The following is a 54,830-nucleotide window of genomic DNA, read 5'->3' on the forward strand; positions in this document are numbered from 1 at the left end:
TCTGCCTTACTCGCCAGTGCCTGGGCCTGGTGACGCGTATCGAATGCAGCATTCGCCCATTGGCCGGTGATAACGGCATGTGGACCTTGCTGTTCGCTGCCGGCATGGCCGGTGAGCAACCCTCAGCCATCAAGGCCCAAGGACCGTTCCATGGGCCGTTGGTCGCCGAGTCCGTGCTCAACGCCATTGTCGACAGCCTTACCCTGCATGGGTACCAGGTGGCCGAAGATCCGCAGATCTGGTGCCTGCACCTGCAGGCGCAATTGCGCCGGATCAACGGTGAACGTTGTCGCAACCTGGGGGACTATCAGTTCCACCCTGAAACTTGAGCGCTTGTTCCTGGGGCAATCGCGGGCAAGCCGGCGCCTACAGCTAGGGCGCCGGCCCTATTCAGCAACTGACGCACCCGTCGTGGGAGCCGGCTTGCCGGCGATCACCGGTGAAGCCGGTGCCATGCACCGCTGTGTTTGCGCGACACGCAGCCCGCTTGAGCCCGGGCTTTTGCTGTAACAGGCGGCTGGCTATACTCGGCGTCGCTTTTTCAGTCACCTGACGAGTCCCAACCCTCCATGGAACGTATTCTCGAAAACGCGATGTATGCCTCGCGCTGGCTGCTCGCCCCTATCTACTTCGGCCTTTCCCTTGGCCTGTTGGCCTTGGCGCTGAAGTTTTTCCAGGAAGTCATTCACGTCCTGCCCAACGTATTCGCCTTGAGCGAAGCCGACCTGATCCTGGTGATCCTGTCGCTGATCGACATGTCGCTGGTGGGCGGCCTGCTGGTCATGGTGATGATCTCTGGCTACGAGAACTTCGTCTCGCAACTGGACATCGACGACAGCAAGGAGAAGCTCAACTGGCTGGGCAAGATGGACTCTTCGTCGCTGAAGATGAAGGTCGCTGCCTCGATCGTGGCCATTTCCTCCATCCACCTGCTGCGGGTGTTCATGGACGCGCAGAACATCTCTACCGACTACCTGATGTGGTACGTGATCATCCACATGACCTTCGTGGTGTCCGCCTTCTGCATGGGTTACCTGGACAAACTCACCAAGCACTGAGCCCTTGCCGGCCCCTGCGCAGGCTTGCCGGGGCTGGGGCCGGCGCGGCCCAACTGACGAGCGGCGTCAGTAATGCCTTGTGTATTCCCAGGTCCTGTACAAAAAATGAGCACTCATGCCGGGTTGCAGCAGCGAGGTGCTCCCATGAACCTGCATCAGCTCAATACCGAGGCCAGGGCCGGCCATGTCGATGAATTGAACCTGATTGCCATCGAAGGTGGTGATTACCTGATCGAGGCCCGTATCAAGGGCCATGCCCACCCCTTGGCTGATACCCGCGGTGAACGCCTGCGCGTGCACTCGGTGGAAGACGCCCGCACGTTGCTGCAAACCATCCCGATGGTCTCGATGAACCTGGTGCACTGGTCCGTGCAGGACGAAATGTGCGGCATGGGTTCGCACCCCGAAGAAGACCTCAAGGTACCCATTTCCCAGCGTTCGGCCTGGTAGCTGCTCGCAGCGTCCCAGTGTGCTAGGCTGCTCGCCCTTTTCATCAAGGGCGCGGCTGCACTGCGCCCTGCAGTGGAGCACGACAATGTCCGAACTCAACCTGTCCACCGACGAAACCCGCGTCAGCTACGGCATCGGCCGTCAGCTGGGCGGCCAGCTGCGCGACAATCCGCCACCAGGCGTCAACCTGGAAGCCATCGTGGCCGGCCTGACCGACGCCTTCAACGGTGCCGACAGCCGCGTCAGCGAAGCCGACCTGTCGGCCAGCTTCAAGGTTATCCGTGAAGTGATGCAGGCAGAAGCTGCTGCCAAGGCTGAAGCTGCTGCTGCCTCCGGTAAGGAATTCCTGGCCGAGAACGCCAAGCGCGAAGGCATCACCACCCTTGCCTCGGGCCTTCAGTTCGAAGTGCTGACCGCAGGCGAAGGCGCCAAGCCGACCCGCGAAAGCAACGTGCGTACGCACTACCACGGCACGCTGATCGACGGCACTGTGTTCGACAGCTCTTACGAGCGTGGCCAGCCGGCTGAATTCCCGGTCGGTGGCGTGATCGCTGGCTGGACCGAGGCCCTGCAACTGATGAATGCAGGCAGCAAATGGCGCCTGTATGTGCCGAGCGAGCTGGCCTACGGCGCCCAAGGCGTCGGCAGCATCCCGCCGCACAGCGTGCTGGTATTCGACGTCGAGCTGCTCGACGTTCTGTAATGCCTCTGGGGCCGCTTCGCGGCCCTATCGCCGGTAAGCCGGCTCCCACCAGGGCCGCGCAGAACCTGAGGTTTGCACTGCACCTGGCGCCGGCTTGCCGGGGGTGAGGCCGGTGCTGCCGGCTTCAATTCCAGTCTGTTCCCACCGGGCGCAACGCCCGCGCATAACAGAACAGGAACAAATTGCGCACCAGCTCCTTGAGCACCACCGGTTCACTCGAATTCAACCCGCTCATGTCCAGGTCACCCTGGTCACGCAGTTCGTCGAGCGCTTCTTCTTCGAGCACGGCGCACACTTCGCCGGTTTCGCGATGCAGGATGCGCAGGTAAGGGTGGGGGCGGTCCAGCCAAGCGTCGATCAGATAAGTCATGGCTATTCTCCTTGGGTAACGGTCCAATGAGAATAATTCTTATTATCAAAATAGCAAGAGACTATTGGCTGTTTTTCAGGTAATCAGACCTTGCGCACGAATTCCGACTTCAGCTTCATGGCGCCAATGCCGTCGATCTTGCAGTCGATGTCGTGGTCGCCGTCGCACAGGCGGATATTCTTGACCTTGGTACCGACCTTGACCACCAGGGAAGAACCCTTGACCTTGAGGTCCTTGATCACGGTGACGGTGTCGCCGTCCTGCAGCACATTGCCCACTGCATCCTTTTTCACCACGTCATCGCTGCCGGCATCGGCTTCGCCGGTGGCCGACCACTCGTGGGCGCATTCAGGGCAGATCAGCTGGGTGCCATCCTCGTAGGTGTACTCGGAATTGCATTTAGGGCAGGGCGGCAAAGTGCTCACTTCGGTTCCTTAAACAGACAGACGGTTAAAGGCCCATATTGTATAAGGTTTTAACAGGGAAATGTTTTTGTCCGCACAAATGCATCGCGGGCAAGCCTGCTCCTGCAGAACCCTGTGGATCCTGCGGAGCGGGCTTGCCCGCGAGGAGGGTGACGCGACCTTAGTGCGTGCGCGCTACGGCAAACTCACTCAGCTCCACCAGTGCATCCCGGTATTGGCTGGCTGGCAGCACTTCCAGGCACTCAATGGCCCGCTTCACGTAATCACGAGCCAGCTGCGCGGTGTAGTCCAGCGCGCCCGAAGCCTCGACCGCCACGCGGATCTGCTCCAGGTCTTCCAGGCCACCCTTCTGGATCGCCTTGCGCACCAGTGCAGCCTGCTCAGGCGTGCCTTCGCGCATGGTGTAGATCAGCGGCAGGGTGGGCTTGCCTTCGGCCAGGTCGTCGCCCACGTTCTTGCCCAGGGTCTGCGAATCGCCTTTGTAGTCGAGCAGGTCGTCGACCAGCTGGAAAGCCACGCCCAGGTGGTCGCCGAAGGTGCGCAGCGCCTCGCGCTGCTCGTCGGTGGCACCGGCCAGCGCGGCGGCGCTGTGGGTCGAGGCCTCGAACAGCATCGCGGTCTTGCCCCGGATGACCTCCATGTACACTTCTTCGGTGGTGCTGGCATCGCGCACCCGCGACAGCTGCAGCACTTCGCCTTCGGCGATCACCCGGGTGGACTTGGAGAGGATCTGCATGACCTGCATGGAGCCCAGCTCGACCATCATTTCGAACGAGCGCGAATAAAGGAAGTCGCCCACCAGCACGCTCGGTGCGTTGCCCCACAGGGCATTGGCGGTGGAACGGCCGCGGCGCATGCCGGACATGTCGACCACATCGTCGTGCAGCAGGGTGGCTGTGTGCAGGAATTCGATGGTTGCAGCGAGCAGGCGCAGGTCGTCGCCCTCGCGGCCCAGAGCCTTGCCGCACAGCAGCACCAGCAGCGGGCGCAAGCGCTTGCCACCGGCCGACGTGATATAATCGCCGATCTTCGATACCAGCGGCACGCGCGAGGTCAGCTGCTTCTTGATGATCTCGTCGACGGCGCTGAAATCGTCAGCTACCGCGCGGTAGAAGGTTTGGGGTTGCATCGGCTGCTCCAGTGAGGTTGCGCGGCATGCTAGGTCGCGGGTCCCGGTGTGTCAAGGCGCGCCGCCCGGTGAGCGGGGCCGGTACTTGCAAGCAAAACCACGGTTGCGTACAATCGCGCACCCTAACTTCCTGGGCAGCACCTGCCTTACGCAATTGCGCCGGGCCGTTCCAGCCCTGTGCAGCCATGCCAGCCAATACTCATCATATAAAGCGCTGGGTGAGCAGGATTATCGGAGAAATACCCATGTCTTACGCAGTAATCGTTACCGGCGGCAAGCAGTACAAAGTCGCTGAAGGTGAATTCCTCAAAATCGAAAAGCTGGAAATCGCCACTGGCGAATCCGTGACTTTCGATCGCGTTCTGCTGGTTGCCAACGGTGAAGAAGTCACCATCGGCGCTCCAGTCGTCGCTGGCGCTAAAGTTGTTGCCGAAGTCGTTTCGCAAGGCCGTCACGATAAAGTACGCATCATCAAGTTCCGTCGCCGTAAGCACCACATGAAGCGTATGGGCCACCGCCAGTGGTTCACCGAGATCAAAATCACCGGTATCCAGGCTTAATCGCTCAGATCCCCTGAATTTATTTGGAGAATTGAACCATGGCTCACAAGAAGGCTGGTGGTAGTACTCGTAATGGTCGCGACTCAGAATCGAAACGCCTTGGCGTGAAGATGTATGGCAGCCAGGTCGTCAAGGCCGGCAACATCATCGTCCGTCAGCGCGGCACCCAGTTCCACGCCGGCTACGGCGTTGGCATGGGCAAGGATCACACCCTGTTCGCCAAGATCGAAGGCGTGATCAAGTTCGAGAAGAAAGGCGAGTTCAACCGCCGTTACGTGAGCATCGTCGCCGCTTAATCGCGACGTCGCTCCAGAAGCCCCGTCATGCGACGGGGCTTTTTCGTTTGTGGTGAGCCTCTTGCAAAGCTGTTTGTATGGGCTGCCGGCGTGGGTTTCTTCGGTCGTACGGGGCCGCCGCGCTCATTTTTGCAAGAGCCTCAGGTTTTTTAAGTATTCAGCTCGTCGGAAGGCGAGAGGCGGTTTTTGAATGAAGTTTGTTGACGAAGTATCCATCCGGGTCAAGGCCGGCGATGGTGGTAACGGTTGCATGAGCTTCCGTCGCGAGAAGTTTATCGAGAACGGTGGCCCCAACGGGGGGGACGGTGGCGATGGCGGCTCGGTGTACATGGTGGCCGACGAAAACCTCAACACCCTGGTTGACTACCGCTATACCCGTCACCACGAAGCCCAGCGCGGCGCCAATGGTGGCAGCACCGATTGCACCGGCAAGAAGGGCGAGGACCTGTTCCTGCGTGTGCCGGTCGGTACCACCGTGATCGACACCTCCACGCAGGAAGTGATCGGTGACCTGGTCACCCCTGGCCAGAAGCTGATGGTCGCCCAAGGCGGCTGGCACGGCCTGGGCAACACCCGTTTCAAATCCAGCACCAACCGTGCGCCGCGCCAGACCACCCCAGGCAAGCCGGGCGACCAGCGCGACCTGAAGATGGAGCTGAAAGTCCTGGCCGATGTGGGCCTGCTGGGCCTGCCGAATGCCGGCAAGAGCACCTTCATCCGTTCGGTGTCGGCCGCCAAGCCGAAGGTCGCCGACTACCCGTTCACCACCCTGGTACCGAACCTGGGCGTGGTCAGCGTCGACCGCTGGAAGAGCTTCGTCATCGCCGACATCCCTGGCCTGATCGAAGGCGCATCCGACGGTGCCGGCCTGGGTATCCGCTTCCTCAAGCACCTGGCGCGTACCCGCGTGCTGCTGCACCTGGTCGACCTGGCGCCGCTGGACGGCAGCAGCCCGGCCGACGCCGCCGAAGTGATCATCAACGAGCTGACCCGCTTCAGCCCGTCGCTCACCGACCGTGAGCGTTGGTTGGTGCTGAACAAGGCCGACATGCTGATGGACGACGAGCGCGACGAGCGCGTCAAGGAAGTGGTTGAGCGTCTGCAGTGGGAAGGCCCGGTCTACGTGATCTCGGCCATCGCCAAGCAGGGCACCGAGCAGCTCTCTCACGACCTGATGCGCTACATCGAAGACCGCGCCGATCGCCTGGCCAACGACCCGGCCTACGCCGAGGAACTGGCCGACCTGGACCAGCGCATCGAAGACGAAGCCCGCGCCCAGCTGCAGGCCCTGGACGACGCCCGTACCTTGCGTCGTACCGGCGTCAAGAGCGTGCACGACATCGGCGACGATGACGCGTGGGACGATGATTTCGAGGACGACGAAGACGGCCCGGAAATCATTTACGTGCGCGACTGACCGGTTGCAGTACACTAAACGCCGCTCTCTGGAGCGGCGTTTTTGTATCCACGGTATCTACAGATTCGACATAGGTTGGAAGAGAAGATGCGAAGCAAGGTGACTGGCGCCAAGCGCTGGGTCGTGAAGATCGGTAGTGCATTGCTCACGGCCGATGGCAAGGGCCTCGACCGCGGTGCCATGGCCGTATGGGTCGAGCAGATGGTTGCCCTGCGTGAGGCGGGTGTTGAGTTGGTGCTGGTGTCCTCTGGGGCCGTGGCTGCCGGCATGAGCCAGCTGGGCTGGACCGCACGACCGAGCGCGATGAACGAGCTGCAGGCTGCCGCTTCGATCGGCCAGATGCGCCTGGTGCAGGCGTGGGAGTCGAGCTTTGGCGAGCACGGCAAGCACACCGCGCAGATCCTTTTGACTCACGACGACCTGTCCGACCGCAAGCGTTACCTCAACGCCCGCAGCACCTTGCGCACTTTGGTCGACTTGGGCGTGGTGCCGGTGATCAACGAAAACGACACCGTGGTTACCGACGAAATCCGCTTCGGCGACAACGACACCTTGGCCGCGTTGGTGGCGAACCTGGTCGAAGCCGACCTGCTGGTGATCCTCACTGACCGTGACGGCATGTTCGACGCCGACCCGCGTAACAATCCAGAGGCGCAGCTGATCTACGAAGCCCGTGCCGATGACCCAGCGCTCGACGCCGTAGCCGGCGGTACCGGCGGTGCCCTGGGCCGGGGCGGCATGCAGACCAAGCTGCGCGCCGCACGCCTGGCAGCCCGTTCTGGTGCCCACACCATCATCATCGGTGGCCGTATCGAACGGGTACTTGACCGGCTCAAGGCTGGCGAGCGCCTCGGTACCCTGCTGTCGCCTGAGCGCGGCATGCTGGCTGCGCGCAAGCAGTGGCTGGCTGGCCACTTGCAAACCCGCGGCACTCTGGTGCTGGACGCCGGTGCCGTGCAGGCGCTGCGCCAGGCCAACAAGAGTTTGCTGCCGGTAGGTGTGAAGACCGTCCAAGGCAGCTTCCGCCGTGGCGAAATGGTGGTGTGCGTGGGCCCCGACGGCCTGGAAGTGGCCCGTGGCCTTGCCAACTACAGCGCGCTGGAAGCACAGAAAATCATCGGCCAATCGTCCGATGCCATCGAGTCCCTGCTTGGCTACAGCGCCGAGCCGGAGCTGGTCCACCGTGACAACCTGGTGCTGGTATGAACATGCTCAAACGCGTGATTGCCGTGGCGGCCCTGGCGCTGCCGGTGCTGGCAGGGGCCGAGGAAATCGGCCAGGTATCTACGGTGTTCAAGTTCGTCGGGCCCAACGACCGCATCGTGGTCGAGGCCTTCGATGACCCCAAGGTCGAAGGTGTGACCTGCTACCTGTCGCGCGCCAAGACGGGTGGAGTGAAGGGTGGCCTGGGCTTGGCCGAGGACCGTGCCGAGGCGTCGATTGCCTGCCGCCAGGTGGGGCCGATCAACTTCAAGGGTGAGTTGAAAGATGGCGAGGAGGTGTTCAAGGAACGCACCTCGCTGGTGTTCAAGACCATGCAGGTGGTGCGCTTCCTGGACAAGAAGCGCAATACACTGGTGTACCTGGTGTACAGCGACCGCATGATCGAAGGCAGCCCGCAGAATGCGGTGACGGCGATTCCGATTCTGCCTTGGGCCCATTGAGGCAACAGCGGAGGCCTTCGGCCTCCCATCACCGGCTTGCCGGCGAGGGGCCGCAAAGCGGCCCCGTCACACACTAATCAGGCCAGCTCCTCGGCCTGATCCTCGCGCACGATCGCCTTCTCCACATCACGACGGCTGATGTACTTCCAGTCCGCTTCGTCGATGTAGATGCCATTAGGCCCGCTACCGCCTTCCAGGTCGATCGCTACATGCGCCGATACCTGTGGCTTCACGCTCGCCAGAATCGGTACGAAGCCCAGCTGCAGGCTGGTCTCCAGGAGCGCGGCCTGGTTGCGCTCGTCGATGTCCGCCGCTTCGTCCAGGTAGTAAGGCAGGCGAATGCGCCCGGCCAGGTCGCGATCCATCAAGTGCAGCAACAGGTACATGTTGGTCAGCGCCTTGATGGTCATCGTGGTGCCGTTGGAGGCGGCGCCGTCGATGTCGGCGTGGATCACCGGCTGGCTGTTGATCTTGGTGATCTCGAACGCCAGTTCGAACAGGTCCTTGAGGCCCAGCTGGTTGTGGTTGGCCGCCACCAGCCGTGCCAGGTACTCCTTGGCTTCTTCGTTCTTGTGATCCTGCTCCGAATTCTGAGTCAGGTCGAACACCGACAGGGTCTCGCCTTCCTCGTACTGGCCGGCGCTGTGGATGATCTGGTCGATATGCTTGAGCGCTTCCTTGTTCGGCGCCAGTACCACGCGGAAGCTCTGCAGGTTGGAAACCTGGCGCTTGTTGATCTCGCGGTTGAACAGCGCCAGCTGGTGCTCGAGGCTGTCGTAGTCGCTGCGGATGTTGCGCAGGGTGCGAGCGATGTCGGTGACTGCGGCGCGGCGCGCCTTGGCCAGGGTCAGAGCCTCGTCGGTGCGGTGGGCATACGCATTGACCAGGAGCTGCAGGCGCCGCTCCATGTCATCTTCACTGTCGAACTTGGCCACGCCCTTGAGACGCACCTGGGCGTACAGCGCCTCGATCTGGTTGTCGACGCGCTGCAGGGCCTGCCAGCTGTCCTGGTAATCGTTGAGCAGCGGCAGCAGGTTGTCCATGGAGTCGTCAACCGCTTCCATGAACGGCGTGCCGAACGGCAGGTCGGCAGGTAGCAGCTGGCGACGGCGCAAGGCGTCTTCCAGGGTGCGCTGCTTGGCTTCCAGGTCGGCGATCTGCCGCCCGACCAGTTGCAGCTTGGCCGACAGTTGCTGGACGCGCTCGGTGAAGGCATCGCTGGAGCGTTTGAGTTCGTCCTGGGCCGCTTCCAGTTGCGCCAGTTGTTCCAGCTTCTCCGGCTCTTCCGCCGCCAGGGTTTCGCTGCGACGGTAGTCTTCCAGGGCCTTCTGTGCGTCCAGCACCTGCTGGTACAGGGCTTCGGTCTGGGCTTTGGAGGCGCTGCGGTCGGCTGCCACCGATTGCTGGGTCTTGAGCTGCTTGAGCTCGCGCTCCAGGCGGTCCTTCTGGTCGCGCAGGGCCGCGCGGTCGGCCAGGGCTTGCAGGGCGGGAGGGTCGATGTGCGAAAGGTCGATGGAAATGCCCGGGGCCTCGAAGCGCTCGCCCTTGAAGCCATCGAGCACCGCTTCCAGCGATTTCACCCACAGGTCGCTGTCGTCCAGTTCGATACCGCGCTCGCCCAGCGGCAGGCTGAACAGTGCGCCGTTGAACAGGCGCATCAGGCGGTCGACGTCTGCCTGCGAAAACTCTTCGCGCAGGCGGGCGTAGCTGTTGTTGTCGGCGTGGTCGAGCTGCTGCCTGACCTGCTTGAGGCGTTTTTCCAGGTCGCGTACACGCTCGTCGAGGTCTTCGGCAGAGAACTGCCGCGACTGGGCCAGGGCGCCGGCCAGTTCGTCGTGGGCATCCTTGGCGGCCAGCAGTTGCTGCTCCAGCACTTTGACGTCATCGACCAAGGCAAAGCGGTGCTTGAGCACCGACAGCTCACCGAGCCAGCGCTGGATACCGGTGATTTCACGTTCCAGGCGCATCAGCTCCTGGGTGCCGCCACGCTGGTCGTTCTGCAGGCGGTCCTGCTCGCCGCGGTAGTGCTCGGCCTGGATCACCAGCTCTTCCTTGCGCGCCATGGCGTATTCCTGCCAGGTGCCCAGCAGGTTGTCGAGCAGTGGCGAGAGGCGGTGCAGCTTGCCGCGCAGGATGTCGCGCTGGGCCACGCCGCCGGCCAGGGCTTCGACCAGCGGGCCGGCGGCAACCAGCGCGTTGTAGTCCTGCTCCATGCGGCGTACGTCGCGGAAGGCTTCTTCACAGGCGGCGATGTAGTCGACGCTGCCCGAGCGCAGGCTGTGCTCGAACGCGTCGAGGAACAGCTGTTTGAGCTTGGCGGCGGTGATTTCGCGCATGTGCAGCAAGTTGATGAACAGTGCCCGGAAGGTTTTCAGGCTCTGTTCGCTGGTCGAGCGCAGCGGGATCATGGTCAGGTCCAGCGGCACCGACGTGTGGCCGCCGACCAGCAACCGGCGCAGCTCGTCCGGCTTGAGCTCGTAGGCTTTGAGGCCCAGGCGTTCGAGGTTGGTGAACAGCTCTTTCTGGCGCAGGCAGGTGTCGTTCTTCTGGTAGTGGTCCAGGTCCAGTTCACCCTTGTAGGCAAAGAACTGGTGGCCGAAACCGCCGCCCGGCCCGCGCCCGACCACGCCAACCACGTGGGGCCCGTGGGGCAGGTTGAGTTCGCAGAGAATGTACGAGGTGTCGCTGGCGAAGTAGAAGCGGCGCGACTGCTCCAGGCTGTACTTGCCGAAGCTCATGTCGGACATGCGCGCCAGGATCGGGAACTGCAGGGCGTTGATCGAAGCGGATTTGCCCAGGTTGTTGGCGCCGTAGACCGACAGCGGGTGCTCCAGCGGGAACAGGCCCAGGCTGTAGCCGGCGGTGTTGAGCAGTGCGAAGCGGCGGATGCCGTAGCGTTCCTGGCTCATGCGTCAATCTCCTGTTGCTCTTCGCGGATGGCCCGGGCCAGGGCCTCTTCTTCGCTTTCTTCGCCCTCGAACGGGGTGAGGTCGAGCGGGTCGTCGGTGTGGGCCAGCGCTTCGGGGCTTTCTTCCTCGACCAGCACCGGCGTTGGCAGCGGCAGATCGCTGTGCAGGCTGGCGGCCAGGTCGCGGTCCTGCTGCACCGACAGGCACACATCGAGGAACCGGTGCATCGGCGGCAGGAAGCGGTAGATCCCGCCTTCCTCGTGGGCGAAGCCGAGCTGGGTCATGCGGCGCATGATCTTTTCTTCCAGCTCGTCGACGGTTTGCACTTCAGCCTGCAGGAACAGGTCACGGTATTTGTCCAGCAGCGAGGGCAGCTCATCACGCCCGATGCTGCCGCCGTCGAGTACCGCCATCGGGTCGCGGCCCTGGTCGGCCAGGTGTTCGACCAGAATGAAGGTGAACAGCGACAGGCGCTGGGCGGTCTTGTTGACCTGTGCGGCGGCCTGCTCGGGGACGAAGTAATAGAAGCCGCGGGTATCGCACACCAGCTCGAAGCCCAAGGCCTTGAACAGGGTGCGGTACTGGTCCTGGAAGTTCGACAGCTGGGCGTACAGCTCCGGGTCGCGGCGGCTGATGTGGAACCCTTTGAACAGCTCGCGGAAGATCGGCGCGAGCTGGGACAGTTCGGAAAGATCAAGATGCATTGGCTGGGCTCGCGTTGGTTTCAGGTTGCGCTTCGCGGCTGGATGTCAGGGCGTACGAGCGCAGGCTGACCAGGTGTTCGTGGGTGGTGTACTCGCGCCGTTCCAGGCGTTCGCGCTTGAAGCGCTTCTCACGTGACAGGCGCGAGAACCAGTACAACAGTTCGTCGGTGGCGCCGTCGGGCTCCTGGTCCAGCAGCCAGACCATCAGGTCAGGCAGCGGCAGGGCATCTTCGCAGCGCTCGAGCATTTCCTTGACCGTGCGTGGCGCGCGTGGCAGCGGGCCAGTCTGGGTCTTGTGCGCCTTGGGGAACCTGGCCGGTTTCGGCTCGAAGCGGGCGAGGGCATAAACGTACGCCTCGACCTGGCTGGCGCTGCCCAGGAAGGTGCTCTGCGGCCGGGTGAACAATGGCATGGCCGCCTGCGGCACCGCGTCGATACCCTTGCGCCGGATCACCGACAGGGCCAGGGCGGCGCCGCGGGTCACGGCATTGTGCCGGCGCGCTTCTTCGCGCAGCGGCAGCAGCAGTTCACGGGCGTGGCGCAGGGTCAACTGGGCGCTGGTCTGCATCTCGAGGATGCGCGCATGGGTGCGCAGCAGCATGTCGTCGTCGACCAGGTGGCCCAGGCGCGCCTGTTCGCCGAGCAGTTTCAGCAGCACGGTCTCGACCTTGCGCACGCCCTGCTCGAAGGCGCCGTCGGCGTTGACCAGCTGGATCATCGGCTCGACGTATTCGTCCCAGGTCGCCAGTACTTCGGCATAACGCTGGCGCAGCGGGATCTGGCGGTTGCTGGTCTTGGCCCGTTCGGCCACGGCGACCAGCGCCTGTTCATCGTTGTCGAGCTTCTTCAGCACGTCGCGCACGCGCATGTCGAGCAGGCGCAGCTGGCGCGCCAGGTCATCGCTGTCGCGGTTGTCGAAGGCATCCTGGATATGCCCGGCAAGGCGCTCCAGGTGGCGCAGGTAGGCCTCGATCTCCAGGCACAGGCCCAGACGGTGCTCACGGCGCAGGTAGGCGAGGAAGTCGTGGATCTGGGCGTTGAGCTCGAAACGGTTCGGGCTCTTGGCCACCGGGACCAGGATATCCAGGCGGATCCACACGTCGAGCAGCTGGGTGATGTCCTGCGGCGTGCTTTCCACTTGCTGGCGGCCCAACTGCTGGCGCAGCTCGACCAGGCTCAGGGTGCCTTGGTCGAAACGCTCGCACAGCGGCTCGATCAGGGCCCAGTGTTCGGCTAGGGCGCGCAGGACGCGCTTGGGTTCGATCATTGGCGTCTACTCGTTGCCAAGTAAAAAGGGGGCGATTGTACTGCATCCGGGGGTGAGGATTTCACCCCTTGGTCTGTAATCAGGGATAACCCTGAGTTGCCTGGGGGGTTCACTGGCCCCCTGGCCAGATCAGGCGGCAATTTTCTGCCGACCAGTTGCGGCGCTCGGCAGCCAACAGCGTTAGAATGCCCGCTTGTTCCAGCCCCCCGGATACCCGTGCCTTGCTGACCGAGCCCCGCCGCCGCGCCTACCTTTCCGCCATGCAAGTGGTGCATTGGCTGCCGCGCGCCGAACTGCCGTTCGCTGCGCCGTCGCGGCCCGAGCTGCTGTTGCCGCAGGTTCCGGTCGAGCAGGCCGCGTTCGAGGTCAGGCCTTCGCCAGCCTCTGACAACGAAGCGCCGGTCGCACCACAGGCGCGCTCCGGGGAACGGCCGAAAATCGAGATTCCGCGCCCGGGCACTACCCCAAAGCCCGCTGCCAAAGCGGTCGAGGCCGAGGAGCAAGCCCCCGCGCCACGCCCGGCCCCCGTGCCGCCACCGCGTTTTTCGCTGCAACTGCTGCGCGCCGGCAACTGCCTGCTGCTGGTGGAATTGGCCACCGGCCAGCCGTTCCAGAGCCGCGACCCGTCCTACCTGCTGCTCAAGGACATGCTGCGCGCCGCAGGCCTGCCAGATGCCCCGCAGATCATCGGCGAGCCGGTGCGCTGGCCGCTGCTGGTGCGTGGCAACATGGACCAGGGGCCGGACGCAGCGCGTGATTTCGTCCAGGGCTTCATCCAGGCGCGCCTTGAACAAGCCCCTTGCACCTGCCTTTGGCTGATCGGCATGCCGGCCTTGCGCTTTGCCGCCAATACCGACGCCCAGGCCTATTACCAAGTACTCAAGCTCGACGGCCTGGGCGATGCCTGGGCCTTGCCGGGCCTTGAACTGTTGATGGACGAGCCGCAGCGCAAGGCGGACGTCTGGAAAGCGATGCGCCAGCTGATGGCGCGCTGGAAGAGCGTTGAATGAGTGAATCGATCAGTTTCCGCCCCATGACCGAGGCGGATCTGGATGCCGTGCTTAAGATCGAATATGCCGCGTTCAGCCATCCCTGGACCCGCGGGATTTTCCAGGATGCGCTCAAGTCCTACGAAGTGTGGCTGATGTTCGATGGCCAGCAGCAGGTCGGCCATGGTGTGATCAACGTGATCATCGACGAAGCGCACCTGCTGAACATTACCGTCAAGCCAGAGAACCAGGGGCGTGGCCTGGGGCTGCGCTTGCTTGAGCACCTGATGGCGCGCGCGTATCAGCTCAATGGGCGGGAGTGCTTCCTGGAGGTTCGGGCCAGCAACCAGTCGGCCTATCGCCTGTATGAGCGCTACGGCTTCAACGAGATTGGCCGGCGGCGGGATTACTACCCGGTGGCTGGCGGGCGTGAGGATGCGCTGGTGATGGCGTGTACCTTGCTCGAAGACTGACAATGCGATGCGTTTGCTGGCCTCTTCGCGGGGCAAGCCCGCGCCCGCAGAGGCCAGCACGGGCTGCATCGATCAAAGATCCTGAAGCCTCTCGATTGGTGCACGCAAATCCCTCAGGGCCCTCGTAACCACCCCCGTATTGCACTTGGCCGCTGCCTGCTCTGGTGGGTACTTGCGTACGGTGCGGAAGAACAATTCACAGGTCTGCTTCTTCTGCGTGACCTGCCACTTGTTCGAGCACGCTTCCAGCGTCAGCTTCGCATCGGCTTGCCGATTGCGCCCCATGCCGGCCTGCCAGCACGCCGCCGTCAGGTCCTGGCCCATCATCTTCAGCCCTGCTGCATCAGCTTCGTCCTCGTTGCCACCATGGCTTTGCTTGTCTGCCGCATACCAGATCGCGCTCGGGTGGTTGGCTCCCAGCACCGGCACGCTGGCGCCCGCCTGCGGGCTGATGCTGACCAGGCCCAGCACGCCGACGCGGGGCCCATACTGCTGCTCGACCCAGCTGCGCACGGGGGCGCCGAAAGCCACCATCGGCAGGGCTGATGCATCCAGGGGCACGGTCATCTCCCTGACCATGCGGGTCTGGTAAGTGTTGAAGTAGCTGTAGGTGTCTTTCAGCGCTTCCCCGGCACTGGCCGGGGCTGCAATCGGGGCGATATCGATGATGGTCTGGTAGGCCGGTGTGTCGCTGGCCGCCACGCCATTGAAGGTCAGCAGCTCTGCCCAGCGGTCCGTGGTGTTGGAGCGCAGGTAGTCCTGGGCCTGGGTCAGCGAATAATCTGGCGGGAAATGCAGCAGCTCAATGCTGCGGCGGTTCTGCAGGGCCATGCCCAACGGCAGGAACAGGTACCAGTCGTAGGACCATTTGCCGTCCCTGTTCAGCTCGGTGGCGCCTTGGTAGGCCAGCTCGCCGCTGTCGAGCAGCTGGCGCAGTGGCTCGGTATAACTGGCTGGCACATCGCTGATGGTCGCGTGCAGGCGGTCTGCGTCGCGGCTCACGTGCACCTGGGCGCCCGCGTAGCCGTCGCGGCGTACGCTCATGGTCAGGTAGTGCTCGACCGTCTGCTCCAGCGTCCATGGGCGAAAGCAGATCACGTGGCAGTTGTTGGGGAATGCGAACAGGCGAGTGACACGCTGGGCATCGCCCAGGTCGATCTGAGCATCGGCTGCGGCCAGCCCGCTGAAGGCGAGGGCGGCCAGGCTGGGTAAGGCAATCTTGTGCATGCTTAACTCCTTGTAATGGCCGCCCCGATTGGCGGCGATACTCATACTGGGGCAGAGGGAGCGGGGATGAAAAGGACGAAATGGCTGCTGATGGCCACAAGCCTGATGCTGGGCGGCGTGGCTCAGGCCGATGAACGTGACCTGTGGATGTTCGCGCAGTGGGCCGGGGATCATCAGACCCGGCCCTTCCGCGAGATGTTGGTGGATGCCCGCCTGTATGGCGTGGTGCCGATTCATCAGCTGCTGCGCTCGGCTTCCGACTGGCGGCTGTGCAAGGCTTCACCGTTTGCCGTGCCGCCGCCAGGCAACTGGGCGGCGGTGCGTTCCACGCTGGCGCTGATCAAGACGCTGGCTGATGAAGGCATCCTGCGCCAGTTCGAAGTGGTCTCGGCCTACCGTGACCCTGGCTTGAACCGGTGTGCAGGGGGCGCCGTGAACAGCGCCCACACCCGTGCCTTCGCCGTCGATATCCTCTTGCCGGGCTGGGCCGACCCCAACCCGCTGTGCCGCTTCTGGCAGCAGCATGGCCAGGCCTGGGGCATGGGGCTGGGGCGCTACCCGACAGGCCGCATCCATATCGACACCGCGGGCTATCGCACTTGGGGCGGTGATGGCAGTCCTGGCTCGTCGTTCTGCAGCAAGCCCAGGTGAGCGAGGCACGCTTGGCTTTCTTCCATCACCCAGTCGGCAAAGCGCTGGCGTTTGCCGCCGTCATCCAGCGGTTGCGGGCTTAGCAGGTGATAGGCGGAGCCATCGCGCACAAAGCCGAACGGCGCCTGTAACTGCCCGCTGTCGAGGTCATCGCGCACCATCAGCGCTGAGGCTATCGCCAGGCCCAGGCCGGCACTGGCGGCCTGCAGTGACAGGTAGAAGTGTTCGTAGTCGCTGCGTTGGCAGTGCCGGGCTTGCTGGCCACTCAGGCGCAACCACGTGGGCCAGGCACTTGGCCGGGTGTTGCTGTGCAATTGGCGTTGGCCATCGAGTGCGGTGCTGCCATCGCGATTGACCGGGCCGATCCATTCGTCGCAGACCTTCAATGCGTGCAGCATGGGCGGCCAATGGAAATCATCACGTCGCAGTGCCAGGTCGACGCCGCTACGGGCAAAGTCCAGCGGCCCACCGGCGGCCACCAGGTGCAGTTGCAGGTTCGGGTGAGCGGCATGGAAGCGGGGCAGGCGGGGGATCAGCCAGCGCATGGCGATGGTTGGCTCGCAGGAAAGTACCAGTACATTGCCCCGTTCCTGCTGCTGAAGGCGCTGCACTGCGCCTTCGATTTGTTCGAAGACGGCCTGGGTGGTGCCGTGCAGTGCGCGACCGGCCGGGGTCAGGAAGATCGCCCGGTTACGCCGTTCGAACAGCTCGATGCCGAGGCTTTCCTCAAGCAGGCGGACCTGGCGGCTGACGGCGCCATGGGTAACGTGCAGGCGTTCGGCGGCACGCACGAAGCTTTCGGTTTCGGCAGCGATATCGAAGTATCGCAAGGCACTGAGCGGTGGAAGTTTCATGGGCTTGAAGTTGCCGGCGACGGCACTGCACCTGTGTGAGAAAAACTAGCGAATTTGCGTCACTATAAATCGGTTTTACTTCGTTTTCGCGCTTTCGATAATGGCGACATCTGTGCATTTTCATCGCCTATCGAGGACCTTCTTCGTGACTGAGCTTTTCGCCGTAGCCCTCTTCACCATCTTGGCCGTCATCAGCCCCGGCGCCGATTTCGCCATGGTCACCCGCAGCAGTTATGCACAGGGGCGCGAGGCCGGCCTTGCGGCTGCCGTGGGTATCGCCCTCGGCGTTCAGGTGCATGTGCTGTACACGGTGTTGGGCATCGCCGTGGTCATCAGCCAGAGCCCTGCGCTGTTCCTGGCGATGAAAGTGCTGGGCGCGGGATACCTGATCTATCTAGGTTATCAGTCGTTGACCAGTACCACTCGCATCAGCCTGGATGGCCAGGAACCAGCGGCGGGGCTGCTGGCTGCCCTGCGCACGGGTTTTCTGACCAACGCCCTGAACCCCAAAACCATGCTCTTCGTGATCAGTGCCTACACCCAGGTCGTGCAGCCCGGCAGCCCGCTGGCGCTGGATTTCGCTTACGGTGCCTTCATGTCGCTGGCCCACTGGGCGTGGTTTAGCCTGGTGGCGGTGTTTTTTTCCAGTGCCGGCTTGCGCAACGTGATGATCGAGCGCCAGCGGCTGGTCGACCGGCTGATTGGTGTCGCGCTGATTGGGCTCGGCTTGGCAGTGGCGGTATCGGGGGTGCGCTGAAGGCGAAAGAGAGGGGCTGAACGTTTCTGCGGGCAAAAGAAAAGGGCCTACCTTGCGGTAAGCCCTTTTCAAGTTTGGTGGCTACACAGGGACTTGAACCCCGGACCCCAGCATTATGAATGCTATGCTCTAACCAACTGAGCTATGTAGCCGATGGCGCGCATTATTCCCTTGTGATGCCCCTCTGTCAACACTCATTTCAAAAAAAATTTGCACGCTTTCAAAAACTTAGCCGCCCAGCCTGGTTTCAGCGCACGATCAGCCATTGGCCGAGAATGCTGTACAGCTGCAGATGCTGCTCGGCAACCAGCGCGTCGAGGGTTTGTGCAGCGCGGTCGAGGTCGAAGTCGCCGCTTACCCGCCGCTGCGCCAGGCGCCCGCGTTTTTGATATCGGCCTTTTGCACCGGGCCGATCCGCGCCTCGGTGAAGGTCACCCGCTCACCCGCAGACACCATACGCTGGTCGCTACCCTGGGCGATCAGGGCTTTGCCATTGAGTACCACCAGTTCGTCATGCTCGGCATGACGCGCCACCATCAGGCGAGTACCGAACACCTGGATACGCGAATCATCCACCTGCAGTTCAAGGGCGCGGCCGTCGAGCGCCACGTGCACCTCTACCTGGCCCTGCACAACCTGCAACAGGCGGGTGCGCCCGCGCAGGTCGACATTCAGTGCACTCGCGCTGCCCATGTGCAGGGTAGAGCCATCGGCCAGGCGCACGCTGCGCCGCTCGCCAGCGCCAGTGTGCAGGTCGCTGCCCAGGCGCTGCATCAGTGGCCAGTACAGGTACGCCGCCACGCTCAGCGCCAGCAGGAACAGCAATGCCAGCGCTTTGCCGAGGTGGCTGCGCCGCACGGTGAGCTGGCGCGGGCGGGGCCGTGCCGGTGGCGCCTGCAATTGCTGCCAGCAAGCTTCGAGCTCGGCGTAGGCATGGGCGTTGAGCGGGGCCTGGCACCAGCGGGCGAAAGCCTGCCGTTCACGATCATCGCAGCCAGGCTGGCGCAGGCGGGAGAACCACGCCAGTGCTTCCTGTTGCGCGTCGGCCTGAATCTGCGTGGCGGGCATCGGGCTCATGCTGAAAATGTGCTCGCTAAAGGGCGTTATCGCCCAACGATTATGGGAAATCAATCGGTGAGGATGCTAAATATATTGAGAACCATTTGCAAGTACGCGGTTAAGCGGGATAAAAAGGTAGCTATGTATCCATTTGTTTCCTGATAATCGGATCCCACACCTGCGCACGGATCTCAAACTCATGGCCATCAGCAGCACCTCCACTGCCAGCACCGGTTCGGCAACCCAAGCCAACCCCCTGGTGATGCGCATCATCGCCTTCTGTGCACTGGCGCACCTGATCAATGACCTCATCCAGTCGGTGCTGCCGGCGATCTACCCGATGCTCAAGGCCAATTACGACCTGAGTTTCACCCAGATCGGCCTGATCACACTGACCTTTCAGATAACGGCGTCGTTGCTGCAGCCCTGGGTTGGCTTCTTCACCGACCGCCGGCCGACACCGAACCTGTTGCCGCTCGGCACCCTGTGCACATTGGTGGGTATCGTCATGCTGGCTTTCGTCGGCAGCTTCCCGATGATCTTGCTGGCTTCTGCACTGGTGGGTATCGGCTCGTCGACCTTCCACCCGGAGACCTCGCGGATTGCGCGGCTGGCCTCAGGTGGGCGTTTCGGCCTGGCGCAGTCGACCTTTCAGGTGGGTGGCAACGCTGGCTCGGCCTTTGGCCCGCTGCTGGCGGCGGCCATCGTCATCCCGTTCGGCCAGACCCATGTGGCATGGTTCGGCGTGGCAGGGCTGCTGTTCTTCGCCGTGACCCTGATGCTGCGCCGCTGGTACACCGAGCACCTCAACCAGGCCAAGGCGCGCAAGGTGGTGCAGGCCACCCATGGCATCTCGCGCAAGCGCGTGATCGCGGCGTTGGTCGTCCTGGGCCTGCTGGTGTTCTCCAAGTACTTCTACATGGCCAGTTTCACCAGCTACTTCACCTTCTATCTGATCGAGAAGTTCGACCTGTCGGTGGCCAGCTCGCAGTTGCACCTGTTCCTGTTCCTTGGCGCGGTCGCGGCCGGCACCTTTTTTGGTGGGCCCATCGGTGACCGTATCGGGCGCAAGGCGGTCATCTGGTTCTCCATCCTCGGTGTGGCGCCTTTCACCCTGGCGCTGCCGTACGCCGATCTGTTCTGGACCACCGTGCTTAGCGTGGTCATTGGCTTTATCCTGGCGTCGGCGTTCTCGGCGATCGTGGTGTACGCCCAGGAGCTGGTACCGGGCAGTGTGGGCATGATTGCCGGGGTCTTCTTCGGGCTGATGTTCGGCTTCGGCGGGATTGGCGCGGCGCTGCTGGGGTACGTCGCGGATTTGCGCGGCATCGAGTACGTGTATGGCGTATGTTCGTTCCTGCCATTGTTCGGCCTGTTGGCGGTGTTTCTGCCTAACACGGGTAAGCGCTGAGCAGGGGCTGCTTTGCAGCCCAATCGCCGGCAAGCCGGCTCCCACGAGGGATTCGCGCCAGCGGTTGGACGTTGAGCCAGACATTGGATGGGTGTCCAACTTCCTCGGGGTAGGCCGCCATCTTGTGGGAGTCGGCTTGCCGGCGATCACCGGTGAAGCCGGTGCCATGCGCCACCTTCACCGGCAAGACCGCCGCTTGCACTGTCGGGGCAGTGCTGCTGCGCGCGGTGGGCGCGGGCAATTGACGGCTCAACCTGGCTTGGCCTAGAGTGCCGCCTCTTGTCTCCAACCTGCGTAGTAGCCAAAGCAATGCGCCGTACCCCATCCCTTCCATACGCCCGCCAGCCTGCCCTCCAGGCCATGCGTCGCGCGTGGCCGAGCGATACGGTGCTCAAGCGTCGCCGCAGTGTGCTGTTTGCCTTTACCTTCTCGCCACACCTCGCCCTGAACTGACCTGCGCCCCTGCGTCACCCGCTTTCCCGGCGTGCGCCCGGGCGCCTGTATCTGCGCGTCTTTTCAGTTTGCTTGGAGTGGTACATGAATATGCGTTTGCTGGCGGGCCTTCTGTTCGCCGTGTCTGTGGTTGGCTTCAGCCTGGGAGCCAGCCTGCCGCTGGTGTCGTTGCGCCTGCATGAGGCCGGCGCCGGCACCTTGCAGATCGGTATCATCTCGGCCATACCCGCGGCGGGGATGATGCTGTCGGCGTTCATGGTCGACGCCTGTTGCCGGTACCTGCCCCGGCGCACCATCTACCTGCTGTGCTTCAGCCTGTGCACCGTCAGCATCGCCTTGCTGGAGCTGGCCTTCGATTCGGTCTGGATGCTGGCCCTGCTACGCCTGGGCCTGGGTATCGGGATGGGCATCGCAATCATCCTGGGTGAGTCGTGGGTCAACGAACTGTGCCCGGACCACAACCGCGGCAAGATCATGGCGCTTTACGCCACCAGCTTCACCGGCTTCCAGGTGCTCGGCCCGGCGATGCTCGCAGTGATCGGCGCCAACAGCCCGTGGATCACCGGTGTGGTGAGCCTGTGCTATGGCCTGGCGCTGGTGTGCATTGTGCTGACCGTGCCGAACGATCATGTGGAGCATGGTGACGAGGGTGAGAAAAGCTTCGGCCTGGCGGGCTTCTTCCGCGTCGCCCCGGCGTTGTGCGTGGCTGTGCTGTTCTTCTCGTTCTTCGATGCGGTCGTGCTGTCGTTGTTGCCGGTGTACGCCACCAGCCATGGGTTTGCCGTGGGTGTGGCGGCGCTGATGGTGACGGTGGTGTTCGCCGGTGACATGGTTTTCCAGTTGCCGCTGGGCTGGCTGGCCGACCGGGTCGAGCGTACCGGGCTGCACCTGGTGTGCGGGCTGGTGGCGATGGCAATCGGTATCGCCTTGCCGTGGCTGCTGCAGATGACCTGGCTGCTGTGGCCGCTGCTGGTGGTGCTTGGCGCCGTGGCAGGCGGTATCTACACCTTGGCGTTGGTGCTGATCGGGCAGCGTTTCAAGGGCCAGGACCTTGTCACCGCCAATGCCAGCGTCGGCTTGTTGTGGGGCGTCGGCAGCCTGGTCGGGCCGCTGGTCAGCGGCGCGGCGATGGATGTGGCGCCGCATGGGTTGCCGATGGCGCTGGCGATCATGGCAGGGCTGTTCGTGTGCGTTGCCCGGCAGTCGTACCGGCGGGCCGGTAAGCTGCGGGCAGTGGCGGACTGAAGCGTGTCGTTGCCAGTGCTGGCCCGGCCGCCGGGCAAGCCGGCAGCCTGCGTCAGAAGCTGCCGCGCAAGGTCACCGAGACATTGCGCGGATCACCCCAGTAATACCCGGTCGGCGTCGGCGCGACCTGGCGGTAGTACTTCTTGTCGAAGATATTGTTGGCATTGAGCTGCAACGAGTAATGCTCGTTGAACCGGTAATTGACCATCGCGTTATACACCGCATACCCCGCCTGGGAGGCTTCGGCGCTGCCGCTGCGGTTGTAGATGTCACTCTGCGCTTGCACGCCGCCGCCAACGGTCCACGCTTGCAGCTCACCCGGCAGGCGATAGCTGGTGAACAGGCGCAGCATGCGCTTGGGGTCGGTGGTGCGGATGGCGTTGCCGGTGTTGCTGATGGTGTCCTTGAGTTGCTTGGTGGTGTTGTAGGTGTAGCCACCGGTTACGTTCCAGCCTGGCAGCACTTCGCCGGAAATCTCCAGCTCGAAGCCTTGGCTGCGGTTCTTGCCTGCAGCGACCTTGCAATAGCCCGAGGTGTAGTTGGGCGGGCAGGGGTTGGGGCCGCTCAGGTCATCCAGGGCGTTGCCGACCTGGTAGATGCGGAAGAACGCCAGCGAGGTGTTCAGCCTTCCTTCGTAGAACTCGCCCTTGATGCCGGTCTCGTAAGCTTCGCCTGTGGTTGGCTCCAGCACCGAGCCGCTGACGTCGGTGGCGGTCTGCGGGTTGAAGATTTCGGTGTAGCTGGCGTAGGTACTGAAGTTGTCGTTGAGGTCATAGATCAGCGCTGCGTACGGCACGATCTTGTTGTCGACGCTGAACTTGCCGTTCGCCTTGACGTTGTTTTCCTGCTCGTAGTCATACCAGTTGGCCCGCGCCCCGATGATTGCCGTGAGCGGGTCGGCCAGGGAAATGCGCCAGGTGGCGTAGGCCGCTTCCTGGGTGGTGCGCGTGCGCACCGGATGGGCGGTGATGTCGATGTCCGGTTCGGCCAGGCTGGTCTTTGGGTCCCATTCGCGGATGTCGAACACCCCAGAAGAGACGAAATTGGTGGCAGAGGCGTAGGAATCGTTGCGGATGCGCTCGACACCCAGCATCAGGTCATGGGTGCGACCCAGCAGTTCGAACGGCCCGTTGAGGGTGGCGCTCAGGTTGTTCTGCAGGCTCTCGCCGCCGTCGCCCTCGGTAACCTGATAGTTCATCAGATAGGGGTTGTTGCCTGGGTTGGCCGCGCCGCTGGCCCGGGTGAAGTAGGTCTGCTTGAACCCGTGGTCATCCAGCTCGAAGTGCGTGCGCTGGGCCATCAGCTTGAGCGACCAATCGTTATCGAAACGGTGTTCGAGCTCGGCAAAGGTCTGCAGGTTGCTGCGGTCCCAGCGGTTCCAGTCGGCACCCAGGTAAGTGCTGCGGCCAAGGGGCAGGGGCGAGCCATCGTAGTTGGCGGGCAGGTTGCCCCAGGCGCCGGTGGCATCGAGCTTGGTCCACTCAAGGCCAGTGGTCAGGGTGGTGCTGTCATTCAGATCGAACGCCAGCACACCGTAGAACACTTCTTTGCGCTCTTGGCGCGAGTCCTGGAAATGGTCTTTGTCATCGTGCACGGCGATCACCCGGCCGCGCACGTTGCCGGTGTCTGTCAGCGGGCCGGAGAGATCGGCGACATACCGCTGGGCATCCCAGGAACTGAGGGTGACGCTGCCTTCGCCCTGGAATGCGTGCGTCGGGCGCTTGCGCACCAGGTTGACGGTGCCGGACGGGTTACCCGCGCCGCGGATCATGCCGGTGGCCCCGCGCAAAATCTCGGCGCGGTCGATGATGGCCGAATCGCTCTGGATGAATGAGCCTCCGCCGCTGCCCTGCACCACGGTGGCGCCATCGTACTGGATGGCATCAATCGCATAGCCACGCGAGTAGTACTGCACGCGTTCGCTGTCGGTGAGGTTCACCACCACCCCCGGCGTCTGCTCCAGCAGGTTGGTCAGGTTGGTGATGTTCTGGTCGTCTATGCGCTGACGGGTGACCACGGTCACCGACTGCGGGGTGTGGCGAATGCTCTGTGCAGTCTTGCCGATGGTGACCGCACCGGTCGTGTACGAGCCACTGTGCTCGGTGGTTTCGCCCAAGCGATCGCTGGAAATGCTGGTCGCACCCAGTTGCAGTGCGCTGCCCGCGTCCAGTGCAGGTATCAGCAGAAAACTGTTGTCGCCTTCCTGCTGCACTTGCATACCGCTGCCCATCAGCACCAGGGTCAATGCCTGAGCCGGCTCATGGCGGCCCTGCACGCCCTGGGTGGTCTTGCCCATCAGGCTGTTCGCATCGAACGACAGGCTCAGGCCGCCTTGGCGCGCCAACTGGTCCAGTGCCGGGGCCAGAGGGCCTGCGGGGATGCTCCAGTCGATTTGCCGGTGCTCACTGGCGGGTGCAGCGGTGGCCTGTACAGGCAGTGCCAAGGCGCTGCCCAGGCCAATGCCGAACACGGCGGCGCGCACGGCATGGCGCAGCCTGTCGTTGCGGGGGGAACACGGGTGGATCATGGACCGCTCCTGAAGGTTTCGTAGACCACTTTTCGGGTTTTGTTCCTTCAGGTCGAACGAGAATGAGATTCCACCTCATTCTTTTTCAAAAAGTTCAGGCAGCCCCTACGCTGACCCAATAGCGTGTGCGGTAATCGACCCGTACCGGCAGGCTGCGGGTCAGCAGTTGCAGAACCTGCCCTGTATCGTTCAGTTGGTAAGTGCCGGATACCTTGAGCGCCGCCACCTCGCCAGCGCAGCGCAGCAGCCCTGGGCGATAGCGGGCCAGTTCGGCGCAGAACTCGCCCAGTGGCATCTGTTGCACGCTCAGCACACCGTCGGTCCAGCCCCACGGGTCGCCATGCAACGAGGCAAGTGCATGGGCCCCGCGCGGCGACACCTGCAGCACCTCGCCTGCCCGAACCACCCGTGGTGTAGCGGAGGCGGGGAACAAGGTGACTTCGCCGCGGCGCACAGCCAGCAGCAGCCCCTGGTCGTTCTCGCGCAGCAGCAGTTGGCCGTCCCGGGTGGCCATGGCCCCAACCCGGGTAGTGATGCGGAACGGGCGGTTGTCGCCAGGGTTGCAGGCCAGGCTGACTTCACCGCGCAGCAGCGCCAGTTCGCGCAGCTCGGCGCCGTATCGCAGGTCGATAGCGCTGGCAGTGTTGAGCTGGATCTGACTGCCATCGCTGCCCTGCAAGCGGCGCCGTTCGCCAGTGCCGGTGCGGCTGTCGGCCACCAGGGCGGGCAGGCCTAGCGGCTCGCGCGCGGCCCAGCCGACACTGCCGCCGATCGCTATCACCGCCAGCAACTTGAGGTGGTCACGGCGATTGATGCGCTGACGTTGGCGGCCATCCAGGGTGCGTCGGCTAAGGTCGCTGGGCAGCCCCGCCAGCTCGTCGCTAAGGGAGCTCACCCGCTGCCAGGCCTTGGCATTGTGGGGGTGGTGGGCCAACCATTGCTGGAACTGCCGTTCGGTAGCCGGGCTGGGGGTGTCGAAGCGCAGCTTCACCAGCCACTCGATGGCCTGGTCTACCTGAGCCTGGGCGGGTGCATGATCACAGTCCGGCATAGCGCAACCGGTAGCAGACGCTCAGGGCCTTGGCCAGGTCGCGTTCGACGGTGGCGCGCGAAACGCCCAGGCGCAGGGCTATCTGCGCGATACTCAAGCCATCGAGCTGGGCCAGCAGAAAGGCCTGACGGGCGCGTGGCCTGAGCTGGTGCAGGGCGCGGTCAAGGCGCTCGAGGGCATCCAGGATCACCAGGCGATGCTCTTCACTGGGTACTTCGCCTTCAGGTACCTGGGCCAGGCTTTCCTGGTAGGCGCGCTCCAGGGCGCGACGGCGGAACTGGTCGATCATCAGGCCGCGAGCGATGCTGCTCAGGTATGCCCGCGGCTCTTTGATCGGCGAAACCTGGCGCGCGCGCAGCAGGCGCACGAAGGTGTCCTGTGCAAGGTCCGCGGCGTGTTCCTGGCAGCCGACCCGGCTGCGCAGCCAGCCACGTAGCCAAGCGTGATGGGACTGGTAGAGCAGGGCGACTTCGGCGGGTTTGAGCGTGTCGTTGAGCTGCATCGTAGCGGCTGACCCCATGAAGCGCACGTGACTGTGAATAGTTCTCAATTCTATGCATGGATGATGGCACGGGGCAATGGTTGCCAGGAATTAGCTGCGCAAGATTCGGCGTTTCCACGATGCGTGGCTGGGCTAAGCTGGTCCTGCCTTGAACCCACTGGAGCTACGGATGATCCTGGCCGACCTCTCGCCTGAAGCCTACCGCGAAGCCACCGAGTACCTGGCCGCGCTGGACCCTGACTGGGCGCGGCACATTGCTGCGACCGGGCCGTGCCTGCACCGGGCGACGCCGGGGCGCGAGCCTTATGAGGCGTTGGTCCGGGCGATTGCGTACCAGCAACTGCATGCACGAGCGGCCGAGGCGATACTCGGACGATTGCTGGCGTTGTTTCCTGACGATGGGTTCCCCGGGCCGAGGCAGTTGCTTGAGGTGGCGCCGCAAACGCTGCGTGCCTGTGGGTTTTCCGCCAGCAAGCTGGCGACGATTCAGGGGATTGCCCTGGCCGCGCGGGATGGCGCGGTGCCGTGCCGGGAAGAGGCATTGGGCATGAGCGACGAGGCGTTGATCGAGCGCCTGGTTGCGTTGAGGGGCGTGGGCCGCTGGACCGTCGAGATGCTGCTGATCTACAGCCTGGAGCGTTCGGATGTATTACCGGTGGACGATTTCGCCGTGCGCGAAGGGTATCGTCGCCTCAAGGGGCTGGGCAAGGCGCCGACACCGGCGCAGATGCGTTCGCTGGGCGCCGGGTGGCGCCCCTACCGGACTGTGGCAGCCTGGTATCTGTGGCGGGCCTGAGACGATCAGCTTAGTTGAGGCATACCCCAATGACGCCCTACACCACTGACGAACAACGCTGGCAAGCCGTATACACCCGCGATCCGGCGGCGGCAGGCCATTTCGTCTACGCCGTGCGCACCACCGGCATTTACTGCCAACCTGGCTGTAAAGCGCGCATGGCCAAGCGCGAGAACGTTGAATTCTTCACCGATGCCGCCACCGCGCAGGCCGCAGGCTATCGGCCCTGCCGGCGTTGCCAGGGCAAGCCGTCGAGCGTTCGCCACGGCGAACTGGTAGCACGCGCCTGCCGCCTGCTCGAAACCCCGGACAACCCACCCGGCCTGGCCCAGCTCGGTACCCAACTGGGTGTCAGCCCGTACCACCTGCACCGCCTGTTCAAGGCCGAAACCGGCCTCACGCCGAAGGCCTATGCCACAGCCTTCCGCGCCCGGCGCCTGCGCGAGGGGCTGGGCGAGGGGAAAACATCGGTGACCGATGCCATCTTTGCTGCAGGGTACAACTCCAACAGCCGTTTCTACGAAAGCGCCGGTCAGCGCTTGGGCATGCGCCCGCGCCAGTACCGTGCCGGTGGTGCGGGCACGGCCATTCATTTTGCCGTGGGGCAGTGTTCACTGGGGGCGATCCTTGTGGCGCAGAGTGAAAAAGGCATTTGCGCGATCCTGTTGGGGGACGCGCCTGAAGCGCTACTGGAGCAATTGCAGGATCAATTCCCCAATGCGCGCCTGATCGGCGGCGATGCCGAGTACGAACGCCTGGTGGCGCAGGTGGTGGGCTTCGTCGAGGCGCCAGCCCTGGGCCTGGACTTGCCTCTGGATGTGCAGGGCACCGCGTTTCAGGAGCGGGTCTGGCAAGCTCTGTGTGAAGTGCCAGTGGGCGGCCGGGTAAGCTATACCGAGATCGCCGAGCGCATTGGCGCGCCCAAAGCCGTGCGCGCAGTGGCCATGGCGTGCGCGGCCAACCGTATCGCCGTGGCGATTCCTTGCCACCGGGTGGTGCGCCGGGACGGCGACATCAGCGGCTACCGCTGGGGGGTGGAGCGTAAGCGGCAACTGTTGGAGCGAGAAACGGCACTCTCCTGAACGCCGCAAGCCGCGTAGAATCCACCGCCAAATAGCCTTGTGATGAGGAACGTTCGATGAGGCGTGCCTGCCTTGCCCGATTTTACCTGGGTGTAATGGCCCTGATGCTGGCGCTTGCGTCGCCGGCCTGGTCGGCCTCCGTGCCGGTTGCCAACCTGGTTGCCGGCGAGCTGCCGGTACTTGATGAAAACGCAAGCATCGAGCAGTTGAGCGACAGGCTCGACCAGATTCGTCAGGGCGTGACCAGCAACGCCAACGACGACCTGCTCTCGCAACTGCGCATTGCTACCGTGCAGGTCCAGCGCCAGGCTGATGCGCTGAGTAGCTTGCGCGCTGCCGACGTACAGAGCCTCGACGACAAGCTCAAGGTCCTCGGCCCGGTGCAGAAGGACGAAGCCGCCACCCTGGCCTTACAGCGCAAGGAGCTGGAGGCGCAGAAAAAGTCCGTGCTCGCTGAGCAGGATCAGGCCACCAAGCTGACCCAGTCGGCGCGCGACCTGTCCACGCAAATCGTCAACCTGCGCCGTAGCCAGTTCAACTCGCAAGTTACCAGCCGCGCGGCCAGCCCGCTGAGCCCTGCCTTCTGGCAGTCGCTGATCCGTCCTACCGAGGACGATGTGATGCGCCTGCGTGACCTGCGCGGCGAGGCGGCCGATGCCGTCGCCAGTGCCTTCAGCGCTGAACACCGCGGGCTCTTCATCACCAGCCTGGTGGCTGCGACCCTGGTCTGGACACTGGTCCGCCTGGTGCTTGAACGCGTGCTCGCTGCCGCCATGGTTCGCTGGCTGCCCGAAGGCCGCCTGCGTCGAAGCGCACTGGCGGTGAGCGTGAGCCTGGCCACCCTGGGCACCATCGCCGGTGCCGTGTCGCTGCTGCGCTGGGGCCTTGAAAGTAGTGCCAGGTTGGGCTCGGACATGGCCAACCTGACCAACCACTTCCTCCTGCTCGTGGTGTTCAGTGCCTTCATCACCGGCCTTGGCCGGGCCATGTTGATGCTGCAACGGCCATCCTGGCGCCTGCCGCCGATCCCCGACGAAGTGGCCACTGCTCTGGGTTGGTTCCCCAAGTTGCTGGCCCTGGCACTGATGGTGATGCTGACCTTCGAGCGCATCAACAGTGTGATCGGCACCAGCCTGGCGCTGACTGTCGCCATCAATGGCCTGACCGCGCTGGTGGTGGCCGCGATCTTCTTGGCGGCGCTGGTACGTTACCGCCGTACCTTGCGCAAACATGGGCTGGCGCGCCCGACCGGGCTGGCAGGGCTGATCCCGTTCGTGATCGTGGTGTGGGTCGGGCTGATCCTGCTGACGTTGCTGGCCGGTTACCTCACCCTGGCCTACTTCCTCACTGCCAAGCTGCTGTGGATAAGTGTGGTCGCCACCTGCGCCTACCTGTTGACCACCTTCCTGGCTGACCTGTGCGAAATCCTGCTGTCACCGCGCCAACCCGGAGGCCTGGCACTGGCGTCGTCGCTGGGCCTGGCACCACGTCACCAGGCGCAGGCCAGTACCATCCTGACCGGTGTCAGCCGCACGGTCCTGCTGTTCCTGGCCGTGATGCTGGCGTTTATGCCCTCTGGCACCAGCCCGGGCGAGTTGCTGCTGAGCCTGGGCGATTGGGACGGCACCGGTGGCAAATTACTCGGCAACCTGAACATCGTGCCCCAGGACATCCTGCTGGCCGTGGCGTTGCTGTTGGGCGGCATGCTCGGTATCCGTGTGCTCAAGCGCTGGCTGAGCGAGCGCCTGCTGCCGGAAACCGACATGGATGCCGGCATGCGTGCCTCGCTGGTAACGCTGGTCGGTTATTTGGGCTTCCTGTTCCTGGCCATGCTGGTGATGTCGACGTTGCACATCAACCTCACCAGCCTGACCTGGGTGGTCAGTGCGCTGTCGGTGGGTATCGGTTTCGGCTTGCAGCAGATCGTGCAGAATTTCATCTCCGGTCTGATCCTGCTCACCGAACGCCCGGTCAAGGTGGGCGACTGGGTGAGCCTGGCCGGCGTCGAGGGTGACATTCGCCGCATCAACGTGCGCGCCACCGAGATCCAGATGTCTGACCGCTCCACGGTGATCGTGCCCAACTCGCAGTTCATCTCGCAGAACGTGCGCAACGTGACCATGGGCAATGCCTTGGGCGTGGTGGGCATTACCCTGACCTTGCCATTGGATACCGATGCCAACCAGGTTCGCGACCTGCTGCTGAGTGCTTTTCACGAGCATGAAGCGATCCTGGACGCGCCGGCTGCGTCGGTAACCTTCAAGGACCTGACGGCCAGCGGTATGGTGATCAGTGTCAGTGGCTATGTGGCGGGGCCGCGGCAGGTGTCGGGGGCGCGCAGCGACCTGCTGTTCACCATCCTGGGGCGTTTGCGTGATGAGGGCATTGCCCTGTCTTCACCGCAGAGCATGGTGCTGGTGCAGGAGGGCGCGCGCCAGGGCGACGAGCCGGCGTGAAGGCTTTGCGCGCAAGCCGGCCTGCGGTGGTGCTGTGTCAGGGCTGAACGTGGGAGCGACTGTCTTGCTGGCGATACAGGCGCAGCGGTGAATGGCACCGGCTTCACCGGTGATCGCCGGCAAGCCCGGCTCCCACATGGATTGCGCCGGCTTTTAGAGATTGGGCAAGACAGTTGCGGCCACAGGTAAAGCGCAGATCTGAAGAACTACGCGGTCGCGGTGGGAGCCGGCTTGCCGGCGATGGGCTGCGCAGCAGCCCCCATAACGGAGCTGTCAGCCCAGGCAACGCGTCACATGCTTGACCGACAGGTAGCCCGACAACCCCCAAGGCCCAAGCTCGCGCCCGATGCCGCTACCCTTGGTGCCGCCCCAAGACGTTTCGACGAACACCGCTTGTACCGAGTTGATCCACACATGCCCGACTTCCAGCGCATCGGCCACCCGCTCGGCGCGCTCAAGGTCCGCTGAGCAAACCGTGGCGACCAGGCCGAAACGGCTGTCGTTGGCCTCGGCAATTGCCTGTGCTTCGGTGGTGAAACGGCGCGCACACAGCACCGGCCCAAAGATCTCTTCAGTCCACAGACGGCTCCCCACCGGTACGTCGGTATACAGCGTCGGGCTGACAAACCAGCCGTCGCGGTCCAGCGCTTTGCCACCGGCCAGGCACTGCAGCCCCTCTTCACGGGCTGTGGCGAAGTAGCTGGCAACCTTCAGCCATTGCGCCTGGCTGGTCAGCGGGCCCATGTCCACTTCTTCGGTCAGTGGGTTACCCACGCGCAGCGTTTCCAGTGCCTGTTGCAGGCGTGGCAGCAGCGCATCGGCAATGCCCTCGTGCACCAGCAAGCGAGAGGTAGCCGAGCACATTTGCCCCGCGTTCCAGGTAATACCGGCGACAATCCACTCTACCGCCTGGTCCACATCGCAATCATCGAAGACCACGATTGCCGATTTGCCGCCCAGCTCCAGGGTCACCGGCCGGCACTGTGCCGATGCGCTGCGCATCACCTGGCTGCCGACGCTGTTGCTGCCGGTGAACGACAGCTTGTCCACACCGCTGTGGTTGCTCAGTGCGGCGCCGGTCTCGGCTTTGCCGTTGACAATGTTCAGCACGCCCGCAGGCAGGCCCAGGGTATCGGCGATCTGGCCGTAGGCCTGCTCGATCAGTGGGGTGATTTCCGAGGGTTTGAGTACCACGGTGCAGCCTGCAGCCAAGGCCGGTGCGAGCTTCCACGCGCTGGTCACCAACGGGAAGTTCCACGGCACGATCAAACCGACCACACCCACCGGCTCCAGCCGGGTGCGGGCGGTGAAGCCCGGTGCGGCCAACGCCACGTCGCGGTTCCTTTGCGGCAGTTGCTCGGCCAGGTCGGCGTAATACGCGAAGGTGGCTATGGCATCGTCCAGGTCGATTTCGGCCTCGTGGCGAGGCTTGCCGTTGTTGCGCATTTGCAGGCTGATCAATGCTTCACGGCGTTGCCCGAGCTGCTCGGCAAAACCGCGCAGGTAGGCCGCACGCTCGCTGGCGCCTACCTGCTTCCATGTGGGCAGGGCTTCGCGCGCCGCCGCCACGGCCTGGTCGACCTGGGCAACGCTGGCGGCCATCAGTTCGGCGAAAGGTTGGCCCAGTGCAGGGTCATTGACACTGATGCAGTCGCTGCCCAGGCCTTCGACCCAGCGGCCGGCAATGTAGTGGGAAGTGGTCATGATCGTTATCCAGTCAGGCTATTTCGGCCGGGTTCAGCACCGGCGTGTGTGAGGTGCTTTTGCAGCGCACCCAGCGCGGGCCGTTGGGGCCATACACGCCGGCAGGTTCAGGGAAGAGGTTGAGCAGCAGCAGGTAAAGCACACCGGCCATGCTCAGGGTGACCGGCAGGCTCACGTCGATGCCGCCAGCCAGGTCGCCCAGCGGGCCTATGAACTGCCCAGGCAGGTTGACGAAGCACAGGCCGACCACCGCGCTGGGGATCCACGCCCCCATGCCGCGCCAGTTCCAGCCATGCAGGAACCAGTAGTGGCCGCCGCGTTGGCCGCGGGTGAACACTTGCAGGTCGTCGGCGTGGTAGAAGCCGCGGCGGGTGATCAGGCCGAGAATCATGATCACCATCCACGGGCTGGTGCAGGTGATGATCAGCACGGCGAAGGTCGAAACGCTCTGTACCAGGTTGAAGGTGAAGCGGCCGATGAAGATGAAGGCAATGGCCATTACCCCGATCAGCACGGTGGCGCCCGCGCGGCTGAGCAGGCGGGGGAACACGCTCGACATGTCCAGCCCGGTGCCGTAAAGGGCAGTCGTGCCGGTAGACATGCCACCGATCACCGCGATCAGGCACACCGGCAGGAAGAACCAGCTAGGCGAAATCGCCAGCAGGCCACCCACATAGTTGTTGGCGGCGATATAGTCCGCGGCCTGGGTGGCCACCAGGGTCGCGGTGCACAGGCCGAACAGGAACGGAATCAGCGTGGCGGCCTGGGCGGCGATCACCGCCAGCATGATGCGCGCCTTGGGCGTTTGCCGCGGGATATAGCGCGACCAGTCGCCCAGGAAGGCGCCGAACGAGACCGGGTTACTCATGGCCAGGATCGCCGCGCCGACGAAGGCTGCCCAGAATCCGGCCTGGCCAAGGCTGACGCTCCCGGCGTAGCCCGCATCGAATGGGCCGGCGAAGGCGAAGATGCCCAGCAGGAACAGCAGGCTCGAGGCCCACACGGCAATCTTGTTGACCCACAGCATGAAGCGGAAGCCGAAGATGCACACCACCAGCACCAGTGTGGCGAACAGGCCGTAGGCCAGGCCCAGGGTCAGGTCGGTTTCCGGCAGCCCTGCCAGGCGCTTGGCGCCGCCGACCAGGGCATCGCCGGAACTCCATACCGACAGCGAGAAGAACGCCACGGCGGTGAGCAGCGACAGGAACGAGCCGACGATGCGCCCGTGCACGCCGAAGTGTGCGCCCGACGACACCGCGTTGTTGGTGCCGTTGAGCGCACCGAACAAGCCCATCGGTGCAAGGATCAGCGCACCCACGCCGACGCCGAGCAGGATCGCCCAGACCCCAGCCTGGAACGACAGCCCGAACAGCACCGGGAAGCTGCCCAGCACGGCAGTGGCAAAGGTGTTGGCACCGCCGAAGATCAGGCGGAACAGGTCCAGCGGGGAGGCGTCGCGTTGATCGTCAGGGATCTGTTCGACGCCATTGGTCTCGATACCGGTCGAGTGGCTCATGGTGATGCTCCAGCGCGTTGTTGTAGGCCGGCGCGGGGCGCGGCCCTTTTGTGGGTGCGATGGCAGGGCGGCAGGGCCGCGTAAAGGTGAATCAGGCTGCGGTGACGACCGACAGGTGCTCATGGCAGGCCAGCCAGCGTTCGCCGTGGCGGCGGAACACAATGGTTTCGCGCTCGGCCAGTTGCTGCTGTTCGCCAGCGATGCGGATGTGCGTGGCAACATCGTGCATGAAAACCGCCACATCACCCTGCAGGCTTACCTGGGCATTGCTCGAAACGCAGCTAAGCACGGCAAAGCCATCGGCCTGCCATTGGGCCCAGAGGCCCTCGTAGGCACCGCGCGACAGCAGCGGTTGCGCCAAGGTGTGGAAAAGGAAGGTGGCATCTTCGCTGAAGCAGGCGAAGTAGCGGGCGGTGTCGTTGCTGGCGAAGGCGGCGACGAGGTCGGCGGCGGCCTGCCGTACCTGGAGTGTCTGGTCCACGGGAGTGGCCTCACGGTTTTTGTGATTGTGGTGAAGCGATTCTGGTGGGGAGGGGCGGGGGGAAAAATCGCTGGGGGGAAATAATTAGTTTAGAAATTCGTGAACCAACAGCCCCGCTTGCTTTACCCATGCCATAGCAGTGGATAAGGTGAAGGCAATTGCGTGTGGCCTATGGGTGGCAATGCAGCCCCTCTTCAGGTCTTTTGAATTCAAAGGAAATACAGGCGATGAGCAATTATCAGCCGCCACTGACAGTAACGCCGCGAATATTGGCACTGGTCGCCGAGATCAGTGAGTGCGTGGGGCAACTGACGGCTTATCGGGAGGATACCTTCACACCCCAACTGCGCCGAGGTAACCGTATACGGACCATCCAGGCCTCGCTTGCCATTGAAAACAATACCCTTACCGTCGAGCAGGTGACCGCGCTATTGGATGGAAAGCGAGTAATGGGTTTGCCACGCGAGATCCAGGAAGTCCGCAACGCCTTCTCTGCTTACGATGCGATGCCGGCCTGGCAGCCGGATCGTCAATCCGATTTGCTGACTGCGCACGGTTTACTGATGCAGGGTCTGATTGATGATGCAGGTCACTTCCGCGAGAGTGGCGTGGGTATCTACCGTGAGGCAAAGCTGCTGCACATGGCGCCACCCGCCAGCCGGGTTGCAACGCTGGTACAGGACCTTCTGCATTGGCTGGCCCGCAGTGAGTGGCATCCTCTGATTGTAAGCTGCGTGTTTCATTACGAATTTGAATTCATCCATCCGTTCGCTGACGGTAACGGGCGGATGGGGAGGTTATGGCAGACACTCCTGCTAAGTCGCTGGCGCCCTGTTATGGCATTCATGCCGGTGGAAACTGTTATCCGTGAGCAACAGGAAGCCTATTACGCAGCGCTTGCAGCTTCAGATCAGGCAGCTGAGGCAACACCGTTTGCTGAGTTCATGCTGAGTGCTCTGCTGCAGGCACTCGTTGAAGCGAGGGCTACCGATCAAGTAACCGATCAAGTAACCGATCAAGTAGCCAGCCTTTTGAGTATTCTTCCGCCGGGTTCAGCGTTGAAAAGCAATGAGTTGATGCAGCGTCTAGGACTTTCTCACCGCCCCACGTTCAGCAAAAGCTATCTGAAACCTGCTTTGGCTGCAGGGCTGATCGAAATGACAGAGCCAGATTCACCGCGCAGTCCGACCCAGCAGTACCGACGAGTGCGTAACTGACATGCTGTGGACGTGATCATCCAGGCCTTCGCCGACTGACGGCGTATCCCAACCTCAATCCTTGCCTACGCTGAAACTCCCAACCTGCGTTCGCAAGGAGATCTGTCATGGCCTTCCAATACAAACGTCTGGACAAGAACAACGCCGCAGTGCTGCTGGTCGATCACCAGACCGGCTTGCTGTCGCTGGTCCGCGATATCGACCCCGACCGTTTCAAGAACAACGTATTGGCACTGGCCGACCTGGCCGAGTACTTCAAGCTGCCCACCATCCTCACCACCAGCTTCGAAACCGGTCCCAACGGGCCGCTGGTGCCAGAACTCAAGGAGCAGTTCCCCGACGCGCCTTACATCGCCCGGCCGGGCAACATCAATGCCTGGGACAACGAAGATTTCGTCAAAGCGGTGAAGGCCACGGGCAAGAAGCAGCTGCTTATCGCCGGCGTGGTCACCGAAGTCTGTGTGGCCTTCCCGGCGTTGTCGGCGCTGGAAGAGGGTTTCGAGGTGTTCGTGGTAACCGATGCCTCCGGCACCTTCAATGAGCTGACCCGCGATTCGGCCTGGCGGCGGATGGAGGCAGCCGGGGCGCAACTGATGACCTGGTTCGGGGTGGCCTGCGAGCTGCATCGCGACTGGCGCAATGATGTCGAAGGGCTGGGCACGTTGTTCTCCAACCACATTCCCGACTACCGCAACCTGATGACCAGCTACAGCAAGTTGGCCAAGTAAAACCCCGGGGATCGACCATACTGACTTTCATTCGCCCCAAAGGAGCGTGTCATGGCCAAGCCGTCCAGGAAGAAAGACTTGCAGGCGCCCGCTGAGAAGCTGAGCGGCAAGGCCTATGACAAACAGCTCAAAACCCTGCATGTGGAATTGGTGAAACTGCAGGAATGGGTCGTGGCCAAGGGCCTGAAGGTGTGCATCTTGTTCGAGGGCCGGGACGGTGCCGGCAAGGGCGGTACCATCAAGGCCATCACCGAGCGGGTAAGCCCGCGTGTGTTCCGGGTGGTCGCGCTACCGGCGCCGACCGAACGGGAAAAGTCCCAGATGTACTCCCAGCGTTACCTCAACCACCTGCCCGCAGCGGGGGAGGTGGTGATTTTCGATCGCAGCTGGTACAACCGCGCCGGTGTTGAACGGGTAATGGGCTTCTGCACCGAGGAGCAGGCCAGCAAGTTCCTGTCGGTGGTCCCCATGCTGGAGAAGCTGATGGTCGAGTCGGGGATCATCCTCATCAAGTACTGGCTCGAAGTCAGCGCCCAGGAGCAGACCCGCCGCCTGCAAGATCGCATCAATGACGGTCGCAAGGTATGGAAACTCTCGCCCATGGACCTTAAGTCCTACACCCACTGGGACGAATACACCCACGCCCGCGATGAAATGTTCGCTGCCTCCGACTCATCGTGGGCGCCGTGGTTTCTGGCCCACTCCGACGACAAACGCCGTGCTCGCCTGAACATCATCAGCCATCTGCTCTCGCGCATTCCCTACAAGGACGTCACCGGCGACAAGGTGGTGAAGCTGCCCAAGCGCGGCAAGATCGGTAAGTACAAAGCCATCGCCTATCCCTTCAAAGTGGTCCAAGAGCGCTTCTGATTCCCTCACTGCGCAGGGTCGCAAGGGTACGAACCTATGCCACATGACGGCAGCCTACTGCAGGCCACGGTGGTCCTATGCCTATTGAGCTGCGCCGCCTGCGCGCGCTGCGCCTGGCGCTAGGCGTGGCGCTCTGCCTGGTGGCGGGTTTCGGCCGTGGCTTGCCGGTGCCCATATTGGCGCCGGTGTTCGCGGTGCTGTTGCGTTCATGCCGCTTGTCATGAAGGCGGTGAGCCTTGGGCAGCAGGCTGGCGAAACCCGAGCTCGGCATGCCAGCCGCGAACTCATCGGCTCGCCGGTGCTGGCAGGGGCGCAGGCTCTATCAGGTGGCAAGCACGCGGCACAGCCCTGCGTACTGGGTAAGCTGCCTGACCACCCTGCTCATCCTGCTGGGGCAGTCAGTGCAGGACAGTGCCGCTGGCCAGGACGTCTATCGGGCGTTTGCGGTCCGCATGGCGTTGTTTCTGGCCGTGTCGCGGTATGCGAGTGCCTTGCTGATAGGGCTCGACCGGCGTCGGCTCAAGGCCGTTTAGCGGCTCATGGCTTCCAGTCCACCCCGGTGTCTTGCAGATAGGCATCCACCGCCGCGCCGACAGTGGGGTGAAACGCCGTCTCGCCCATGTGCTGGAACAATTCGAACCGTTTCATCTTGTCTTTCACCGGGTCCTTCATCTCGGCGAACTGCAACTCGACCCCCCGGGCCTCCAGGGCCCGGTCGAGCTCGCCCAGCATGTCGGCGGACGTGATATCGATACTGGTCACCGGCTCCGCCGCAATCACCAGGCGCTGCACCGGGGTAGGCGACTCATCCACAGCTGCCAGCACCTTGGCCTGAAACTGCTCGGCATTGGCGAAGAACAGCGGCGCATCCCAGCGCAGCAGCACCAGCCCCGGTACCCGGCGAGCCTGTGGATAACGCTGCACGTCATGGTAGCCACGGGTGCCGTCGACGCGGCCGAGCACCGCATGGTGCGGCCGCCAGCCATCCCACAGAAACTCGATCACCGAAATCGCCACGGCGATACAGATACCGGGGATGGCGCCGAACACCGCAACCCCCACGAAGCAGGTGAACGACAGCCAGAACTCCCATTGCTGCATGCGAAAGATGCGCTTGAGGTCGGCGAACTCGAAAAGCCCCAATGCCGCCGCGATCACCACTGCGGCCAACGCACTGGTGGGCAGGTGCTGCATGAGGTTGGGGGCGACCAACAGCAGGATGGTCACCGCCACCGCGCCGATGATGCCGGTAAGCTGGGTTTTCGAGCCGGCCGCCTCAGCCACCGGCGTACGCGACGAACTGCTGCTGATCGGGATGCCTTGGAACAGCCCGGATGCCAGGTTGGCTACCCCCAGACCAAACATTTCCTGGTTCGGGTTGACCGTCGTTTTCAGGCGCGCCGCGTAGGTACGTGACAGCACACTGGTATCGGCGAACGACACCAACGCCACGGCGATGCCGCCTAGCAGCACCTCGATCAGGTCGATGTCGGTTACCCAGGGGAGGGCGAAGCTGGGCAAGCCCTGGGGAAGCTCACCCAGTACTTTGACGCCCATCTGGTCGAGGCCGAACAGGCTTACCGCCAGGGTGGCGAGCACCACGGCGATCAGGATGCCCGGTAAGCGCTTGTAGGGCTTGAGCAGCAGAATCAGCGCCAGGCTGCCGGCACCGATCGCAAAGCTGGGCCAGTGCCCCTGGCCGGCGATCAGGGCCTGTGCCAGCTGCCACAGATCGCGCAGGGGCCCCTGGCTATCGATCGAGAGGCCGAACAGCTTGGGCAACTGGCTGATCAGCACGGTCAGCGCGATACCGTTCATGTAGCCATAGCGGATAGGCTTGGACAGCAACTCGGTGATGAAGCCCAGGCGCAGCAACCCGGCGATCATGCAGAAGGCGCCGGCCACCAGGGCCATCAGACTGGCGATGGCGATGGCGCGCTGGGGGTCGCTGGCGGCGTACTGCACCACCACCGCCAGGATCGGCGCGGCCAGCGCCGAATCAGGGCCGAGCACCAGGATTCGGCTGGGGCCGAACAACGCGTAGGCCAGCAACGGCACGATGGTCGCGTACAAGCCGTAGATGCCGGGTACACCGGAGGCTTCGGCGTAGGCGATGCCCACGGGCACCAGCATGGTGGTCAGTACCAGCCCGGCAGCGATGTCCTTGGGCAGCCAGGCGAGCTGGTAGTGCACCAGGGTGGCCAGCCCGGGGAGCCAGCGTTGCCAGTCGAAGCCGGGGCGGGGAGGTGTTTCATGCATGGTGGGGCTCCTGGGCGGAGGACGCATGAAGTGCTTGTGGTGGGCTGGGGCAAACAGGCGGCACTGCGCCAGCCCCGAGGCGTGGGCCAGGTACTCACTTGAAACCAGATGCTTCAATTCACGATAGCTTGGTAATTGTCCTGCGCGGGCTACAGCAACCTATTACTGTCAACGTTGGCCGGGTTTTTTACCACCATTCGTTTTTTTGGGCACTACTGCCGAGCAAGCCTTCAGGCGTAGGATCTTTCCTAACCTGAAACCAAATGCTTCAGTTCAAGTTAGCTTGGGAATTATCCTACGCGCGCAGCTGCCGTTTCTCTGTTGTCGATGATGAGCATCAGGGCTAATTTCCCCAGGTCGTCATGGTTTGACGATCGGGTGTGAGAGCCCGGTGATACATCGTGCCAGTGTTATGGCAGCCGTTCGTGGGCAGGCGTTTGCCTGGCCGGAATTCCGATGTTCGCCGGTCTCTCACCCCGCGTTCGGCTGCCACCCTGCTTCTGTGAGAGGACGTTGAGTGGGGGCTTCGTGTACTGAACTCGGAGAAGCATCATGAAAAAGCTTGTACCTGATCCGCCCACCGCAAAACCCAGCTCCCGCTCGTTCTACACCATCAACAACGACATGCCCTCAGCCGAGGCATTGCTCTATGTCATTCAGTTACTGCGCGGTATTGAAGACACCCTCGACGAATACATCTGCGGCAATGTCGGCGAGCCGGGTATCGGCATGCTGGTCAATTCCGTGCACAACGTGCAGATGGGTCGGGCGTTGACCGAATTGGTGCTGACCAGGGAGGCTGGAGATATCAGCTGGCACTGAGGCAGGTGTTGCTCGGCGCATTTGAGCCGTTAGCCGGGCCACAAGGTTAGCGACTACCCATGTGGGAGCGGGGTTCACCCGCGAACCAAGGCGAAGCCCTGGCCATACTGCGCGGTGGATTGTTCGAGGATAAATCTGCTCCTACGCAGCTCAATGTCATCACGGGCGTGAGCCATTCCTTTTCGCAGGCCTGAAACGGCGGCGCCCCGTTCGCGGGTAAACCCGCTCCTACAGGTTTAGCACCAGCCTGAAGCGCGGCGCAGTACCTGTGGGAGCGGGTTCACCCGCGAACGGGGCGCCGCGGATTTACTGCCGTTATACGTTGAAGCGGAAGTGCATCACATCGCCGTCTTTGACGATGTAGTCCTTGCCTTCCAGGCGCCATTTACCGGCTTCCTTGGCTCCGCCTTCACCCTTGAACTGGATGAAGTCGTCATAGGCCACCACTTCAGCGCGGATGAAGCCTTTTTCGAAGTCGGTGTGGATCACGCCCGCTGCCTGCGGTGCAGTGGCACCGACACGCACGGTCCAGGCACGTACTTCCTGCACGCCGGCAGTGAAGTAGGTTTGCAGGTTCAGCAGTTCGTAACCGGCGCGGATCACGCGGTTCAGGCCAGGTTCTTCCAGGCCCAGGGCCTCGAGGAACATGTCCTTCTCTTCACCGTCGTCCAGTTCGGCGATCTCTGCTTCGATCTTGTTGCACACTGGCACCACGACCGCGCCTTCTTCTTCGGCGATGGCCTTGACCACGTCCAGGTGCGGGTTGTTGTCGAAACCGTCTTCAGCCACGTTGGCGATGTACATCACCGGCTTGCTGGTCAGCAGGTGGAAGCCACGGATGACGGCTTTCTCGTCGTCGGCCATGTTCTTCATCAGGCTGCGTGCCGGCTTGCCTTCGGTGAAGTGCGGGATCAGCTTTTCCAGGATTGCCTTTTGCGCCAGGGCTTCCTTGTCGCCACCCTTGGCATTGCGGGTGACCTTCTGCAGTTGCTTCTCGCAGCTGTCCAGGTCGGCGAAGATCAGCTCGAGGTCAATGATCTCGATGTCGCGCTTGGGGTCGACGCTGTTGGAAACGTGGATCACGTTTTCGTCTTCGAAGCAGCGCACCACGTGGGCGATGGCGTCGGTCTCGCGGATGTTGGCGAGGAACTTGTTGCCCAGGCCTTCGCCTTTCGAGGCACCGGCCACCAGGCCGGCGATGTCGACGAACTCCATGGTGGTCGGCAGGATGCGATTAGGCTTGACGATTTCCGCCAGCGCAGCCAGGCGGGCATCTGGCATCGGCACGATGCCGCTGTTCGGCTCGATGGTACAGAAGGGGAAGTTCTCCGCCGCGATGCCAGACTTGGTCAGGGCGTTGAACAGGGTGGACTTGCCGACGTTGGGCAGGCCGACGATGCCGCAATTGAAACCCATGGGTATTCCCCTCTCTAGGAAATCAGGCCTTCTGGCTGTGCAGCTCGCGCATTGCCTTGGCGAAATCGCCGGCAAGCACGTCAGGCAACACGCCGAGGGCAAAATCGATGCTGGCGTCGAGCTTCTCCTGCTCGGCGCGCGGCGCGCGGCCCAGGACGAAGTTGGAGACCAGTTTGGCGTCACCCGGGTGGCCGATGCCAAGCCGCAGGCGGTGGAAGTCGTTCTGGTTGCCGAGCTGCGCGATGATGTCGCGCAGGCCGTTGTGCCCGCCATGGCCGCCGCCGCGCTTGAGCTTGGCGACGCCCGGAGGCAGGTCGAGTTCGTCATGCGCCACCAGGATCGCTTCCGGCTTGATGCGGAAGAAATTGGCCAACGCCGCCACGGACTGGCCGCTACGGTTCATGTAGGTGGTGGGGATGAGCAGACGAACGTCGTTGCCCTGATGGCTGAATTTAGCCGTCAGGCCGAAATACTTGCGGTCAGCGGTCAAGCAGACGCGCTGGGCGCTGGCAATGCGTTCAACGAAAAGAGCCCCTGCGTTATGCCGGGTCTGTTCGTATTCGGGGCCGGGGTTACCCAGGCCGACGATCAACTGGATGGCGGTCACGTAGGGGCTCTTCCTTGGAGTTGGTGGGTTACGGTGCGCGGCACTGTAACCCGATCAACACCGGCGCGCGAGTGGATTACTCAGCGGCGCCTTCTTCAGCTTCTGGAGCAACGCGTGGCGCGTGAACGTTGGCAACAGCTTTGTCATCACCGTGGGCCAGAGCAACGAACTCTACGCCTTTCGGAGCTTTCAGGTCCGACAGGTGGATGATGGTGCCGATTTCAGCATTGCCCAGGTCGACTTCGATGAACTCAGGCAGGTCTTTGGCTTCGCAGGAAACTTCGATCTGCGATTCAACGTGCGAGATCTCGCCGCCTTTCTTGACCGGTGCTTCTTCGTTGATGAAGTGCACTGGAACAACAGCGGTCAGCTTCTGGCCAGCAACGACGCGAACGAAGTCGGCGTGCATGATGAAGCCTTTGGCCGGGTGGCGCTGCATGGCCTTGACTACGACGTTCTGCTTGGCGCCGTCGACGTTCAGCTCGATAACGTGGCTGAAGGCAGCTTCGTTTTCGAACAGCTTGGCGATTTCCTTGGCCACGATGGTCAGGGATTGAGCTTCTTTATCGCCACCGTATACAACGGCTGGGATGTTGGCGGTGTGACGCAGGCGGCGGCTCGCACCTTTCCCCAGGTCACTACGCACTTGGGCGTTCAGAGTGAAATCAGTCATTTTGTTTCTCCAAAATAGCCCCCCGAGGGCGTTTGCGACCAGCGCCAACGGGGATGGCAAAAAAGCCCCGCCCCAACACATGTTGGGGCGGGGCGCTTCATATCAGTACCTGTTCCGCTTAGCGGAACATCGCACTGATCGATTCTTCATTGCTGATACGGCGGACCGCTTCAGCGACAACCGGTGCGATATCCAGCTGGCGGATACGGTCACAGGCTTGAGCAGCGGCGGACAGCGGAACGGTGTTGGTCACCACCAGCTCGTCCAATACCGACTTCTCGATGTTCTCGATCGCACGGCCCGAGAGGACAGGGTGCGTGCAATAGGCATAAACCTTGGCCGCGCCGTGTTCTTTCAGTGCCTTGGCCGCATGGCACAGGGTGCCGGCGGTATCGACCATGTCGTCTACCAGGATGCAAGTGCGCCCTTCGACGTCGCCGATGATGTGCATGACTTCGGAGTGGTTGGCCTTTTCACGGCGTTTGTCGATGATACCCAGGTCGACACCCAGGGACTTGGCGACGGCACGTGCGCGCACGACACCACCGATGTCCGGGGAGACGATCATCAGGTTCTCGAAACGCTGGTCTTCGATATCGTCGACCAGTACGGGCGAGCCGTAGATGTTGTCGACCGGGATATCGAAGAAACCCTGGATCTGGTCAGCGTGCAGGTCGACGGTGAGAACACGGTCGATACCCACGACAGTGAGCATGTCAGCGACGACTTTGGCGCTGATGGCTACACGTGCCGAACGCGGACGGCGGTCCTGGCGGGCGTATCCGAAGTAAGGAATCACGGCGGTGATTCGGGATGCTGAGGAGCGGCGGAAGGCATCGGCCATCACTACCAGTTCCATCAGGTTATCGTTGGTCGGGGCACAGGTCGGCTGAATAATGAAGACGTCTTTACCGCGGACATTTTCATTGATCTCAGTGCTGATCTCACCGTCGGAGAATTTACCGACAGAGACGTCACCGAGAGGGATATGCAGCTGACGTACGACACGCCGAGCCAGATCGGGGTTAGCGTTCCCCGTAAAGACCATCATCTTGGACACGCGCAGTACCTGGAGGCTGAGGGTATACCTGGATGAGTATAAGGAAAATGGCAGGGGCGGCTGGATTCGAACCAACGCATGGCAGGATCAAAACCTGCTGCCTTACCGCTTGGCGACGCCCCTGTATCTGTTGCTGCGAGCGCTATGCACTCGACTTCTTGACCAGACTTTGCAGCTTGCGATGCAACATCGAAACATTGCTTCCTTTCGCCACAAACCCTGTTTGGGTCGCTGAAAGAAGGGCCAGAACTTTATCAGCTTCGGCTTTGCTTGGGAAGGCCCCAAACACGCAACTTCCAGTGCCGGTTAATCGAGCTTCAGTAAATTTACCCAGTGAATTCAACGCGTTGCGAACTTCCGGGTAACTTTGCTCTACCACCGGTTGGCAGTCATTTCGACTGTTTCCCTCGGGAACGGGGCGCATCTTAAGGGGGAGGGAATCACGTGTCAACTGTGGATGTGAAAAAATTTCTACTGTGCTGACAGACACTTGCGGCACCAGTACGACGTACCAGGGTTCTGCCGGGTCGACCGGGGTCAGTTGCTCACCCACACCTTGGGCGAATGCAGCATGGCCACGGACGAACACCGGGACGTCGGCGCCCAGTGTCAGGCCCAGGGCAGCCAGGCGATCTTCGTCCCAATCCAGTTGCCACAGGTGCGCCAGCGCCAGCAATGTGGTCGCGGCATCCGAGCTTCCGCCGCCGATACCGCCGCCCATGGGCAGCACCTTGGTCAGCCAGATATCGGCGCCAAGCCCGGTGCCGGACTGTTCCTGCAGCTTGCGCGCGGCGCGCACGATCAGGTTGCTGTCGTGGGGCACCGCTTCGATTTCGGTGTGCAGGCGGATCGCGCCGTCTTCACGCAGGGCGAAGGTCAGTTCGTCGCCGTGCTCGAGAAACTGAAAGACAGTCTCCAGTTCGTGGTAACCGTCCGGACGGCGGCCGATGATGTGCAGCCACAGGTTGAGCTTGGCCGGGGCGGGCAGGGTGAGCCTGTGCATCGGTCAGTGCCCCAGCTGGCGCGGCTGCCAGTCCTTGACCACCAGGGTCACGTCGAGGTCCTTGCCGTGCAGTTTCAGGCGCTCGGGCAGCCAGTAGCCGTTCTGCTCGGTGTAGCTCAGGTACTGCACCTGCCAGCCGTCCTGGTCCAGGCTGGCCAAGCGGCTGTCGCCATCGAGGGTCAGCTTGCTCTTGCTGTCGGGAGCGGGCAGGCCGCGCACCCACCAGACCAGGTGCGACACCGGCAACTGCCAGCCCAGCTGTTCTTCCAGCAACGCTTCGGGGCTGGCGGCTTCGTAGCGGCCCTGGTTGGCCACTTCCAGTACCACACCGCCGGGGCGGCCGGTCAGGCGTGCTGCGCCTCGGCCCAGCGGGCCGGCCAGACGGATGTCGTAATAGTCCTGGCGCTGCAACCAGAACAGCGTGCCACTGCCGGAGTCGCGCGGCGCGCGTATGCCGACCTTGCCGTTGATCTGCCAGCCATCGAGGCTGCTCAATTGCGCTTTATGGGTGCGCCACTGCTGTGGGTCGCCGTGGCCTTGAAGGGCCTCGCGGCTACCGAAGCCGGCACAGCCAGCCAGCAGGGCGATCAGGGTCAAGGTGATGCAATGGCGCAATAACATGGCGTTAAAGGGTCTCGGATCCGGTCAGGCGCAAGACGGTCTTGCGCAGGATAGGGCTGTCGGGCTGGGCCTCGAAGGCCTTGCCCCAGACCTGGCGAGCTTCACGGCGCTTGCCGTTGGCCCACAGAACCTCGCCCAGGTGAGCAGCCACTTCATGGTCGGGGAAGCGCTCCAGGGCCTGGCGCAGGTAACGCTCGGCCTCCTCGAGGTTACCCAGGCGGTAGGCGACCCAGCCCTTGCTGTCGAGGATTGCCGGGTCGTCCGGGGATAGCTCATAGGCCTTGTCGATCAGGGCCTTGGCTTCAGTGTAACGGGTTGTGCGGTCGGCCAGGGTATAACCCAGGGCGTTCAGCGCCATGGCGTTTTCCGGTTCGCGAGCGATGATGGCGCGCAGGTCTTTTTCCATCTGCGGCAGGTCGTCACGCTTTTCGGCGAGCATGGCGCGGGTGTAAAGCAGGTTGAGGTCGTCCGGGTAGCGCTGGATGGCCTGTTGCAGCACCTGGTTGGCCTGGGCGTCCTTGTTGTTGTTGCTGTAGCTTTCCGACTCGATAAGGTAAAGCTGGATGGCGAGCTCCGGCTGCGCCTCGCGGGCCTGGGCCAGCTGGCGGGACGCCTCGGTGCCACGGCCGTTGGCGATCAGGATATCGGCCTGGCGCAACTGTGCCGGCAGGTAATCCGGGCCCGGGCCGACCAGCGCGTATTCGCTCAGGGCTCCGGCGGGGTCGTGGCGTTCTTCGGCAATGCGGCCCAGGTTCAGGTGGGCGGCGTCGACGTTGCTGTCACGCTCGATCAGCTCGCGCAGGTAACTCTCGGCTTCATCCCAGTCCTTGTTCTCCAGGCATACCAGCGCCAGCGAGTAACGCAGCTCGTCATCATCGGGGTATTGCTGGACCAGGCTGATGAACTCGGCCTTGGCATCGGCGATGCGGTCCTGTTCGACCAGGGTGCGCGCATAGGTCAGCCGCAGGCGCTTGTCGTCTGGGTTGTCGCGGATCGCCCCGCGCAGCAGCGGCAGCGCTTCCGGGCCGCGGTCCAGGGCCTGGAGCAGGCGGGCACGCAGCAGGGTCGAAGCGATCTCGCCATTTTGCGCCGGGTGCGACTCAAGCAGCTCGAGGGCTTCTTCAGCCTTGCCATCCTGATTCAGCAGCAGGGCCTTGCCGAACACCAGCTGGTTGTTGTCGGGGTACTTGACCAGCAGGCGGTCGAAACTCTGCATCAGGCCGTCGCGGGTGCTCTGGTCGGTTTCGGCCGCCGACAGGGCGAGAAAATCGAAGTGCGTGTCGCCCTGGCCTTGCAGCACCTTCTCCATATAGGTCATGGAGTCGTCATAGCGGCCTGCCCGCGCCAGCTGGATGGCAGCGGCGCGCTGGGCGTCGAGGTTCTGTGGGTCGTTGCGGGCCCAGATCAGTGCGCTGTCCAAGGCCGGCTCGTCAGCGCCGAGGTACTCGGCGATGCGGTAGGCGCGCTCGGACACGCCCGGGTCCTGGGTTTTCTCGGCCTGGTCGGTGTAATTGGCCAGGGCGATATCGAACCGGTTGCGCTGGCCGGCGAGTTCGGCCACCAGCAGGCTATAGAGCGTGTCCTGCTTGAACGACCCATACACCACGGGCTTGTCGGCCTCTGCCTTGCCGGCTTCGGCAACGGGAGGCTCGGCCTTGTGTGGGGCCAGGCTCTGGCAGCCCTGGAGCAGGGCGAAGGCAAGCAGCAGTGCGTAGGGTCTGTTCATATGAAGAGGCTTAGAAGGACTTACCGGCGGTCGGAGCATGATGACACAAGCGCGGGGGCAAACCCACCTGCGAAGGTCGTGCTTTACAGCGTTGCTGGTGATTAGGTGGGACAGCGGGGGAGGTGGGATGTTCACTGCCCTGTGGCTTGTCGCCGCCGGCTCGGCAACGCGCCAGTCTGACTGCTTTCAAGTGTTGGCCAAGGGCTTGAGCCTGGATATCGTCGATTTTTATAGGCGATAAAGGGCATGCTTCCCGCTCCCTGGCCATTTTTTGACATGGGTTTCGGGGCCCAGGGGCAATGGCCCCAGGCGAGGGGGTGGCAAGGTTGCGCGGCCTGCGCCCCTCACCCTCACGACAATAGCGAACGGTGGTTGTTCTAAAACCTGCGAAAGAGGACAATTATCGGCTTCTCGTCACAACCAGCGACCTTGCATGGCCTTTCTTGCACTTGGTATCAACCATAAGACTGCCTCGGTAGACGTACGCGAGCGCGTGGCGTTTACCCCAGAGCAGCTGGTCGACGCCCTGCAGCAGCTTTGTCGGCTGACCGCCAGCCGTGAAGCGGCGATCCTGTCGACCTGCAACCGCAGCGAGCTCTATATAGAACAGGATCAGTTGTCCGCCGAGGCGGTCCTGCAGTGGCTGGCCGATTATCACCGCCTTAGCCTGGATGAGCTGCGCGCCAGTGCCTACATCCATGAAGAGCATGATGCCGTCAGGCACATGATGCGGGTTGCTTCGGGCCTCGACTCGCTGGTACTGGGCGAACCGCAGATCCTCGGCCAGATGAAGTCGGCGTATGCCGTGGCGCGCGAGGCTGGCACCGTGGGCCCGCTCCTCGGGCGCCTGTTCCAGGCCACCTTCAGCGCAGCCAAACAGGTGCGTACCGACACCGCGATCGGCGAGAACCCGGTGTCGGTGGCGTTCGCTGCGGTCAGCCTGGCGCGGCAGATCTTCAGCGACCTGGGGCGCAGCCAGGCGCTGCTGATCGGCGCCGGTGAAACCATCACCCTGGTTGCCCGCCACCTGCATGAGCAGGGCGTGCGCCGTATCGTCGTGGCCAACCGTACACTGGAGCGGGCCAGCCTGCTGGCCGAGCAGTTCGGGGCTCACGCCGTGTTGCTGGCCGATATCCCACAAGAGCTGGCGCACAGCGACATCGTCATCAGCTCGACCGCCAGCCAACTGCCCATCCTGGGCAAGGGCGCGGTGGAAAGCGCGCTGAAGCAGCGCCGGCACAAGCCGATCTTCATGGTCGACATCGCCGTGCCGCGCGACATCGAGCCGGAGGTAGGTGAGCTCGACGACGTGTACCTGTATACCGTCGATGACCTGCACGAAGTGGTCGCGGAAAACCTCAAAAGCCGCCAGGGCGCGGCCCAGGCGGCCGAAGAACTGGTCTCGGTGGGCGCCGAAGACTTCATGGTGCGTCTGCGCGAACTGGCTGCGGTCGATGTGTTGCGCGCCTATCGCCAGCAAAGCGAGCGCCTGCGCGACGAAGAACTGCAAAAGGCCCAGCGTCTGCTGGCCAACGGTGGCAACCCCGAGGAGGTGCTGGCGCAACTGGCCCGGGGGCTGACCAACAAACTCCTGCATGCGCCCAGCGTGCAGTTGAAAAAGCTCTCGGCCGAGGGCCGCCTCGATGCGCTGGCCATGGCCCAGGAACTCTTTGCCCTCGATGAGGGCTCGACGGACAAATCCTTGCAATGAAAGCGTCGCTGCTGAACAAACTGGACACGCTCCAGGACCGCTTCGAGGAACTCACCGCCTTGCTGGGTGATGCCGAAGTCATTTCCGACCAGGCGCGCTTTCGCGCCTATTCTCGCGAGTACGCCGAAGTGGAGCCGGTGATCGGCGCCTATAAAGAGTGGCGCAAGGTGCAGGACGACCTCGAAGGTGCCCAGGCGCTGCTCAAGGACGCCGACCCCGATATGCGCGAAATGGCTGTGGAAGAAGTACGCGAAGCCAAGGAGCAACTGCTGGGGCTGGAGTCGCAGCTGCAACGCATGCTGTTGCCTAAAGACCCCAACGACGGGCGCAACGTGTTCCTCGAAATTCGCGCAGGCACCGGTGGCGACGAGGCGGCCATCTTCTCGGGCGATCTGTTCCGCATGTATTCGCGCTATGCCGAACGGCGCGGCTGGCGCCTTGAAATTCTCTCCGAGAACGAAGGCGAGCACGGCGGCTATAAAGAGATCATCGCCCGCGTCGAAGGCGACAGCGTTTACGGCAAGCTCAAGTTCGAGTCTGGCGCGCATCGCGTGCAGCGGGTGCCTGAAACCGAATCGCAAGGCCGTATCCACACCTCGGCGTGTACTGTCGCGGTGCTGCCCGAGCCGGATGAGCAAGTGGCTATCGAGATCAACCCGGCCGATTTGCGCGTGGACACCTACCGCGCATCCGGCGCCGGTGGCCAGCACGTCAACAAAACAGACTCGGCCATTCGCATCACCCACTTGCCTACTGGCATCGTGGTGGAGTGCCAGGAGGAGCGTTCGCAGCACAAGAACCGCGCCCGAGCCATGTCCTGGCTGTCGGCCAAGCTCAATGACATGCAGACCAGCGCGGCGCAGAACGCCATCGCCAGTGAGCGTAAACTGCTGGTAGGTTCGGGCGACCGCTCAGAGCGTATCCGTACCTACAATTATCCACAGGGGCGGGTGACCGATCACCGTATCAACCTGACCTTGTATTCCCTCGACGATATCCTTGCCGGGGGCGTGGACGCGGTGATCGAACCGTTGCTGGCTGAATACCAGGCTGATCAGCTGGCGGCACTGGGGGATTGATGACCATCATCGCCAGCCTGCTGCGCACTGCGCAATTGCCGGATTCGCCCACCGCACGCCTGGACGCCGAACTGCTGCTGGCAGCGGCCATCGGCAAGTCTCGCAGCTACCTGCATACATGGCCTGAGCGCATCGTCAGCAGCGAGGATGCGCAGACTTACGCGGGCTACCTCGAGCGTCGCCGGGGTGGCGAGCCTGTTGCCTACATTCTGGGCCAACAGGGCTTCTGGAAACTCGACCTGGAAGTGGCACCACACACGTTGATTCCGCGCCCTGATACCGAGCTTCTGGTCGAGACGGCGCTTGAGCTGCAGCCTGCAACGCCCGCCAAGGTGCTCGACCTGGGCACCGGCACTGGCGCGATAGCACTGGCCTTGGCCAGCGAGCGCCCGGCCTGGCAGGTCACGGCACTGGACCGGGTCGAGGAAGCGGTAGCGCTGGCTGAACGTAATCGTCAACGCTTGGGCCTGGGCAACGTGAAGGTGCTCGCCAGCCACTGGTTCAGTGCCTTGAGCGGGGAGCGTTTCGACCTGATCCTCAGCAACCCGCCGTACATCGCTGCCCAAGACCCGCACCTGGCTGCCGGTGATGTGCGCTTCGAGCCCAGCAGTGCACTGGTGGCCGGGGACGATGGCCTGGACGACCTGCGGCTGATCGTTGGCCAGGCACCGGCGCATCTGCTGCCCGGTGGCTGGCTGCTGCTGGAACACGGTTACGACCAGGCACAGGCGGTGCGCGCGCTGCTGGCCGGGCAAGGTTTCATCGAGGTGGCCAGCCGCAAGGACCTGGGCGGTCACGAACGTATTTCCCTGGGGCGCCTGCCATGCTGACCGATCAGGAATTGTTGCGTTACAGCCGGCAGATCCTGCTGGCACAGGTGGACATCGAAGGCCAGTTGCGCCTCAAGCAAAGCAAGGCGCTGATCATCGGCTTGGGTGGTCTGGGCTCACCGGTGGCGCTCTACCTGGCAGCCGCGGGTGTGGGGGAACTGCACCTGGCGGACTTCGATACCGTCGACCTGACCAACCTGCAGCGTCAGGTCATCCATGACAGTGGCAGCGTTGGCATGAGCAAGGTGGACTCGGCGCTGCAGCGGCTTGCGGCCATCAACCCTGAAATCACCTTGGTCGCCCACCGTCAGGCGCTGGACGAAGATTCCCTGGCTGCTGCGGTAGCAGCCGTCGACCTGGTGCTGGACTGTTCCGACAACTTCGGTACCCGCGAGGCCGTCAATGCAGCGTGCTTCGCCCACGGTAAGCCGCTGGTCAGTGGGGCAGCCATCCGCCTCGAAGGGCAGCTGTCGGTGTTCGACCCTCGGCGCGATTACAGCCCTTGCTACCATTGCCTGTATGGCCATGGCAGCGAAGACGAGCTGACCTGCAGCGAAGCCGGCGTGATCGGCCCGCTGGTGGGGCTGGTCGGCAGCCTGCAGGCGCTGGAAGCCATGAAACTGCTGGCGTGTTTTGGCGAGCCGCTGGTGGGCCGCTTGCTGCTGATCGACGCAATGGGCACGCGCCTGCGTGAGTTGCGGGTCAAGCGCGACCCGGCTTGTGCGGTGTGTGGCAAGCGCGATGGCTGAGCGCTCGGCAGCGGTTGGCGTGATGGACTCCGGGGTCGGCGGTTTGTCCGTGCTGGCCGAGATCCAGCGTTTGCTGCCCAGCGAGTCGCTGCTCTATGTGGCCGATTGCGGGCATGTGCCGTATGGCGAGAAAACCCCCGACTACATCCGCCAGCGGTGCCGGCGCATTGCCGAGTTTTTCCAGGCGCAGGGTGCCAAGGCGATGGTCCTGGCCTGCAACACGGCAACCGTGGCAGCGGTTGCCGACTTGCGTGAGCTTTACCCCGACTGGCCCCTGGTAGGCATGGAGCCGGCCGTGAAGCCTGCTGCTGCCGCCACCCGTTCTGGCGTGGTCGGTGTGCTGGCCACTACCGGCACCTTGCAGAGCGCCAAGTTCGCCGCCTTGCTCGACCGCTTCGCCAGCGACGTACGCGTGGTCACCCAGCCTTGCCCTGGGCTGGTCGAGCTGATCGAGACGGGTGACCTGGGTAGCCCGCAATTGCGCCAGCTGTTGCTTGGGTACTTGCAGCCCTTGCTTGCGGCAGGGTGCGATACGTTGATTCTCGGGTGTACCCATTACCCATTCCTGCGCCCGTTGCTGGCCGGGATGGTGCCCGCCGACGTCGCTATCATCGATACCGGGGCGGCGGTGGCGCGCCAACTGCAACGGTTACTCGCCGCGCGCGGGCTGCTGGCCGAGGGGCCGGCACGCGAAGCGGCATTCTGGACCAGCGCCGAGCCGCGGTCATTGGAAACCATCCTTCCTGTGCTGTGGAATACGTCGGGTAGTGTGAAAAAGTTCGAGTTGTAAAAAAAACGTGAAAACAGCTGAACTATCGTCCCACTCCTGATTTCTATGTTTAGCCTGCCATGAGGCAAACACTTACAACAGCATTGGAAAGAAGGATGTTTCTCATGAGGAAACTGCTCGGCTTGGCGGCGGCTGCCGCCATCACTTTGGGACAAGTCGCGGCAGTGCAAGCTGCCGATGTTTCGTTATCGGTGGGGCAGACGGGGGACTCCACGCAAGTTTACCGCCTGGGTCTGCAGTCAAACTGGGATGCCAGCTGGTGGCAGACGAGCGTCGGTCGGCTGACGGGTTATTGGGACGGTGCTTACACCTATTGGGACGGCGACGAGACGGCGAGCAACCATAGCCTGTCTTTCGCACCTGTATTCGTCTACGAGTTCGCCGGTGAGTCGGTGAAGCCCTACATCGAAGCAGGTATCGGTGTGGCTGCATTTTCCAGCACCGAACTTGAAAGCAACGAGTTGGGTTCGTCATTCCAGTTCGAAGACCGCATCGGTTTCGGGCTGCGTTTTGCAGGTGGGCATGAGATTGGCGTGCGGGCAATCCACTATTCCAATGCCGGCATCAAACAGCCCAATGATGGGGTCGAGAGCTACAGCCTGCATTACCGCATGGCACTTTGAAGTTGTCTTGCCATCCACTTCGCGGGGCCGCGAAGGGGATGGCAAACCCCCCATCACTTAGCGTGACAACGGCCACAAGCTGCTGGGGTTCGTGACCTCCAGCACCAGCTCCGGCTCGCGCAGTGGCAAGCGTCGCAGCAGCTCTTGTGCCGCGCTCTGTGGCGTCCACTCTTCTGGGTAGGCCATCGCTGACGTGACTGGCGTCTTCAGCGATTGCGGCGCCACCACTGTCAGGTCAATACCTTCATTTTTCAGCGACTGGCGCGCTTCGCGAAACCACTGCGGTGTGTTGTTCCAACCTGCTGTGACTTGCGTGGGCGCATACAACTGCAGGGCTGAATAACGGTTGAAGATCGCCATTACCTGCGGCTTGTCGCCTTTGATCAGCAACGGTAATACCTTGCCCATACAGTGCTCGGCCGCCAGCTGATTACTGCTGACGATCGTCTCGAACACGTCTGTGGCCGATACCGTATCCGGCAGGTAATCGCTGGTCCCGGCATTGATGATCAGGCTGTCCAGCGAGCCCCAGGTATGGCAAAGCTGAAGGCAGGCATTGGCTGCCTGGTCTTCGTCATGCAACTGCCAGGGCAGGCGCAAGATACGGCTGCCATGGTGCGCTGCCAAGCTATCGAGCGCTTGGCAGTCCTTGCCACTTGCCGCTACCCGGTGCCCTTGCCCGAGCAGCTGTTCCACTAACGCCAGTCCCAGGCCGCTGCCGGCCCCCGTAACCCAGAAAAATCGCGGATGATTCAATACACGGACCCCTCACCCTAACTACGCGACAACCCCTTGAAGGCCTCCAGTGCACGCTGGCGACTACTACTTAGGTCAACTATAGGACGATGGTACGAATTATCGGCGAAAAGATCCTTATTTTGCGTAGGCTGATGGATACTTTTTTCATCCAGACCGCGCAGCTCGGGTACCCAGTGGCGAATGAAGTGCCCTTGTGGGTCGAACCGTTGCGACTGCGAAATGGGGTTGAAGATGCGGAAGTAAGGTACCGAGTCCGTGCCCGTGGACGCGCTCCACTGCCAGCCACCATTGTTGGCGGCAAGATCACCGTCTATCAGGTGGCGCATGAAATGCCGTTCGCCCTTGCGCCAATCGATCAGCAAGTTCTTGCTGAGGAACATGGCGACGATCATGCGCAGGCGATTGTGCATCCACCCGGTGTGCAGCAACTGGCGCATGGCCGCGTCGATGATCGGGAACCCGGTGCGTCCCTGTTCCCAGGCCTCAAGGTCGGCAGGGGCATCGCGCCAGGGCAACGCCTCAGTGTGTGTGCGGAATGCTCGGTGGCGTGACACCTGTGGATAACCGGTCAGGATATGTTTGTAGAACTCGCGCCAGAGCAATTCGTTGATCCAGGTCTGAGTGCCAGAACTACCACTGTCGAACTCGCCGCGGTTGCTCGCCAGTGCGGCGTGCAGGCACTGGCGGGGTGAGACCACCCCGGCCGCCAGGTAAGCCGAAAGTTGGCTGGTACCCGGTTTAGCCGGCAGGTCGCGCAGGTGATGGTAATCCTCGATGGTTTCATCCACGAAGCGTGACAGCCGGGCGTGCGCCTCGTCCTCGCCAGCAGGCCAGTGTTCGCTCAGGGCACGCGGTGGTTTGTCGAAGCCTTCGATGTGCTGTGGGATGGGGTCGCTGGCGACGTCCACCGGGGCCTGCCTTTTTACCCGAGGCGCTTGCGACGGCAGGCTTCGGTGCAGGTGTTCCAGGCAGACTTTCTTGAACTGGCTGAAGACCTGGAAGTAATCCCCGCTGCGGGTCAGCACGGTGCCAGGGCGGAACAGCAGCTGGTCGAGGTAGCTGTGGGCCTGAACGCCGGAAGCTTCCAGTAGCGCCCGGGTC

The 54,830-nt window shown here is 63.0% G+C and carries 53 protein-coding genes, 2 tRNA genes and 2 pseudogenes (2 of these 57 cut by a window edge); 30 read left to right on the forward strand and 27 right to left on the reverse strand.

Features of this window, described 5'->3' with window-relative positions; translation table 11 throughout:
* The 4 genes from ACIPZC_RS07085 to ACIPZC_RS07100 all read left to right on the forward strand — a co-directional run.
* Positions 1-329: the 3' portion of a hypothetical protein gene (locus tag ACIPZC_RS07085; RefSeq protein WP_012316305.1), read on the forward strand. 10 nt of this gene lie to the left of the window's left edge; only the last 329 of its 339 coding nucleotides appear in the window; the start codon falls outside the window, past its left edge; it ends in the stop codon at positions 327-329.
* A gap of 240 nt (positions 330-569) precedes the next feature.
* Entirely contained in the window at positions 570-1,058 is a 489-nt protein-coding gene (locus ACIPZC_RS07090) for a TIGR00645 family protein (protein WP_008092009.1), read from the forward strand.
* A gap of 144 nt (positions 1,059-1,202) precedes the next feature.
* Positions 1,203-1,508, forward strand: coding sequence for a DUF6482 family protein (locus tag ACIPZC_RS07095; protein ID WP_400625888.1), 306 nt, complete (start codon positions 1,203-1,205; stop codon positions 1,506-1,508).
* A gap of 85 nt (positions 1,509-1,593) precedes the next feature.
* The gene (locus ACIPZC_RS07100; RefSeq protein ID WP_241806287.1) at positions 1,594-2,211 is read left to right on the forward strand and encodes an FKBP-type peptidyl-prolyl cis-trans isomerase; all 618 of its coding nucleotides are present in this window, start codon (positions 1,594-1,596) and stop codon (positions 2,209-2,211) included.
* Between the two features lie 124 nt (positions 2,212-2,335).
* On the opposite strand, the gene ACIPZC_RS07105 is transcribed toward ACIPZC_RS07100, so the two are convergent.
* The 3 genes from ACIPZC_RS07105 to ACIPZC_RS07115 form a co-directional block, all read right to left on the reverse strand.
* On the reverse strand, positions 2,336-2,581 hold the full coding sequence (locus tag ACIPZC_RS07105) for a hypothetical protein (protein WP_012316301.1): 246 nt from the start codon (positions 2,579-2,581) through the stop codon (positions 2,336-2,338).
* An 83-nt stretch (positions 2,582-2,664) separates the two neighbouring features.
* A complete protein-coding gene (locus tag ACIPZC_RS07110) occupies positions 2,665-3,006 on the reverse strand; it encodes a zinc ribbon domain-containing protein YjdM (protein ID WP_267818828.1) in 342 nt (113 codons plus the stop codon).
* Between the two features lie 160 nt (positions 3,007-3,166).
* Positions 3,167-4,135, reverse strand: a complete 969-nt coding sequence (locus tag ACIPZC_RS07115; RefSeq protein ID WP_241806289.1) for a polyprenyl synthetase family protein — start codon at positions 4,133-4,135, stop codon at positions 3,167-3,169.
* Between the two features lie 245 nt (positions 4,136-4,380).
* On the opposite strand from ACIPZC_RS07115, the gene rplU reads away from it, so the two are divergent.
* The 5 genes from rplU (at position 4,381) to ACIPZC_RS07140 (ending at position 8,072) form a co-directional block, all read left to right on the forward strand.
* The gene (gene rplU / locus ACIPZC_RS07120) at positions 4,381-4,695 is read left to right on the forward strand and encodes a 50S ribosomal protein L21 (RefSeq protein WP_008092021.1); all 315 of its coding nucleotides are present in this window, start codon (positions 4,381-4,383) and stop codon (positions 4,693-4,695) included.
* A 38-nt stretch (positions 4,696-4,733) separates the two neighbouring features.
* A complete protein-coding gene (gene rpmA, locus ACIPZC_RS07125; RefSeq protein WP_008092023.1) occupies positions 4,734-4,991 on the forward strand; it encodes a 50S ribosomal protein L27 in 258 nt (85 codons plus the stop codon).
* Between the two features lie 190 nt (positions 4,992-5,181).
* Positions 5,182-6,408, forward strand: coding sequence for an Obg family GTPase CgtA (gene cgtA, locus ACIPZC_RS07130; protein WP_400625892.1), 1,227 nt, complete (start codon positions 5,182-5,184; stop codon positions 6,406-6,408).
* 87 nt (positions 6,409-6,495) lie between these two features.
* Positions 6,496-7,614: a glutamate 5-kinase gene (gene proB, locus ACIPZC_RS07135; protein WP_241806291.1), complete on the forward strand. Its 1,119-nt coding sequence runs from the start codon at positions 6,496-6,498 to the stop codon at positions 7,612-7,614.
* A complete protein-coding gene (locus tag ACIPZC_RS07140) occupies positions 7,611-8,072 on the forward strand; it encodes a CreA family protein (protein ID WP_267818821.1) in 462 nt (153 codons plus the stop codon). The genes proB and ACIPZC_RS07140 overlap by 4 nt, the downstream gene beginning before the upstream one ends.
* Before the next feature lie 77 nt (positions 8,073-8,149).
* Here the strand turns inward: ACIPZC_RS07140 and mksF are convergent, their stop codons facing one another.
* The 3 genes from mksF to mksB are packed head-to-tail and all read right to left on the reverse strand — an operon-like array spanning position 8,150 to position 12,952.
* Entirely contained in the window at positions 8,150-10,981 is a 2,832-nt protein-coding gene (mksF, locus tag ACIPZC_RS07145) for an Mks condensin complex protein MksF (protein ID WP_400625895.1), read from the reverse strand.
* Complete coding sequence (gene mksE / locus ACIPZC_RS07150; RefSeq protein ID WP_400625897.1) at positions 10,978-11,685, reverse strand: Mks condensin complex protein MksE; 708 nt, start codon at positions 11,683-11,685, stop codon at positions 10,978-10,980. The genes mksF and mksE overlap by 4 nt, the downstream gene beginning before the upstream one ends.
* Positions 11,675-12,952 carry an Mks condensin complex protein MksB gene (gene mksB / locus ACIPZC_RS07155; protein WP_241806295.1) on the reverse strand — a complete coding sequence of 426 codons (1,278 nt, stop codon included), beginning with the start codon at positions 12,950-12,952 and terminating at the stop codon, positions 11,675-11,677. The genes mksE and mksB overlap by 11 nt, the downstream gene beginning before the upstream one ends.
* 221 nt (positions 12,953-13,173) lie before the next feature.
* Here mksB and ACIPZC_RS07160 point away from each other — a divergent pair, with 221 nt between their 5' ends.
* Together ACIPZC_RS07160 and rimI are read left to right on the forward strand one after the other, a co-directional pair.
* Positions 13,174-13,962, forward strand: coding sequence for an energy transducer TonB (locus tag ACIPZC_RS07160; RefSeq protein WP_400625898.1), 789 nt, complete (start codon positions 13,174-13,176; stop codon positions 13,960-13,962).
* A complete protein-coding gene (gene rimI, locus ACIPZC_RS07165) occupies positions 13,959-14,414 on the forward strand; it encodes a ribosomal protein S18-alanine N-acetyltransferase (protein ID WP_012316291.1) in 456 nt (151 codons plus the stop codon). The genes ACIPZC_RS07160 and rimI overlap by 4 nt, the downstream gene beginning before the upstream one ends.
* Before the next feature lie 72 nt (positions 14,415-14,486).
* On the opposite strand, the gene ACIPZC_RS07170 is transcribed toward rimI, so the two are convergent.
* Positions 14,487-15,641, reverse strand: a complete 1,155-nt coding sequence (locus tag ACIPZC_RS07170) for a hypothetical protein (protein WP_400625899.1) — start codon at positions 15,639-15,641, stop codon at positions 14,487-14,489.
* Between the two features lie 66 nt (positions 15,642-15,707).
* Between ACIPZC_RS07170 and ACIPZC_RS07175 the strand changes: the two genes are divergently transcribed.
* Positions 15,708-16,292 carry a D-Ala-D-Ala carboxypeptidase family metallohydrolase gene (locus ACIPZC_RS07175; RefSeq protein ID WP_400625901.1) on the forward strand — a complete coding sequence of 195 codons (585 nt, stop codon included), beginning with the start codon at positions 15,708-15,710 and terminating at the stop codon, positions 16,290-16,292.
* Here ACIPZC_RS07175 and ACIPZC_RS07180 read toward each other — a convergent pair.
* On the reverse strand, positions 16,232-17,146 hold the full coding sequence (locus tag ACIPZC_RS07180; protein WP_400625903.1) for a LysR substrate-binding domain-containing protein: 915 nt from the start codon (positions 17,144-17,146) through the stop codon (positions 16,232-16,234). The genes ACIPZC_RS07175 and ACIPZC_RS07180 overlap by 61 nt on opposite strands.
* Before the next feature lie 145 nt (positions 17,147-17,291).
* On the opposite strand from ACIPZC_RS07180, the gene ACIPZC_RS07185 reads away from it, so the two are divergent.
* Positions 17,292-17,903, forward strand: coding sequence for a LysE family translocator (locus tag ACIPZC_RS07185; protein ID WP_400625905.1), 612 nt, complete (start codon positions 17,292-17,294; stop codon positions 17,901-17,903).
* 75 nt (positions 17,904-17,978) lie between these two features.
* Here the strand turns inward: ACIPZC_RS07185 and ACIPZC_RS07190 are convergent.
* Positions 17,979-18,055: transfer RNA gene (locus tag ACIPZC_RS07190), tRNA-Met, on the reverse strand.
* A 95-nt stretch (positions 18,056-18,150) separates the two neighbouring features.
* Positions 18,151-18,980, reverse strand: a pseudogene (locus ACIPZC_RS07195) (FecR family protein).
* Between the two features lie 181 nt (positions 18,981-19,161).
* On the opposite strand from ACIPZC_RS07195, the gene ACIPZC_RS07200 reads away from it, so the two are divergent.
* Together ACIPZC_RS07200 and ACIPZC_RS07205 are read left to right on the forward strand one after the other, a co-directional pair.
* Entirely contained in the window at positions 19,162-20,373 is a 1,212-nt protein-coding gene (locus tag ACIPZC_RS07200; protein ID WP_400625907.1) for an MFS transporter, read from the forward strand.
* Between the two features lie 537 nt (positions 20,374-20,910).
* Positions 20,911-22,071 (forward strand): MFS transporter, encoded by a 1,161-nt coding sequence (locus ACIPZC_RS07205; RefSeq protein WP_400625909.1) that lies wholly within the window; start codon positions 20,911-20,913, stop codon positions 22,069-22,071.
* A 52-nt stretch (positions 22,072-22,123) separates the two neighbouring features.
* Here ACIPZC_RS07205 and ACIPZC_RS07210 read toward each other — a convergent pair whose 3' ends face one another.
* From ACIPZC_RS07210 to ACIPZC_RS07220, 3 genes are all read right to left on the reverse strand, one after another.
* Positions 22,124-24,598 carry a TonB-dependent siderophore receptor gene (locus ACIPZC_RS07210; protein WP_400625911.1) on the reverse strand — a complete coding sequence of 825 codons (2,475 nt, stop codon included), beginning with the start codon at positions 24,596-24,598 and terminating at the stop codon, positions 22,124-22,126.
* Between the two features lie 94 nt (positions 24,599-24,692).
* Positions 24,693-25,649 carry a FecR domain-containing protein gene (locus ACIPZC_RS07215; protein ID WP_400625913.1) on the reverse strand — a complete coding sequence of 319 codons (957 nt, stop codon included), beginning with the start codon at positions 25,647-25,649 and terminating at the stop codon, positions 24,693-24,695.
* A complete protein-coding gene (locus ACIPZC_RS07220; RefSeq protein ID WP_400626361.1) occupies positions 25,636-26,151 on the reverse strand; it encodes a sigma-70 family RNA polymerase sigma factor in 516 nt (171 codons plus the stop codon). Before ACIPZC_RS07220 ends, ACIPZC_RS07215 begins: the two co-directional genes overlap by 14 nt.
* Before the next feature lie 169 nt (positions 26,152-26,320).
* Here ACIPZC_RS07220 and ACIPZC_RS07225 point away from each other — a divergent pair, with 169 nt between their 5' ends.
* From ACIPZC_RS07225 to ACIPZC_RS07235, 3 genes are read left to right on the forward strand one after another with little or no spacing between them, the layout of a single operon-like run.
* Positions 26,321-26,947 carry a DNA-3-methyladenine glycosylase family protein gene (locus ACIPZC_RS07225; RefSeq protein ID WP_400625915.1) on the forward strand — a complete coding sequence of 209 codons (627 nt, stop codon included), beginning with the start codon at positions 26,321-26,323 and terminating at the stop codon, positions 26,945-26,947.
* Positions 26,948-26,976: 29 nt separating this feature from the next.
* Positions 26,977-28,029 (forward strand): bifunctional DNA-binding transcriptional regulator/O6-methylguanine-DNA methyltransferase Ada, encoded by a 1,053-nt coding sequence (gene ada, locus ACIPZC_RS07230; protein ID WP_400625917.1) that lies wholly within the window; start codon positions 26,977-26,979, stop codon positions 28,027-28,029.
* A 56-nt stretch (positions 28,030-28,085) separates the two neighbouring features.
* A complete protein-coding gene (locus tag ACIPZC_RS07235; protein ID WP_400625919.1) occupies positions 28,086-30,485 on the forward strand; it encodes a DUF3772 domain-containing protein in 2,400 nt (799 codons plus the stop codon).
* Between the two features lie 273 nt (positions 30,486-30,758).
* Here the strand turns inward: ACIPZC_RS07235 and ACIPZC_RS07240 are convergent, their stop codons facing one another.
* The 3 genes from ACIPZC_RS07240 to ACIPZC_RS07250 all read right to left on the reverse strand — a co-directional run bounded on the left by ACIPZC_RS07240 (position 30,759) and on the right by ACIPZC_RS07250 (position 34,186).
* Entirely contained in the window at positions 30,759-32,189 is a 1,431-nt protein-coding gene (locus tag ACIPZC_RS07240) for an aldehyde dehydrogenase family protein (RefSeq protein ID WP_400625921.1), read from the reverse strand.
* Between the two features lie 13 nt (positions 32,190-32,202).
* Positions 32,203-33,705, reverse strand: coding sequence for a purine-cytosine permease family protein (locus ACIPZC_RS07245; protein WP_400625923.1), 1,503 nt, complete (start codon positions 33,703-33,705; stop codon positions 32,203-32,205).
* 91 nt (positions 33,706-33,796) lie between these two features.
* The gene (locus ACIPZC_RS07250; RefSeq protein ID WP_400625925.1) at positions 33,797-34,186 is read right to left on the reverse strand and encodes a YybH family protein; all 390 of its coding nucleotides are present in this window, start codon (positions 34,184-34,186) and stop codon (positions 33,797-33,799) included.
* A gap of 227 nt (positions 34,187-34,413) precedes the next feature.
* On the opposite strand from ACIPZC_RS07250, the gene ACIPZC_RS07255 reads away from it, so the two are divergent.
* The 5 genes and pseudogenes from ACIPZC_RS07255 to ACIPZC_RS07275 all read left to right on the forward strand — a co-directional run.
* Complete coding sequence (locus ACIPZC_RS07255) at positions 34,414-35,403, forward strand: Fic family protein (protein WP_400625927.1); 990 nt, start codon at positions 34,414-34,416, stop codon at positions 35,401-35,403.
* A 107-nt stretch (positions 35,404-35,510) separates the two neighbouring features.
* On the forward strand, positions 35,511-36,131 hold the full coding sequence (ycaC, locus tag ACIPZC_RS07260) for an isochorismate family cysteine hydrolase YcaC (protein WP_046784574.1): 621 nt from the start codon (positions 35,511-35,513) through the stop codon (positions 36,129-36,131).
* A gap of 51 nt (positions 36,132-36,182) precedes the next feature.
* Positions 36,183-37,001: a polyphosphate kinase 2 gene (ppk2, locus tag ACIPZC_RS07265; protein WP_400625929.1), complete on the forward strand. Its 819-nt coding sequence runs from the start codon at positions 36,183-36,185 to the stop codon at positions 36,999-37,001.
* Between the two features lie 77 nt (positions 37,002-37,078).
* A complete protein-coding gene (locus tag ACIPZC_RS07270; RefSeq protein WP_400625931.1) occupies positions 37,079-37,225 on the forward strand; it encodes a DUF2955 domain-containing protein in 147 nt (48 codons plus the stop codon).
* A pseudogene (locus ACIPZC_RS07275) lies at positions 37,207-37,534 on the forward strand (hypothetical protein); the annotation flags it as partial. The gene ACIPZC_RS07270 and the pseudogene ACIPZC_RS07275, both read left to right, overlap by 19 nt.
* A 4-nt stretch (positions 37,535-37,538) precedes the next feature.
* Here ACIPZC_RS07275 and ACIPZC_RS07280 read toward each other — a convergent pair.
* On the reverse strand, positions 37,539-39,260 hold the full coding sequence (locus ACIPZC_RS07280) for a SulP family inorganic anion transporter (protein ID WP_400625933.1): 1,722 nt from the start codon (positions 39,258-39,260) through the stop codon (positions 37,539-37,541).
* A gap of 552 nt (positions 39,261-39,812) precedes the next feature.
* On the opposite strand from ACIPZC_RS07280, the gene ACIPZC_RS07285 reads away from it, so the two are divergent.
* On the forward strand, positions 39,813-40,082 hold the full coding sequence (locus ACIPZC_RS07285; protein ID WP_400625935.1) for a hypothetical protein: 270 nt from the start codon (positions 39,813-39,815) through the stop codon (positions 40,080-40,082).
* A gap of 315 nt (positions 40,083-40,397) precedes the next feature.
* On the opposite strand, the gene ychF is transcribed toward ACIPZC_RS07285, so the two are convergent.
* The 8 genes from ychF to ACIPZC_RS07325 all read right to left on the reverse strand — a co-directional run bounded on the left by ychF (position 40,398) and on the right by ACIPZC_RS07325 (position 47,188).
* Complete coding sequence (gene ychF, locus ACIPZC_RS07290) at positions 40,398-41,498, reverse strand: redox-regulated ATPase YchF (protein ID WP_008099042.1); 1,101 nt, start codon at positions 41,496-41,498, stop codon at positions 40,398-40,400.
* Between the two features lie 22 nt (positions 41,499-41,520).
* Positions 41,521-42,105: an aminoacyl-tRNA hydrolase gene (pth, locus tag ACIPZC_RS07295; protein ID WP_176512175.1), complete on the reverse strand. Its 585-nt coding sequence runs from the start codon at positions 42,103-42,105 to the stop codon at positions 41,521-41,523.
* Between the two features lie 76 nt (positions 42,106-42,181).
* The gene (locus ACIPZC_RS07300) at positions 42,182-42,778 is read right to left on the reverse strand and encodes a 50S ribosomal protein L25/general stress protein Ctc (protein ID WP_267818769.1); all 597 of its coding nucleotides are present in this window, start codon (positions 42,776-42,778) and stop codon (positions 42,182-42,184) included.
* A gap of 118 nt (positions 42,779-42,896) precedes the next feature.
* Positions 42,897-43,838 carry a ribose-phosphate pyrophosphokinase gene (locus ACIPZC_RS07305; RefSeq protein WP_003247410.1) on the reverse strand — a complete coding sequence of 314 codons (942 nt, stop codon included), beginning with the start codon at positions 43,836-43,838 and terminating at the stop codon, positions 42,897-42,899.
* A gap of 48 nt (positions 43,839-43,886) precedes the next feature.
* Positions 43,887-43,961 (reverse strand) — tRNA-Gln (locus tag ACIPZC_RS07310).
* A gap of 19 nt (positions 43,962-43,980) precedes the next feature.
* Positions 43,981-44,841 carry a 4-(cytidine 5'-diphospho)-2-C-methyl-D-erythritol kinase gene (gene ispE, locus ACIPZC_RS07315; protein ID WP_267818767.1) on the reverse strand — a complete coding sequence of 287 codons (861 nt, stop codon included), beginning with the start codon at positions 44,839-44,841 and terminating at the stop codon, positions 43,981-43,983.
* A gap of 3 nt (positions 44,842-44,844) precedes the next feature.
* Positions 44,845-45,462: a lipoprotein insertase outer membrane protein LolB gene (gene lolB / locus ACIPZC_RS07320; protein WP_400625939.1), complete on the reverse strand. Its 618-nt coding sequence runs from the start codon at positions 45,460-45,462 to the stop codon at positions 44,845-44,847.
* A 4-nt stretch (positions 45,463-45,466) separates the two neighbouring features.
* Positions 45,467-47,188 carry a tetratricopeptide repeat protein gene (locus ACIPZC_RS07325; RefSeq protein ID WP_400625941.1) on the reverse strand — a complete coding sequence of 574 codons (1,722 nt, stop codon included), beginning with the start codon at positions 47,186-47,188 and terminating at the stop codon, positions 45,467-45,469.
* A gap of 433 nt (positions 47,189-47,621) precedes the next feature.
* Between ACIPZC_RS07325 and hemA the strand changes: the two genes are divergently transcribed.
* The 6 genes from hemA (at position 47,622) to ACIPZC_RS07355 (ending at position 52,970) form a co-directional block, all read left to right on the forward strand.
* Positions 47,622-48,899: a glutamyl-tRNA reductase gene (gene hemA, locus ACIPZC_RS07330; RefSeq protein ID WP_400625943.1), complete on the forward strand. Its 1,278-nt coding sequence runs from the start codon at positions 47,622-47,624 to the stop codon at positions 48,897-48,899.
* A complete protein-coding gene (gene prfA, locus ACIPZC_RS07335; RefSeq protein WP_241806320.1) occupies positions 48,896-49,978 on the forward strand; it encodes a peptide chain release factor 1 in 1,083 nt (360 codons plus the stop codon). The genes hemA and prfA overlap by 4 nt, the downstream gene beginning before the upstream one ends.
* Complete coding sequence (prmC, locus tag ACIPZC_RS07340; protein ID WP_241806321.1) at positions 49,978-50,808, forward strand: peptide chain release factor N(5)-glutamine methyltransferase; 831 nt, start codon at positions 49,978-49,980, stop codon at positions 50,806-50,808. The genes prfA and prmC overlap by 1 nt, the downstream gene beginning before the upstream one ends.
* Positions 50,802-51,557, forward strand: a complete 756-nt coding sequence (locus ACIPZC_RS07345) for a molybdopterin-synthase adenylyltransferase MoeB (protein WP_241806322.1) — start codon at positions 50,802-50,804, stop codon at positions 51,555-51,557. The genes prmC and ACIPZC_RS07345 overlap by 7 nt, the downstream gene beginning before the upstream one ends.
* Positions 51,550-52,347 (forward strand): glutamate racemase, encoded by a 798-nt coding sequence (gene murI / locus ACIPZC_RS07350; RefSeq protein ID WP_241806323.1) that lies wholly within the window; start codon positions 51,550-51,552, stop codon positions 52,345-52,347. Before ACIPZC_RS07345 ends, murI begins: the two co-directional genes overlap by 8 nt.
* A gap of 104 nt (positions 52,348-52,451) precedes the next feature.
* Positions 52,452-52,970 carry an acyloxyacyl hydrolase gene (locus tag ACIPZC_RS07355; RefSeq protein WP_241806324.1) on the forward strand — a complete coding sequence of 173 codons (519 nt, stop codon included), beginning with the start codon at positions 52,452-52,454 and terminating at the stop codon, positions 52,968-52,970.
* A gap of 57 nt (positions 52,971-53,027) precedes the next feature.
* On the opposite strand, the gene ACIPZC_RS07360 is transcribed toward ACIPZC_RS07355, so the two are convergent.
* Together ACIPZC_RS07360 and phrB are read right to left on the reverse strand one after the other, a co-directional pair.
* Positions 53,028-53,726, reverse strand: coding sequence for an SDR family oxidoreductase (locus ACIPZC_RS07360; RefSeq protein WP_400625946.1), 699 nt, complete (start codon positions 53,724-53,726; stop codon positions 53,028-53,030).
* Positions 53,727-53,743: 17 nt separating this feature from the next.
* A protein-coding gene (gene phrB, locus ACIPZC_RS07365) for a deoxyribodipyrimidine photo-lyase (RefSeq protein WP_400625948.1) crosses the window boundary here: on the reverse strand, positions 53,744-54,830 show its 3' portion. The gene runs 335 nt beyond the window's last position; only the last 1,087 of its 1,422 coding nucleotides appear in the window; the start codon falls outside the window, past its right edge — the gene reads right to left on this strand; the stop codon is at positions 53,744-53,746.

Origin of the sequence: Pseudomonas sp. NPDC089743, from assembly GCF_044748785.1 — a bacterium.
In the GTDB taxonomy this organism is placed as follows: domain Bacteria; phylum Pseudomonadota; class Gammaproteobacteria; order Pseudomonadales; family Pseudomonadaceae; genus Aquipseudomonas; species Aquipseudomonas putida_X.

What these genes read in the sequence shown, in the direction of transcription:
- ACIPZC_RS07090 (WP_008092009.1), top strand. Translation starts at nt 570, where the DNA reads ATGGAACGTATTCTCGAAAACGCGATGTATGCCTCGCGCTGGCTGCTC.
- ACIPZC_RS07095 (WP_400625888.1), top strand. Translation starts at nt 1,203, where the DNA reads ATGAACCTGCATCAGCTCAATACCGAGGCCAGGGCCGGCCATGTCGAT.
- ACIPZC_RS07100 (WP_241806287.1), top strand. Translation starts at nt 1,594, where the DNA reads ATGTCCGAACTCAACCTGTCCACCGACGAAACCCGCGTCAGCTACGGC.
- ACIPZC_RS07105 (WP_012316301.1), bottom strand. Translation starts at nt 2,581, where the DNA reads ATGACTTATCTGATCGACGCTTGGCTGGACCGCCCCCACCCTTACCTG.
- ACIPZC_RS07115 (WP_241806289.1), bottom strand. Translation starts at nt 4,135, where the DNA reads ATGCAACCCCAAACCTTCTACCGCGCGGTAGCTGACGATTTCAGCGCC.
- rplU (WP_008092021.1), top strand. Translation starts at nt 4,381, where the DNA reads ATGTCTTACGCAGTAATCGTTACCGGCGGCAAGCAGTACAAAGTCGCT.
- rpmA (WP_008092023.1), top strand. Translation starts at nt 4,734, where the DNA reads ATGGCTCACAAGAAGGCTGGTGGTAGTACTCGTAATGGTCGCGACTCA.
- cgtA (WP_400625892.1), top strand. Translation starts at nt 5,182, where the DNA reads ATGAAGTTTGTTGACGAAGTATCCATCCGGGTCAAGGCCGGCGATGGT.
- proB (WP_241806291.1), top strand. Translation starts at nt 6,496, where the DNA reads ATGCGAAGCAAGGTGACTGGCGCCAAGCGCTGGGTCGTGAAGATCGGT.
- ACIPZC_RS07140 (WP_267818821.1), top strand. Translation starts at nt 7,611, where the DNA reads ATGAACATGCTCAAACGCGTGATTGCCGTGGCGGCCCTGGCGCTGCCG.
- mksF (WP_400625895.1), bottom strand. Translation starts at nt 10,981, where the DNA reads ATGAGCCAGGAACGCTACGGCATCCGCCGCTTCGCACTGCTCAACACC.
- mksE (WP_400625897.1), bottom strand. Translation starts at nt 11,685, where the DNA reads ATGCATCTTGATCTTTCCGAACTGTCCCAGCTCGCGCCGATCTTCCGC.
- mksB (WP_241806295.1), bottom strand. Translation starts at nt 12,952, where the DNA reads ATGATCGAACCCAAGCGCGTCCTGCGCGCCCTAGCCGAACACTGGGCC.
- rimI (WP_012316291.1), top strand. Translation starts at nt 13,959, where the DNA reads ATGAGTGAATCGATCAGTTTCCGCCCCATGACCGAGGCGGATCTGGAT.
- ACIPZC_RS07170 (WP_400625899.1), bottom strand. Translation starts at nt 15,641, where the DNA reads ATGCACAAGATTGCCTTACCCAGCCTGGCCGCCCTCGCCTTCAGCGGG.
- ACIPZC_RS07175 (WP_400625901.1), top strand. Translation starts at nt 15,708, where the DNA reads ATGAAAAGGACGAAATGGCTGCTGATGGCCACAAGCCTGATGCTGGGC.
- ACIPZC_RS07180 (WP_400625903.1), bottom strand. Translation starts at nt 17,146, where the DNA reads ATGAAACTTCCACCGCTCAGTGCCTTGCGATACTTCGATATCGCTGCC.
- ACIPZC_RS07200 (WP_400625907.1), top strand. Translation starts at nt 19,162, where the DNA reads ATGGCCATCAGCAGCACCTCCACTGCCAGCACCGGTTCGGCAACCCAA.
- ACIPZC_RS07205 (WP_400625909.1), top strand. Translation starts at nt 20,911, where the DNA reads ATGAATATGCGTTTGCTGGCGGGCCTTCTGTTCGCCGTGTCTGTGGTT.
- ACIPZC_RS07210 (WP_400625911.1), bottom strand. Translation starts at nt 24,598, where the DNA reads ATGATCCACCCGTGTTCCCCCCGCAACGACAGGCTGCGCCATGCCGTG.
- ACIPZC_RS07215 (WP_400625913.1), bottom strand. Translation starts at nt 25,649, where the DNA reads ATGCCGGACTGTGATCATGCACCCGCCCAGGCTCAGGTAGACCAGGCC.
- ACIPZC_RS07220 (WP_400626361.1), bottom strand. Translation starts at nt 26,151, where the DNA reads ATGCAGCTCAACGACACGCTCAAACCCGCCGAAGTCGCCCTGCTCTAC.
- ACIPZC_RS07225 (WP_400625915.1), top strand. Translation starts at nt 26,321, where the DNA reads ATGATCCTGGCCGACCTCTCGCCTGAAGCCTACCGCGAAGCCACCGAG.
- ada (WP_400625917.1), top strand. Translation starts at nt 26,977, where the DNA reads ATGACGCCCTACACCACTGACGAACAACGCTGGCAAGCCGTATACACC.
- ACIPZC_RS07235 (WP_400625919.1), top strand. Translation starts at nt 28,086, where the DNA reads ATGAGGCGTGCCTGCCTTGCCCGATTTTACCTGGGTGTAATGGCCCTG.
- ACIPZC_RS07240 (WP_400625921.1), bottom strand. Translation starts at nt 32,189, where the DNA reads ATGACCACTTCCCACTACATTGCCGGCCGCTGGGTCGAAGGCCTGGGC.
- ACIPZC_RS07245 (WP_400625923.1), bottom strand. Translation starts at nt 33,705, where the DNA reads ATGAGCCACTCGACCGGTATCGAGACCAATGGCGTCGAACAGATCCCT.
- ACIPZC_RS07255 (WP_400625927.1), top strand. Translation starts at nt 34,414, where the DNA reads ATGAGCAATTATCAGCCGCCACTGACAGTAACGCCGCGAATATTGGCA.
- ycaC (WP_046784574.1), top strand. Translation starts at nt 35,511, where the DNA reads ATGGCCTTCCAATACAAACGTCTGGACAAGAACAACGCCGCAGTGCTG.
- ppk2 (WP_400625929.1), top strand. Translation starts at nt 36,183, where the DNA reads ATGGCCAAGCCGTCCAGGAAGAAAGACTTGCAGGCGCCCGCTGAGAAG.
- ACIPZC_RS07270 (WP_400625931.1), top strand. Translation starts at nt 37,079, where the DNA reads ATGCCTATTGAGCTGCGCCGCCTGCGCGCGCTGCGCCTGGCGCTAGGC.
- ACIPZC_RS07280 (WP_400625933.1), bottom strand. Translation starts at nt 39,260, where the DNA reads ATGCATGAAACACCTCCCCGCCCCGGCTTCGACTGGCAACGCTGGCTC.
- ACIPZC_RS07285 (WP_400625935.1), top strand. Translation starts at nt 39,813, where the DNA reads ATGAAAAAGCTTGTACCTGATCCGCCCACCGCAAAACCCAGCTCCCGC.
- ychF (WP_008099042.1), bottom strand. Translation starts at nt 41,498, where the DNA reads ATGGGTTTCAATTGCGGCATCGTCGGCCTGCCCAACGTCGGCAAGTCC.
- ACIPZC_RS07300 (WP_267818769.1), bottom strand. Translation starts at nt 42,778, where the DNA reads ATGACTGATTTCACTCTGAACGCCCAAGTGCGTAGTGACCTGGGGAAA.
- ispE (WP_267818767.1), bottom strand. Translation starts at nt 44,841, where the DNA reads ATGCACAGGCTCACCCTGCCCGCCCCGGCCAAGCTCAACCTGTGGCTG.
- lolB (WP_400625939.1), bottom strand. Translation starts at nt 45,462, where the DNA reads ATGTTATTGCGCCATTGCATCACCTTGACCCTGATCGCCCTGCTGGCT.
- ACIPZC_RS07325 (WP_400625941.1), bottom strand. Translation starts at nt 47,188, where the DNA reads ATGAACAGACCCTACGCACTGCTGCTTGCCTTCGCCCTGCTCCAGGGC.
- hemA (WP_400625943.1), top strand. Translation starts at nt 47,622, where the DNA reads ATGGCCTTTCTTGCACTTGGTATCAACCATAAGACTGCCTCGGTAGAC.
- prfA (WP_241806320.1), top strand. Translation starts at nt 48,896, where the DNA reads ATGAAAGCGTCGCTGCTGAACAAACTGGACACGCTCCAGGACCGCTTC.
- prmC (WP_241806321.1), top strand. Translation starts at nt 49,978, where the DNA reads ATGACCATCATCGCCAGCCTGCTGCGCACTGCGCAATTGCCGGATTCG.
- ACIPZC_RS07345 (WP_241806322.1), top strand. Translation starts at nt 50,802, where the DNA reads ATGCTGACCGATCAGGAATTGTTGCGTTACAGCCGGCAGATCCTGCTG.
- murI (WP_241806323.1), top strand. Translation starts at nt 51,550, where the DNA reads ATGGCTGAGCGCTCGGCAGCGGTTGGCGTGATGGACTCCGGGGTCGGC.
- ACIPZC_RS07355 (WP_241806324.1), top strand. Translation starts at nt 52,452, where the DNA reads ATGAGGAAACTGCTCGGCTTGGCGGCGGCTGCCGCCATCACTTTGGGA.